Here is a 56,959-nt window from a genome sequence, read left to right on the forward strand (position 1 = left end):
GGATAGGCCGCACCCCGACCAGTTGCGCGCGGCCTATGCGGGCTTCTGCGCCAGCCGCGATGATGTCGCCTGCCTGCAGGCGCCGCTGATCATCTCCAATGTCGGGAGCTCGTGGATCAGCGCCGCCTTTGCGCTCGAATACGCGGCGCTGTTTCGGCTGCTGCTTCCGATGCTTGCGAAGCACCGGTTGCCAATGCCGCTCGGCGGCACCTCAAACCATCTGCGTGTCGCCGATCTCAAGGCGTGCGGCGGGTGGGATCCCTATAACGTGACTGAAGATGCCGATCTCGGCCTGCGGCTCTACAGGCTCGGCTACCGCTGCGGCGTGATCGACTGCCCGACCTACGAGGACGCGCCGACGACGCGCAAGGTCTGGCTGAACCAGCGCACACGGTGGTTCAAGGGCTGGCTGCAGACGTGGCTGGTGATGATGCGCGCGCCCGGCACGCTTGTGCGCGAGATGGGGATCTGGCCGTTCCTCGTCTTCCAGGTGCTTGTTGGCGGCATGCTCGTCGCTTCGCTGACGCATCCATGGATGGTCATGCTGATCCTCACCACCGCCAGCTACATGATGCTCGGTTTCCCCGAAGCCGCCACCCTTGATGCGCTGCTGTTTCTGATCGACGTCGCCAACATGCTTGGAAGCTATGTCATCCTGCTGGTGCTCGGCCGGCGCGCCATGCTGCGTGACGAGAAGCGAAAGGTCGGCTGGCGCTGGGTCGCCCTTCCCCTTTACTGGATGATGATCTCGGGCGCTGCGTGGCGCGCGGTCTTCCAGCTGCATTTCAAGCCGTTCTTCTGGGACAAGACCCCGCATCTGCCGACGGTCTCCCCGCAACCGGTGCGCGCGGCCTCTGTCCCCTCGCCATGAGCCGGTCCACTTAAATTCTGTGGACCTCTGGATGTGTTAGTTTCGTCTTAAGCAATATGGATTCTAGTCGCGTTCGACGACACCGGTTCCTGACCGAATGCATGATGCGCCTGTCGAGCCTTAGCCGGCATCTCTCACGGCGCCACAAGCGCCAGCTCTGCCTTCGAAACCGCCTGTTCTTGAAAACGATCGTATCCGGCCATCTCCCTGGCCGCAGCCCATGGGCCCATTCATGCTGAAAAACTTCAAAATCCGCACCAAGATCATCTCGGTCGTTGCGCTTCTCGGCGTCATCGCGATCGGCGGTCTTGTCTATGTCGTCGAGGAATTCCGCGGCGCCGATGCCGCCTATAGCGCCTTCATCGACCATGAAGCGCTTGCGGCGATGCAGGCGTCTCGCGCCAGCGCGTCTGCCACCGCAGCCGTTCTGCAGGCAACCGTCGTCTCCGACCTCACCCCCGGCACGCCCGACTTCGACGCCGCGATCGCCGCACCCAGCAAGATGCCGCAAGCGCGCGAGCGCCTGCAGCAGGCGGCCGACCTCGTGCCGAACCGCAAGCCCGCGATCGACGAGATCATCGCCGGCATCGACGAGATGGACGCGCTCTCGAAAAAGGTGTTCGATCAGGCCAAGGCCGGCGACCGCACCGGTGCGCAGGCCACGGCGGCGGAGCTTAACGCCAAGCTCTCGATCGTCACGCCGAAGATGATCGCCAACAATGACGCGCTGATGGTTCAGCTCAACGATGGCGGCGACGCGCTTTCGGCCACGGTCAACAGCCGTATCCTTTCCTGTTTCGTGCTGATCGGGCTCGCCGTGCTTGCCGCGATCGGGCTCAGCATCTGGATTGCGCAGGCCGGCATTGCAGCGCCGATGGCCCGGCTTCGCCAGCGCATGACGCGGCTTGCCGAGGGCGAGACGGCAAGCGCCGTCGACGGCATGGACCGGCAGGACGAAGTGGGCGAGATGGCGGCCGCGGTCTCGATCTTCCGCGACAACGCCATCGAGCGCGTTCGCCTCGAGCGCGAGGCGGAGCGCAACCGCAATCTCACCGACAGCGAGCGGCGCGAAATCGAAGCGCAGCGCGCCACCGAGGCGGCCGATCTCTCGCGCACCGTCAGCGCGCTCGGCGACGGCCTGCGCAAGCTTGCCGCCGGCGACCTGATCTCGCAGATCAACACGCCGTTCGAAGGCAGCCTGGACAGCCTGCGCCAGGACTTCAACAACTCGATCTTCAAGCTCAACGAAACGATGCAGACCGTGGGCGACAACGCCCGCGCGATCACGGCCGGCGCCGGCGAGATCCGCTCGTCTGCCGACCAGCTTTCGCGCCGCACCGAGCAGCAGGCAGCCTCCGTCGAAGAGACGGCGGCGGCGCTGGAAGAGATCACCACCACGGTGAAGGATGCCGCGCGCCGGGCGGAAGAAGCGCGCACGCTGGTGTCGAAAACCCGCCACAGCGCAGAGCGGTCCGGCGAAGTCGTGCGCAAGGCGGTCAATGCCATGCAGCAGATCGAACAGTCCTCGGCATCGATCGGCAACATCATCGGCGTGATTGATGATATCGCCTTCCAGACCAATCTTCTCGCGCTGAACGCGGGCGTGGAAGCGGCACGCGCCGGTGAAGCGGGCAAGGGTTTCGCTGTTGTCGCGCAGGAAGTGCGCGAACTCGCGCAACGCTCCGCCAACGCCGCGCGCGAAATCCAGTCGCTGATCCTCACTTCAGGCAACCAGGTGAAATCGGGCGTTTCGCTGGTCGGCGAGACCGGCAAGGCGCTCGAAGAGATCGTGCATGAGGTGCAGGAGATCAACCAGCACGTCAACGCGATCGCCGAGGCCGCACGCGAGCAATCGATCGGGCTGCAAGAGATCAACACCGCGGTCAACACGATGGACCAGGGCACGCAGCAGAACGCCGCGATGGTGGAGGAAAGCACCGCCGCCAGCCATAAGCTCGCCACCGAGGCCGCCGCACTCAACACCCTGCTCGACCAGTTCAAGCTGACCGGCACCGGCGGCAGCACCGTGTCGTTCACGCCACGGGTGGTTCCGGACGCCAACGAGCCCCTGGCGCCGCGCCCGGCCAAGCCCGTCTTGACCCGCAAGGCACCGGTGCGGATCGCCACCTCGGGCGTTACGCGACCGACCTCCTCGCCGGCGCTCGCCCTCGGGCAGAAGCTCGCCAACGCCTTCGGCGGCACGTCTTCCGCCGACAAGAAGGACGACGACTGGACGGAGTTCTGAGCCGCCACAAGGCTCTCGCAAACATGAAATGGGCGGCTCAAGGCCGCCCATTTTCATTTCGGCAAATGCCGACTTTATCCGCTATGTGATCGATCTTTTAGACGAGACCGAGCGAAATCTCTTCAACCTTGCGACCACGACCATAATCGCGCTCGTAGGAAGAACGGCGGTCGCTGCGCTTGTACGCGGCAACGTCGAGTTCCGGCATATGGTAGCCATCCGCGTAGGTACCGGTGTCATCGGCGTCGACGACATCGCGCTTTGCGGTGAAGATCTTCAAGAGCATTTCGCTATTCCTCCTCGTGTGCGCCAGTAACGGCCAGAGCGCCGTCCAAGTTCCATGTACCGGAGAATAGTTAAAAATTAACCACGTTCATTAGGGATTCGTCAAGTACGCGGAAAGCGTTAGGGTGGGGGCAACGCCGGCGGTCGCGCTGCGATCGACTATGGCGTCAGGCAACAACGACGACACCGGATCTGAGCAATAAGAGTAGCCGACGCCACCGGGGCATTATCTTCACCAATGCAGAGATGCTGGTAAAGCTCAATTGATGGTGTACTTCTGCCATCGCACCATGTGAATCGGTACATGCGACATAAAATTCGCGATGTCTTGGCGTCCAAAGTAGGTCGGCCTACCTCGACTGTCCTGAGCAAACAAGACGACTGGAACGCCGAATATGGGAGTGAAGGTCCGCACGGCTCGTGCCGCCTCGATCTGATTGTGAACAATGTGGGGCTTTACTACGACTACTGCAAACGTCTGCCCCTGCTCGCGGATGATTGCACCTTGAATGCGCATCTGTAGCTCCTTTCAAACGTTGGAAGAAGATCGGGCCAATAGCTTGGCCCGATCTCCGTGTCGGCGCCATCACTTCTTATTTGGGCGCTGAGTAAGAGCCGATGCCGCTGCTGTTTTGGCGGCAGGACTGGAGTTGGGATTGCGGAGTACCTTAGCTGCAGCTGATGCGGCTTTGGCGCTAGTGACTTCCTTATTTGCCATTTCGGGCTTCGCTTTCTTTAGTTGCGTTTCAACGACGGGAATCCCCGATCCACATTTAACTTGACCGCAGAATCCAATCATGATTCGGTATGTTTCATAAGTTGGACGTTTCTCTTACGAAACATAATCCGTCTCACATATGAAACGATAGTGCGACTCGGATGGCGCGTCAACAATGAATCTCGACTTGGGACCACTATGAGCTTAGCTATTGAAAAGCTGGGAGAAATGATTTCCGCTCGCCGGGGCGCCGTCGGCGTCCGAGCCGCTGCCACCGAAATTGGCATTAGCCCGGCGACCCTTTCACGAATCGAAAATGGCAATGTTCCGGACCTTGCAACATTCGCAGCGATATGCAGATGGCTGGGCGAAGACCCTGCAACATTTCTAGGGATGCAGCCCAGCGGCGAAGAAGCTCAACCGGCAAGCGTTCATCTTCGTAAAAAGAAAACTCTGTCTATTGATACGGCCGTGGCGCTGGGAGGTATGATAGTTGCGGCCCAGCAGGCGTTGCGGGACCGCGAGAACCTTTAGCGAAATGCGCCATGGTTTTAAATCTCAAGCCGAGAGACTCTCGTTAGCTCACCGACAGAAATTGAAGCTGTCTGCTTTCGACCGGATCGACGCCAAACAATTCCTTGAGTCCCTTGGCTTCGTGGTTTGGTCACCACTTGAAGTTCCTGGAATAGCGGCTGATCACCTAAATCAATTGACGTCGATTGACCCAGATAGTTGGTCGGGCGTCACGATTCGAGAAGGTGGCGCGACCGCGGTTATTATAAACAACATTCATCCGCCTGCCAGGCAGGCGAATACCATGATGCATGAATGGGCACATATAGAACTGCGCCACAAGCCTAACAGGGTTGATCGTTCAGACGCCGGTTTGTTGTTGCTAAGCGACTATCCTGCAGAATTCGAGGATGAGGCCGACTGGCTTGCGGGAGCAATTCTTGCACCAAGAGACGGCCTGATGCGTTTTAGAACGAGCGGAATGACCCCAGACGAAATCGCCCTGCATTACGGAATCAGCATAGAGCTAACAAATTGGCGTTTGCGGATGACTGGTATCGAAAAGCAGATGTACGCGAGAAGGCAACTCGGAAGATAGTCTACTTATTGCAGCCTCGAGACATACTTAGATAGCTGGAGCGGGTGAAGGGAATCGAACCCTCGTATTCAGCTTGGGAAGCTGCTGCTCTACCATTGAGCTACACCCGCGTTACGCGCAGATTTCCAACAGATGGCGGTCGGTGTCAAGCGGCGTTGGCGACTTCAGCGTGAGGCTGTTCATATCCGGAAGTGCTTGGAGAGCTTGAGGCCTTGAGCCTGGTAGTTGGAGCCGAGGCCGGTGCCGTAGAGGCTTTCGGGGTGTTCCTGCATGTGCTCGTAGACCAGGCGGCCGACGATCTGGCCGTCTTCGAGGATGAAGGGGACCTCGTGGCTGCGCACTTCAAGGACGGCGCGGCTGCCGCGGCCGCCGGCGGGGGCGTGGCCGAAGCCGGGGTCGAAGAAGCCGGCGTAGTGGACGCGGAATTCGCCGACCAGCGGGTCGAAGGGCGTCATCTCGGCGGCGTAATGCGGGGGCACGTGGACCGCTTCGCGCGAGACGAGGATGTAGAACTCATCGGGATCGAGGATCAGTTCGTTGCGACCGCGGCTGTAGATCGGCTCCCAGAAATCGAAGATATCGTGCTGGGCCTTCTTGTCGACGTCGACGACCGCCGTGTGGTGCTTGCCGCGATAGCCGATCAGGCCGTCCTTGTCGCCGGCGAGATCGATCGACAGTGCGATGCCGCCACCCGAGACGTTGGGCCTGGCGCTGGCGACCAGCGTCTCGGCATCGTGCAGCGCCAGCAGTTCCGGCTCGCCGAGCAGCGACTGGCCGATGCGGAAGCGGATTTGCGACAGGCGCGAGCCGCGACGCACGACGATCGGGAAGGTGCGCGGCGAGATTTCGAGATAGAGCGGGCCGGAATAGCCGGCCGGGATCTTGTCGAATTCCTGCGCGTAATCGGTGATGACGCGGGTGAAGATATCGAGGCGGCCGGTCGAGCTTTTCGGGTTGGCCGAGGCCGACATGTCGGCCGGAAGATCGAGGCGCTCCATGAGCGGGACGATGTAGACGCAGCCGGTTTCGAGCACCGCGCCTTCCGAGAGGTCGACGACATGCAGGCTCAATCGGTCGAGCTTGTCGGAGACGAGGCTGTTCGGACCCGGCATGAAGCTGGCGCGGACGCGGAAGGCCTTGGCACCGAGACGCAGATCAAGGCTCGCCGGCTGGATCTGGTCGCTGTCGAGCTCGCGCTCCGCGACGAGGCGCCCCGTCTCGAACAACGCGGCAATCGCGCGGTCTGCCAATATTCCTGTTTCGCGAGCCATCATGCCCCATCCATAATTTGCCGCAGACAAAACCAAAATCGAGGAATTGACGCAAGCGCGCAACAGCAGTATTGCAGCTTTATCCCGTGGTGATTTGGCCGGTCGGCTTGCAGCCACGTTAAACAAGTGGCTAAATAGACCGGGTTGAAACCGGTCTGCATTTGCGGCCGGTTTTTTTGTGTTCGAAAGTGGTGATTCATGAGCAAGACTTGGCGCCCGGCAACCCAACTGGTCCACGGCGGAACGCTGCGCTCGCAGTATAGCGAGACCTCCGAGGCGATCTACCTCACGCAAGGGTTTGTCTACGATACAGCGGAAGCCGCCGAGGCGCGCTTCAAGGGAGAGACCGAGGGCTATATTTACGCCCGCTACGGCAGCCCGACCAACGACATGTTCGAAAAGCGCATGTGCGCGATGGAAGGTGCGGAAGAAGCCCGCGCCACCGCATCGGGCATGGCAGCCGTCGCAGCCGCCATCCTCTGCCAGGTGAAGGCCGGCGATCATATCGTGGCCGCCCGCGCGCTCTTCGGCTCCTGCCGCTGGGTTGTCGAGACGCTGGCGCCGAAGTACGGCATCGAGTGCACGCTGGTCGACGGCCGCTATCTTGAGAACTGGGAAAAGGCGATCCGCCCGAACACCAAGGTGTTCTTCCTGGAAAGCCCGACCAACCCGACGCTCGAAGTGGTCGATATCGCCGGCGTTGCCAAGCTCGCCAACCAGATCGGCGCCAAGGTCGTGGTCGACAACGTCTTCGCGACGCCGATCTTCCAGAAGCCGCTGGAACTCGGCGCCCATATCGTCGTCTATTCCGCAACCAAGCATATCGACGGCCAGGGCCGCAGCCTCGGCGGCGTGATCCTCTCGGATACGGAGTGGGTCAACGAGCATCTGCAAGACTATTATCGCCACACCGGCCCGGCCATGTCGCCGTTCACGGCGTGGACGCTGCTGAAGGGTCTCGAGACGCTGCCGCTGCGCGTCAAGCAGCAGACCGAGAACGCCGGCAAGATCGCCGACTTCCTGGCCGAGCAGAAGCAGGTCGCCAAGGTGATCTATCCCGGCCGCAAGGACCATCCGCAGGCCGATATCGTCGCCAAGCAGATGAAGGGTGGCTCGACGCTGGTGGCGATCGAACTCAAGGGCGGCAAGGAAGCGGCGTTCGCGCTGCAGAACGCGCTCGAGATCGTTAAGATCTCCAACAATCTCGGCGATGCGAAGAGCCTGATCACGCATCCGGCGACGACCACGCACAAGAACCTGACGGACGAGGCCCGCGCCGAACTCGGCATTTCGCCCGGCACCGTGCGCCTGTCGGCTGGTATCGAGGATACCGACGACCTGATCGAGGATTTCGCGCAGGCGCTCTCCAAGATCAAGGCCTGATCAAGAATAGCCGGCCGGGTCGATGTGATCCGGCCGGCATTTAAACGGGCATTTCTGCAATTTACTCGCGCTGAGCGGGAGCTGCATTAGTCTTAACGCGCGAATTTTTCGCGCTTACAGCCAATTGATTGCGGATTCCGGCCTGGTTTATTGACCTGCCGCACCTCTTATAAGATACCAGTAAGGTATTCTTATTATGGTGTAGGCATGTACCGCGCCCTGACACGAGATATTGAAGTGGTGGTCGAGCCCTTTTACCTGGAGGAGCAATCCGACCCGGACGACGACCGCTATGTGTGGGGCTACCGCATCGTCATCAGCAACAATTCGGACCTTACGGTACGCCTCGTCAACCGCTATTGGAACATTACCGACCAGAACGGCGTCGTCGACGAAGTGAGCGGCGCGGGCGTTGTCGGCGAACAGCCGACGCTTAGCCCCGGTGATACCTACGAATATTCATCGGGCTGCCCGCTCGATACGCCATCGGGCCTGATGTTCGGCCATTACCAGATGGAAACCGATAAAGGCGAGGTCTTCCAGGTGGAAATCCCCGCCTTCTCTCTTGATTCACCCGGCCTGCTCAGAGTGCTGAACTAACCTTTTTTTGTCGCATGTCGGTGCCGCAAAACCGCTGCACACTTTTGCACGACATGCTTCGGGTTACTCAGCCGCCTGCGCAAGCTCTTCGGCCTCGAAACGATAGGTCGTCGAGCAGAATTCGCAGGTGACCGCGATCTTGCCCTCTTCCTGACTCGCTTCGATCTCCTCGGCGGAGAAGCCCTTGAGCACGCCCTTGATCTTCTCGCGCGAGCAGGAGCAGCGGTCGAACACTTCGCGCGGCTCGTAGACGCGCACGCCGCGCTCATGGAACAGCCGGAACAGCAGGCGTTCGACACCGACCTGCGGATCGGTCAGCTCGTCGGCGTCGATGGTCTCCACCAGCGAACGCGCTTCGGCCCATGCATCGTCTTCCGCATGCTGGACGGTACCTTCGTCGCCATCGCCACCATGCAGGTCGGCCTGGCGCATGCGCTCGGGCGCTTCCGGCAGAAACTGGGCAACGAGGCCCCCTGCCCGCCAGCGATGACGCGGCTTGCCGGCTTCGTCGCGGTCGAACAGTTCGGCGGCGGCGAGGCGCACGCGCGTCGGGATCTGTTCCGACTGGCGGAAGTAGGTGCCGGCAATGTCTTCCAGCGTAGCACCGTCGAGCGCGACGATGCCCTGGTAAGGCTGGCTGAACTTGCCCTGGTCGATGGTGAACGCCAACATGCCCTTGCCGAGCAACTGCTCGGGTTCGGCGCGACCGGCGGCAACCGCCTCGTCCAGAAGCGTCTGGTCAAAGCGGGCGTAGGCGCGCACGTTCTCGGGCGTCGAGAAGTCGGCGACAAGCAGATCGACCGGGCCGTCGCTCTTCGTCTGCACGGTGAACTTGCCTTCGAACTTCAGCGACGTGCCAAGCAGCACCGTCAGCGCGATGACTTCGGCCAGCAGGCGGGCGACGGGCGCGGGATAGTTGTGGCGATCGAGGATCGCATCCAGCATCGGGCCGAGCTGGACGGCGCGACCGCGCACATCCAGGCCTTCCACCTGAAACGGAACGACATGATCATCACCGGCGAAATCGAATTCGCCGAGAGTGGCTGCAGCTTCTGCCATGGTCTTCTCCTAGTCTGAGGGCAGCGGACGAGCCCGTCCATCCGCCAGCGCGGCCACGGGCCTGTCCGGCCCGATGTGGCCTCCAGTATGGTTCAGATCGCGCCCAGGCACCAAGCAAGAATCGACTTCTGCGCATGAAGACGGTTTTCCGCTTCATCGAAGACCACGGATTGCGGGCCGTCGATCACTTCGTCGGTAACTTCCTCACCACGATGGGCCGGCAGGCAATGCATGAACAATGCATCCTTGTCGGCCTGTGCCATCAAAGCCGAATTGACCTGATAAGGCTGGAAGACGTTGTGACCCCGGGCCCGATGTTCCTGATTCATGGAGACCCAGGTATCGGTCACCACGCAATCGGCGCCGGCGACCGCACGGTCTGCATCATGGCTCAGCATGATCTCGGCACCCTCATTGCGGGCCCAGTTCAGATAGTGATCCTTCGGCTCGGAACCAAGGGGTACCGCCATGTTCATGCGATAGCCGAAACGGGCAGCGCCTTCGACCAGCGAATGCAGCACGTTGTTACCATCGCCCATCCAGGCGATCGTCTTGCCCTTGATGGGGCCGCGATGCTCTTCGAAGGTCATGATATCGGCCATGATCTGGCAGGGATGGGTATCATCCGTCAGCGCGTTGATGACGGGGACGGTCGCGTGTTCGGCGAGCTCCAGCATGCGCGCATGGTCGGTGGTGCGGATCATGATCGCGTCGACATAGCGCGACAGGACCTTGGCAGTGTCGCCAATCGTCTCTGCGCGGCCGAGCTGCATTTCGGTGCCCGAGAGGAACAGCGTTTCGCCGCCGAGCTGGCGCATGCCGACGTCGAAGGAGACGCGCGTGCGGGTCGAGGGCTTTTCGAAGATCATCGCCAGCATCTTGCCTGCCAGCGGCTTGTCGCCCTGGCCGGCCTTGAAGGCCTGCTTGCGGGTCTTGGCGTCATCCATGATGACCCTGAGGTCGGAGGAGGTTACCGCGGAGAGATCGAGAAAGTGTTTTGGGGAAGCCATCTGTCCTTAACCTGTTACGCCCGCCATCCGGCCGGGCATCCATCCATTCAAGCCGTCTTCTTTGCCTTGGCGCGCACGCTCTCGGCGGCGCGTTCGAGACGCGCGAGGCCTTCGCGGGCTTCGTCAGCGGTGACGACGAGCGGAGGAAGCAAACGGATGACGTTGTCGCCGGCCGGAATGGCCAGCAGGTTGGCAGCGCGGATGGCCTGCAGGAGCTCAGTCGACGGAACGGCCGCCTTGACGCCGAGCATAAGGCCTTCGCCGCGGATGTCCTCGATCACATCGGGGAAACGATCCTTCAGCGATGCGAGGCCCTGACGGAAGACGAGCGCGACGTCATTGACGTGGCGCAGGAAGCCTTCCTCGAGGAGGACATCGAGCACGGCATTGCCGACGGCCATGGCGAGCGGGTTGCCGCCATAGGTCGAGCCATGGGTGCCGGCCTTCATGCCGGAGGCTGCTTCAGCTGTTGCAAGGCAGGCGCCGAGCGGGAAACCACCGCCGATGCCCTTGGCGACCGCCATGATGTCGGGCGTGACGCCGGACCATTCATGCGCGAAGAGCTTGCCGGTGCGGCCAACGCCGGACTGAACCTCGTCGAGGATCAGAAGCAGGCCGTGTTCGTCGCAGAGCTGGCGCAGCGCCTTCATGAATTCCGTGGTTGCCGGGCGGATACCGCCCTCGCCCTGTACCGGCTCGATCAGGATACCGGCCGTGGCATCGGTGATGGCGGCACGGACGGCTTCGATATCGCCGAAGGGCACCTGGTCGAAACCGGGCGTCTTGGGGCCGAAGCCTTCGAGATACTTTTCCTGGCCGCCGGCGGCGATCGTTGCCAGCGTGCGGCCGTGGAAGGCGCCTTCGAAGGTGATGATGTGGAAGCGCTCGGGATGGCCCTTCGAATACTGGTAGCGGCGCGCGGTCTTGATCGCGCACTCCAGAGCCTCGGCGCCGGAATTGGTGAAGAACACCTTATCCGCGAAGGTTGCATCCGTCAGCCGCTTGGCGAAGCGCTCCTGGCCGGGGATCTCGTAAATGTTGGAAAGGTGCCAGACCTTCTCGGCCTGATCCTTCAGCGCGCCGACGACGTGCGGGTGGCTATGGCCGACGGAGGTCACGGCAACGCCCGCGCCGAAATCGAGATATCGCTCACCAGTTTCGGTGATCAGCCACACGCCCTCTCCTCGCTCGAACCGCAGCGGGGCACGAGAGTAGGTATCATAAAGCGGCGCGGCTTCAGCCATGGCGCGATCTCCTGTCATTCGCTCAACAATGGCCCGGACTCCGGCTAAAAAGCGGGTGCCCGGAAATGAAAAATGCCGCCTTTCGGCGGCGAGGGGCACTATTGTCTTTTCGCAGTGCGATGTCAACAAAACTGAGCTTTTGTCGCATGCGTCAAGCAAGCATCGGGGCGCCGGCGAGCTATCAACAGCTAATGTTGCAGAAATGACTCTACCACCCAGCAAGTTGGGGAAAACCGAGAAATCGATTCGCCGCGATTCAACCGACTCTTGTCACGGAGTCGCCCTCACTCTAGGTTAAAACTCAATTACTAGACTGCATGCGGCGGAACTAGTCACCAAAATCGAGCAAGCGTTTCTTGGTCCGGACACGTCCGCGCCATGGGTGAAGGATTCTGCCTACACCAACGCAATAAGGCGGAGACAGGGCATGAACTGGACAGACGAGCGCGTTGAGAGACTGAAGAAGCTTTGGGCCGAAGGCCTGAGCGCCAGCCAGATTGCGGCACAACTTGGCGGTGTAAGCCGCAACGCCGTCATCGGCAAGGTCCACCGCCTGAACCTGCCTGGCCGCGCCAAGGCCGGCGGCACGACCACGGCGACGCGGGCACCGAAGCGCCCGGCGGTTTCGACCCCGCGCCCCGCCAACAGCTTCAATTCCGCACGCATCTCGCCAAGCCGCGCCGTTGCCCGCCCGCAGGGCGCAGTGGCTCTCAAGGAAGAGATGGACATCGATGCGATCGAGGAAGTCCGTTACCGTCCGGCTTCCAACGTTGTCGTTCCGATCTCGCGCCGCCTAGGCCTCACGGAACTGACCGAGCGTACGTGCAAGTGGCCGGTCGGCGATCCGCTGACGGATGACTTCCACTTCTGCGGCTGCGAGTCCCCTGACAACTCGCCGTACTGCACCTATCACCAGCGCATGGCCTACCAGCCGGTCAACGAGCGCCGCAAGGCCGCCAACCGGGTCGCATGACCCGGAAAGCCGGATAAGGAACACAAGAAAACGGGCCCTCGCGGGGCCCGTTTTTCGTTGGACCGGATGAAATGGAAGCGTCTTACGCTTCCATCGAATAACCAGCGCCGCGAACGGTGCGGATGACATCCTGCATGTTCGAGAAGTTGAGCGCCTTGCGCAGGCGGCCGACGTGAACGTCGACGGTGCGCTCGTCGACATAGATGTCATGGCCCCAGACGCCATCGAGCAGCTGCGAGCGGGAGAAGACGCGGCCCGGCGACGACATCAAGAATTCCAGTAGGCGGAATTCGGTCGGTCCGAGGCGGACTTCGCGGCTCTTGCGGTGAACGCGGTGGGTTTCGCGATCGAGTTCGATATCGCCGCACTTCAGCAGCGAGGACAGCACTTCCGGCTTGGCGCGGCGCAGCATCGCCTTGACGCGGGCAACGAGCTCAGGTGTCGAGAACGGCTTGACGACATAGTCGTCGGCGCCGGTCGACAGGCCGCGAACACGTTCGCTTTCCTCGCCACGGGCGGTCAGCATGATGATCGGCAGGCGCTCCGTCTCCGGGCGCATGCGCAGGCGACGGCAGAGCTCGATGCCGGATACGCCGGGCAGCATCCAATCGAGGATCAAAAGGTCAGGCGTGCGTTCCTGCAGCCGGATCTCGGCCTCGTCACCGCGAAGGATGGTATCGACTTCGAAGCCTTCGGCCTCAAGGTTATAGCGAAGAAGCACGCTCAGTGCTTCTTCGTCTTCAACGACTGCTACTCTTGGGATCATTCGTCTCGGTCTCCTGGGGGCGTGGGTCCGGAACGCTTATTCCGTGACCGCGCCGACGGTGTTGGCGGTGTCGTCCTTCGGACGCTCGCCTTCCGGCTGGGCGCCGGTAGCCATGTAGTAGATGGTCTCTGCGATGTTGGTGGCGTGGTCGCCGATGCGCTCGATGTTCTTGGCGCAGAACAGGAGATGCGTGCAGCTGGTGATGTTGCGCGGATCTTCCATCATGTAGGTCAGCATCTCGCGGAACAGCGAGGTGTACATCGCGTCGATTTCCTCGTCGCGCTCTCGGATCGACTTGGCACGATCTGCAACGCGGCTGGTGTAGACGTCGAGAACCTCCTTGAGCTGGACGAGTGCCAGTTCGGAGAGATGCTCGAGGCCACGGGCGAGCTTGCGCGGAACGCCGGTGCTCTGAACAGCGATGACGCGCTTGGCGGTGTTCTTGCCGAGATCGCCGACGCGCTCGAGATCGGCCGCGATGCGGATCGAACCCATGATTTCGCGAAGGTCGGCGGCCATCGGCTGGCGGCGGGCGATGGTGATGATCGCCTTTTCGCCGATCTCGCGCTCGGCGTGATCGAGGATCACGTCGTCGGAGATGACCTTCTGGGCGAGCGAAGTGTCGCCGTTGACGAGCGCGCGAACAGCGTCGCCGACCATCTGTTCCGCGAGGCCGCCCATTTCGGATATGCGGCGCGTCAGGAACTTGAGATCATCGTCGTAGGCGGAATAGATATGTGTCGATGCCATGGGGCTTATCCTTGAATGTCCTGAGGTTTACCGGTTTCGGAGATCAGCCGAAGCGGCCCATGATGTAATCCTGGGTGCGCGGATCATCCGGGTTGGTGAACATCTTGTCGGTATCGTTCTCCTCGACGAGGTTGCCGAGGTGGAACATGGCGGTGCGCTGCGAAACGCGGGCTGCCTGCTGCATCGAGTGCGTGACGATGACGATCGTGTAGGCTTCGCGCAGCTCGTGGATGAGCTCCTCGACCTTGGCGGTCGCGATCGGGTCGAGCGCCGAGCAGGGCTCGTCCATCAGGATGACTTCGGGGCTGACGGCAATCGCACGCGCGATGCACAGACGCTGCTGCTGGCCGCCCGAAAGGCCGGTGCCGCCTTCATGCACGCGGTCCTTGACTTCGTTCCACAGGCCGGCGCGCTGCAGGCTCTGCTCGACGATGACGTCCATGTCGGCCTTCGCCTTGGCGAGACCGTGGATGCGCGGGCCGTAGGCGACGTTTTCGTAGATCGACTTCGGGAACGGGTTCGGCTTCTGGAACACCATGCCGACGCGGGCGCGCAGTTCGACGACGTCGATATCCGGATCGTAGATATCATCGCCATCGAGCGTGATCTTGCCGGTGACGCGGCAGTTGTCGATCGTGTCGTTCATGCGGTTCAGGCTGCGCAGGAAGGTGGACTTGCCGCAGCCCGACGGACCGATGAGAGCCGTCACGGTGTTTTCGCGGATGTTCAGCTTCACGTCGAAAAGCGCGCGCTTTTCGCCGTAATAAACCGAGACGTCCTGGCCGATCATTTTATACGGAATGGTATTCATCTTCTGGTCTAGCGCCTTCTCAACTGCTGCTTCCGTCAACATGTTCATGATGTTTACTCCGTTTACCAGCGGCGCTCAAAGCGACGACGCAAGAGGATGGCTCCGAGGTTCATGACGATCAGGAACAGGAGCAGGACGATGATGGCGCCAGACGTGCGCTCGACAAAGGCGCGTTCGGCTTCGTTTGCCCACATGTAAACCTGCACTGGCAGAGCCGTGGAGGGATCCATCGGGGTGGCAGGCGCATTGGCAACGAAGGCGACCATGCCGATCAGGAGCAGCGGCGCGGTTTCACCGAGCGCGTGCGCCAGACCGATGATGGTGCCGGTCAGGATGCCAGGCATTGCCAGCGGCAGAACGTGGTGGAACACCATCTGCATCTTCGAAGCCCCGAGGCCGAGAGCGGCCGCGCGGATCGAAGGGGGCACAGCGCGCAGTGCCGCGCGGGTGGCGATGATGATGGTCGGCAGCGTCATCAGCGTCAGCACCAGACCGCCGACCAGCGACGCGGAGCGCGGCAGGCCTGCGAAGTTGATGAAGACGGCGAGACCGAGCAGACCGTAGACGATCGAAGGAACGGCCGCGAGGTTGTTGATGTTGACCTCGATCAGGTCGGTCAGCTTGTTCTTCGGCGCGAACTCTTCGAGATAGATCGAAGCGGCAACACCGATCGGCAGCGACAGGGCAAGAACGATCAACATCAGGTAGAGCGAGCCGATGAGGGCGACGCCCAGACCTGCGGCTTCCGGACGGCTGGAGTTGCCGTTGACGAAGAGGCCGGTGTTGAACTCCTTGTGGAGCGTGCCGCTGGCGGCCATCTGCTGCATCCAGCCGACCTGGCGGTCGTTGACCTTGCGGTTCTTCTCGTCAACCGTCAGGTCGATCTGGCCCTTGTTGGCCGAGTCGACATTGGCGTCGGCGAGAAGCGTGACGTTGACCGTCTTGCCGATGAGCGACGGATCGGCGACGACCATGTCGCGGAGCACGATCGGCGCACCCTTGGAGATCATCGCGGTGGCATCACGCGTTTCCGGACGGCTCTGGGCGTTGATGCCGAGCGTCTTGACCATGGCGTCGCGGATCAGCACCGGATAGTTGGCGGCGATCAGCACCGAGGGGTCGGTGGCACGCTTGTTGTTGGGGTCGAGCACCTTTTCGGAGAACTCGATCGGCAGGGTGATCGAGGTCTGCGCGAAGGCCGTGTAGCCCTGACGGATAACCGTCGTGAGCAGGATGGCCAGGAAGATCAGACCGAAGGAGATGGCAGCGATGCCATAGGCCTGGAAGCGGCGTTCGGCGGCGTAGCGACGCTTGATGCCGATGTCGCGGCGGGCCGGCGCCTTGGAGACGACGACGCCCTGTCCGGAGGAAACAACGTCCGTCATTCGTACTGCTCCCGGTATTTGCGCACAATGAAGAGCGCGTAGATGTTAAGGCAAAGCGTGATGAAGAACAGCGTGATGCCAAGCGCGAAGGCAACCAGCGTCTGCGGCGAGGTGAACTCAAGGTCACCCGTCAGCTGGTTGACGATCTTGACCGTCACCGTCGTCATCGGCTCGAAAGGGTTGATCTGGATGCGGGCTGCAACACCGGCTGCAAGCACGACGATCATGGTCTCGCCGATGGCACGCGAAGCGGTCATCAGAAGAGCGCCGACGATACCCGGCAGGGCGGCGGGGAGAACGACCTTCTTGATCGTTTCCGAACGCGTGGCACCGAGACCGAGCGAACCGTCACGCAGAGCGCGCGGCACGGCGGTGATGATGTCGTCGGAGAGCGAGGAGACGTATGGGATCAGCATGATGCCCATGACGATACCGGCGGTCAGAACGCTCTGTGCCTGGATGAAGTTGCTGTAGTCGCCGGTCAGAAGGCCGTTCACCTGGGACGAGAGGTCGCGCAGGAAGGGGCCGACGGTGACGAGGGCGAAGAAGCCGTAGACGATGGTCGGGATACCGGCCAGGACTTCGAGCAGCGGCTTGGCGATACCGCGAACCTTCGGAGCCGCGTATTCCGCCATGTAGATGGCCGCGAAGAGACCGACCGGAACGGCGACCAGCATGGCGACGAAGCCGATGTAGAGCGTGCCGAGCAGCAGCGGGATGAGACCGAACTGGCCGAAGGACGAGCTGCCGGCGCCGGCAAAGCGCGGATCCCAGACCGTGCCGAAGAAGAAGTCGGCGGCCGGAACTTCAGCGAAGAAGTGGGCCGCTTCCGTCAGCATCGACATGACGATGCCGACAGTGGTCAGGATGGCGATGGAGGATGCAAGCAGCAGACCCCAGAGCATAACGCGCTCGACGCGGTTGCGGGCCCGGAAACGGGGAGCGACTTCGCGCAGGGCATAAAAGCCACCGGCGACGCCGAGTGCCAGAACGACCAGCGTCATGATCAAGCGGCTGATGCCGCTCTCGGTGTTCAGCTTCTGCGCGCCTTCGATCATGTAAGGCTGCGGCACGCCGGCGAGCGGAACGCCCTTGGCAGCGAGCTTGGCCTGGAGACCGGCGGGATCGCCGACGCCTGCGGCAACGTCTTCGCTCGCGAGCAGCGGCAGACCGCGGGCGATGGCGCTGACCATGCCGTAGTTCAGGTTCTGCTGAGCGGCCGGCTGAGCCTTTACGTCTTCAGGAAAACCGCCGCGAACGGAGGACTCGATAATGGAGGGGCTGATGGCAAGCCAGGCGCACAGAACGATGAGCGCAGGCAGGATAGCCCAGATTGCGGCATAGGCACCGTAGTAGCCAGGCCGGGAGTGCAGTGCCGAGGATTTACCTCCGGCAAGCGCCGTCGCGCGGCTGCGTGCTGCCACAAAGGCAACCGCGCCAAGCACAACGAGGCACAAGAGTAAGACGGATGTACTCATTCGTTAAGGTCCCCCAGGCCCTCGGCCCCCAAGAGCGAAACGGCGCTTCGGCCATCTCGGCTTCCAATCATGGAGTAGTTCAGCTTCACCGCTCCCGTAGAGCGGACAAAGGCGATGCCGGCGCGACCCTTTGGATCGCGCCGGCAAAGATTATTACATGGTCTTGCCGTCTTCGACTGCCTTGCGGGTCGCTTCGCGCTCAGCGTCCGGAGCAGCAACCAGGCCGTACTCGACGAGCGGGCTGTCAGGGCCAACCATCTGGTCGGATACGAAGAAGTTTACGTATTCCTTCAGGCCCGGGATAACGCCCAGGTGAGCCTTCTTCACGTAGAAGAACAGCGGACGGGAAACCGGGTAGGTGCCGTCAGCGATCGTTTCCGGGCTCGGAACGATACCCTTGACGGTAGCGACCTTCAGCTTGTCAGCGTTATTTTCGTAGAAGGAGAGGCCGAATACGCCAACACCGGTCTTGTTGGCAGCGATGCGTGCCAGCGTTTCCGGATAGTCGCCGTCGATGTCGACTGCAGCGCCGTCCTTACGAACTGCAACGCAAGCCTTGCTCTGGGCAGCCTTGTCAGCGATTTCCTTGGAGATCACTTCGAGAGCGCCGCTATCCTTGCAGCCAGCAGCGAGAACGTTCAGTTCGAACACTTCGCGGGTGCCGTGCTTTTCGCCGGGGATGTAGGCAGCGATATCAACAGCCGGGAGCTTCGAGTTGACTTCAGACCACTTCTTGTAGGGGTTTGCGACGAGCTTGCCGTCGACAACAACCTGAGCGGCGAGAGCCTTGTAGAGGTCGGCCGGCTCGTAAGCGACGTCAGGGTTGGACGAGTCGGTTGCGAAGACGATGCCGTCGTAGCCGATCTTGACTTCCTGGATGTCGGTAACGCCGGCGGTCTTGCAGGCTTCCAGTTCCTTGGCGTTGATCGGACGCGAAGCGTTGGCAACGTCGATCGTGTCAGGGCCTACGCCCTTGCAGAATTCCTTGAGGCCAGCGCCCGTACCACCGGATTCAACGACCGGCGTCTTGAAGTCCTTGAAGGTTTCGCCGAAGGTTTCGGCAACGATCTTGGCGTAAGGCAGAACGGTGGACGAACCACTGACCTGGACCTGGTCGCGAGCAACAGCCGCGCCTGCGAAAGCGGCGGAAGCAGCAAGTGCAGCGACCGTGAGTTTAAAAGCGTTCATAATAGTCTCCCGGGCTTATAACTGTCTGGGTGGGGCCTGAACGGCCCTTTGACGGTGCCGTCTCTGTCAGCGGCACGCATTCTTTAGCCTCTGATGACAAGAGCTTTTATGTCAGTTCAGTGAAACATTTATGACAGTCTATGCAATTGAAATGCATAGATAAAATCAGACTCCATAAAGACCGGACGGTCTTTTATGTCAAAACCGGACGGTAAAGCTGGTTCCCTTGCCGACCTCGGACTTGACGATCAGGCGGGCGCGGTGGCGCGTCAGGATGTGCTTGACGATGGCAAGGCCAAGGCCGGTGCCCTTCTTGGAGCGGCTATCCTCGATGCTGACGCGATAGAAGCGCTCTGTCAGGCGTGGTACGTGTTCGGCCGGGATACCCGGCCCCTTGTCGACGACAGTGACCTCGACGGGTCCGCTGGGGCCATTCTTCAGGTAGACCTCAACGAGCTTGCCTTCCTGGCCATACTTGCAGGCGTTTTCGATCAGGTTTTCAAACACCTGCACCAGCTCATCGCGATCACCCGCCACCTCGGCTCGGCCTTCCGGCAGATGCAGCTGGATATCGACGCCGACATCATTGGCGAGCGGCAGAAGCGCATCGCGGACATGACCAAGCAGCGGCACGAGATCCACCTTCTCATCCGGCGCGATATGCGACTTCAATTCGAGGCGCGAAAGGGACAAGAGGTCGTCGACCAAGCGGCTCATGCGCGTGGTCTGGTCGAACATGATGCCGAGGAAGCGTTCCTGCGCCTTGAAATCGCTTTTCGCCGGCCCCTGGATGGTTTCGATGAAGCCGCGCAGCGAGGCGAGCGGCGTGCGCAGCTCGTGGCTGGCGTTGGCCACGAAATCCGAGCGCATGCGATCGATGCGGCGAACTTCCGATATGTCGCGGAAGGACAGCACGAAGAGGCGCTCGCTTGCATGATTGGGACCGCCGACGGCGCCGAGTTCGACCGGCGAGCTGCGGACAATATAGACGCGCTCCGACGGCAGGCGTTCGGAGTGCTCGATCTGGTTCGGCGCGTTGGTGACGATGGTTTCGCGAACCATGTCGAGAATGCCCGGCGAGCGAAGGCGCGCCGAGATATGCGCCCCGATGACCATCTCTCCGAAGGCCTTTTCAGCGGCGCGGTTCTGGAACAGCACGGAGGCATCGCCGGCCAGCACCATGACGGGAATGTCGAGCGCCGAAAGCGTCGCCGACACCTCGGGCAGGAGACTGCGCGCGGCCGGCTCCTCGACCTCGGACGCCGGCGGGGCCGAGGCGACCCGGGGGCGCGGCTCGGACGAGCACATGATGGCAAGCAGCATGATCGCCAGCAGGCCCAGCACGCCCCAGCCGTTCATGCCGGCGGTCACCGCGATGAACGCAATCGCCAGCGCGACGAGAAGCACGAAGCTCTCCCGACGGAGCTTTGCCGCCAGTTTGGCCGTCCATGGCGTTTGCTGTTCCAAGTGCCCCTCGCGACGTCGATTCGTTCTTCGTTGGCTATCAAACTTCGCCTGATAACGCTCTTTCATGACAGAAGTTTACCGATGCCGCCAGCAAACCGACAATGCACCCCGACTGCGCACATAATTTTTACTGATGCCGAGAGGTTTGATTTTCAAAAGGAAATATGTTCGCCTTGGCGGCTACGCACATACCGAGGAGGATCGCCATGTCGGAAGATGTCGAAAGCAGAGCAGTCGAACTGGATATCAAGGGCAAGAAGCGCGTCTTCGACGTGGACGATCCGGTGCTGCCCGACTGGGTGGACGAGGAGGCGCTGAAATCGGGTGACTTCCCCTATAACAAGAAGCTCAAGGAAGAAGAGTATCTCGAAGAGCTCAAGGCGCTTCAGATCGAGCTGGTGAAGGTGCAGTTCTGGCTGCAGGCAACCGGCAAGCGGGTGATGGCGCTGTTCGAAGGCCGCGATGCCGCCGGCAAGGGCGGCGCGATCTCCGCCTCTTCCGCCCACATGAACCCTCGCCTTGCTCGCGTGGTGGCGCTGACCAAGCCCACCGACCGCGAGGCCGGACAATGGTACTTCCAGCGCTACATCGCGCAGTTTCCGACGGCGGGCGAATTCGTGCTCTTCGACCGCTCCTGGTACAACCGCGCCGGCGTCGAGCCAATCATGGGCTTCTGCACGCCCAAACAATATGAGGATTTTCTCGCGCAGGCGCCGCAGATCGAGAAGGTGATCAGCCACGAGGGCATCTTCTTCTTCAAATTCTACCTGGATATCGGCCGCGAGATGCAGCTGAAGCGGTTTCATGACCGCCGCCATGATCCCCGGAAGGTATGGAAGCTGTCGTCGATGGATATCGCGGCGCTGACCAAGTGGGACGACTACAGCGAAAAGCGCGACCGGATGCTGAAGGAAACGCACACGGAATTCGCGCCCTGGACCGTGGTTCACGCCAACGACAAGCGCCGCGCCCGATTGAACCTCATCCGCCACATACTGAAGACCATCGATTACGACGGCAAGGACAAGGACGCGATCGGCAAGCTCGACGACAAGATCATCGGCCAGGGGCCGAAGTTCCTGAAGTGACGGCTCCCGAGCGTACTAACTGAGCGGTTGCCCGACCGGCTTATTGGCCGGGCAGGATGCGCACGGCGTAGAGGTTGATGCCCCTCGCCTTGCCGTCCACGTCGCTGTTGATCAACAGCGTGCCGGCCGAGGTCGGCGCGAGCGAACGATCGAAGCGAACCTGCAGGAGGACATCCGATTTCTCGCGGTTGACCGTGAAGCGGTGGCGGGCGCAATCGCCGAGCGACTGGAAATCGCATTCGACGGTGATCTGCGTCGGCTCATCGGAGGTCGATTGCAAAGTGACCGCGATCGTCGAGGACTTGCCGGCGAGTTGCTGCAAAATATCCGGCGGAACGGTGATGCCGACATTGCCGTCGGCGCCGGCGCTTTGCGAGGTCAGGCGCACGGCCGGACCATCATTTTCGGCAATGCTCTCGACGCGCGACTGCGCGCCCTTGACGATCTTGTTGGCATCCGACGGCTTGAAGATTTCGAGCCATGCGGCGGAGAAGGAATTCTGCGGATCGATGACCGGCGCCTGGCTGGCGTCGCTGTCGGCGGTGTGATTGTCATTCGCGCCGTTGAAATCCTCCGGCGCGGTGGTGGCGGGCGGATTGGCGACGCTGGTATCGCGCTCGGCCGCCGTCATCAGCAGGCCTGATGTGTGCGCCCACCAGGCGCCCATGCCGATGAAGGCGAGCAGGACGCACCAGACGAGCAGGCGCGAGAAAAACTTGCGCGGCTTGCGGCGGGCGACGGCACGCTCGGGCCGGAAATCCATGTTGGCTGGCTTCTTCTCGGCCACGAAGGGTTCGGGAGCCGCCGCCAGATGATCCGCATCGCCGGCATGCAGGCCGCCGAGACCGGAGTCCTCTTCGTAGCGATTGTCGGCAACCATGACGTCAGGCGCCGGCGCCCGCGTTTCGCCGCCGATCGTCGGGCTGTCGAAATCATCCGGAGCGCGAGGCGGTGGTGGTGGCGGGATATCGACCACTGGCGGCACCGGCACTTCGGGCGGTCCCTGGCGCGGATGAAGGCGTTGTCGCTCCTCCGCCTCGATCATGTGGATCGTCGTTTCCAGACGGTGGCGATGATGGGCGATCGCGTTGGTATCGGTGACGTCCTGCTTGCGCAGGCCAGCTTCCAGCGCCTGGCGCGCGGATTGATAGATCTTGGCTCGGACTTCGGGATTGTCGCGATCGGCATTGTCTAGCGCCGTTCTGATAGCCGTTTCTAATCCGCTCACGTCCGGTCCTTCGTTCTGATGACAGGCGTCATATGCTTAACAATATGCAACTGCGGTAGCGGCTGAGGCCGTAAACCGCAAGGCTGAGGCCGCCGACGGCGCCCGTTCAGTAGGGGATAATACCGAAAGGCAGGCCTTTTTATAGAGCAAGCGATGTTGGCGGAACCGCGACGGCGGTCTTTTCCTGGCGAAAACTCTCTGCTATCACATTGACGTTTTCGTAAACGTCAATTCTTCACGGTGACCCATGGCCCTGCCCTCGATCCTGACGCGAAACCTCAGACTGCCCGTGGTGGCCTCTCCGCTGTTCATCATTTCGCACCCGGCGCTGACGCTGGCGCAGTGCAAGGCCGGTGTCATCGGCGCATTCCCGGCACTCAATGCGCGGCCGGAGAGCCAGCTCGACGAATGGCTTGCAATGATGACCGAGGATCTCGCAGCGCACGACGCCGCCAATCCGGACAGACCGGCCGCACCCTTTGCCGTCAACCAGATCGTCCACACGTCGAACAAGCGGCTGGAGCACGACCTAATGCTCTGCGTGAAGTACAAGGTGCCGATCGTTATCTCCTCGCTCGGCGCCGTGCCCGAGGTGAATGCCGCTGTGCATTCCTATGGTGGCATCGTGCTGCATGACGTGATCAACAACCGGCACGCCAATTCGGCGATCCGCAAGGGCGCCGACGGGCTGATCGCGGTGGCGGCGGGTGCCGGTGGCCATGCGGGAACGCTCTCGCCGTTTGCCCTGGTGCAGGAAATCCGCGAATGGTTCGACGGTCCGCTTCTGCTTGCCGGCGCGATCGCCAATGGCGGCGCGATCCTGGCGGCGCAGGCGATGGGCGCCGACATGGCCTATATCGGCAGCCCCTTTATCGCGACCGACGAGGCGCGCGCATCCGACGCCTACAAGCAGGCGATCGTCGACGGCGCATCCACCGATATCGTCTATTCCAACTACTTCACCGGCGTCGCCGGCAACTACCTGAAACCGTCAGTCAAAGCCGTCGGCCTCGACCCCGACAACCTGCCGGTCGCCGACGCCTCGAAGATGGATTTCGAACAGGCCGTGGGCGGCGCCAAGGCCTGGAAGGACATCTGGGGCAGCGGCCAGGGCATCGGCGCCATCAAGGCCGTCGAACCCGTCGAGGCGCTCGTGGACCGCATGAAAAAGGAATACGACGCGGCGCGCGACCGACTGGCGCTCCCCTCGCCGGCCTGAGCGGCGCGGGGCATATTTCCACAGCCGCGTTCTTTTTTGCCAAAGACGTGACAGGGCGCTTGAAATCTTCCGACAATGCTTGTATCAGCGCCATGCAAATCGCGGGCCGAACACAAATCACCCGCCGGATTGCCGCTTTAGCTCAGGTGGTAGAGCACATCATTCGTAATGATGGGGTCGCAGGTTCGAGTCCTGCAAGCGGCACCATTTTTTCTCCGACAAGAATCAGGACAAGATTACGCGGTAGTCACGTTGCTACGACGTTGGCATTGCGCTGTGTGGACGTTGCTGAGGGGATGTCTTGCGCCGTAGCGGTTGCAGTGTAACTCAGGTGCGCCGACCGGAAGAGGCGACTTACCTAAACAAGCTCATAATGCCGCTCGGTGCGGAGTTGGCGATCGACAAGGCCTGAATGGCGAGTTGCTGCTGAGTTTGCATTGCTGCAAGCTTGGAGGACTCTTCCTCCATATCCGCATCCACAAGACGGCCAACACCGCTATCAATACTGTCCTTGAGCTTGCTCGCAAAATCCATCTGCATGCCGATCCTCATGGCGAGTGAGCCGAGAGTTGAGGCCGCGGCCGTCGTTCGGCTTAGCATCCCCTCGACAGCCTGAAGATTACTACCAACGCCGTTTGTTATGTCTATGTCCAAAAAATTCACCCTCAAATCGGCACTACTGCCCCCGGATCCCCCGGATCCCGTGCCCGCAGAACTGCTTCGAGCAGTGTAGTAAGAGGCGCTCCCCAATCCCCCTGCTGCGCCACCGGGAAGTGTCGAAACTATGTTTGTGATCTCAATATGCGAATCTGGCTGGTCGCTGACCTGCCTTGAGCTAACGATGAATGAGTGCCAGAGTGTGCTTCCATCTGGCTGCACCTGCCCGTACGCTCCGGTGCCGAGGCCAAGTCCATTGCCTGACCAAACATGATTCAGAACCTTATCCATGTCGAAGCCGTCAGATATAGTACCCGTGGAAATTCCGAGCGCCGAGTTTACGTCCGACTGACTGATCGTGGTATTCAGAGTCGCATCCGGACCGGTACCGCCAGGGTGAACTACGACATCAAAACTGATGCTATCAGATGAGCTCAGCGTGATTGGCCCGGAGAAATTATAGTATTCCTGCACAGAATATATGTTGGGCGTGCCGGATGTCGGGCCACTCGGGCTTGTTGGATCGACAGAAACGTCAGCTTGCAGCAGGCCGCGCCCGGTCGTGTTGAATAAGGATATCTTAGAGAGATCAACGGGCGCGCTCGTCACCTGAACACCGGCAGCATCGTCTCGAATGAACGAGGACACCACTGAAGCGCGATTGAGCGAATCGTCGTGGATGTCAGGTATGTCGGTGTTTAGCCAGTTCTGCCCACTGAAACTGGCGCTAGTCGCAATGCTTACAACCTGCTGCTTCAGTTGGTTGAGTTCGGTTTGTATTTTAGCTTTGTCGACACCATCTTCTTCTGCCGCGACCAACTTAGCCTTGAATTCTGACAAAACGTCGATAACCGATTCCATGCTGTCGTACGCAGTGTCCACTTTCGCGCTTCCAAGCCCGAGAGCATCGGAAACAGCCGAGACAGCACTGGAATCGGAGCGCATGGTCGTTGCGATCGACCAGTAGGCGGCATTGTCAGCCGCCTTGGCGACACGTAGGCCCGAGGACACGTGATTTTGGCCACTCTGCAGCCCTGAGTTGATGGAGTGAAGCGTCTGAAGCGCAGCGACGGCTGACACGTTGGTAAGCAACGACGACATGAAAGGCCTCTAAAATAAAACCTTGAATTAAAACGAAGACCGATACGGCTGATTCTTACAGCCTATGGGTGCCAAACTAAGAAATTCGCAGTTAACAAAGTGTGGATGCCATTAGCTAAATCTTATGAAAATCGCACAACTTGGGAGTTGTTCTTGTTGCTCCCGCTTAAAAATTCGCGGATGTCGCCTCGCCAAGTAGTTTTCAAGACGTTCCCAGATATTTCCGATCAGAAAACTCGAGAACTTGACCTGACAGCAAGAATGGGCGGGCGTAAAATATTGCAGGTCTCAACATAGTCCGCGCTCGCGATTTGCGCTTGGGCACGCACCTTAAAGTGATGCGCCAAACGGCCACATCCCCAGAATTCGCGATACCGCGACGCATTGATGTCGCATATGAATGCGATCGTCCTGAAACGTGATGGCGGTCGCGTTTGGATTGGGCGGGCCGTGTCATGAGGGGTCTGAGGCACGGCCCGCAACGCAATTGGGGAGAGCGCACATGTGGGATATCCTGACGATCATAGGCATCTTCGGTCTGCTCTTTCTGGGCCGTGAGGCACAGATCGTGTTCGCGAAGGCGCGTGCTTCCGGATGGAATGATTTTCCCCGGCGCTAAGCCGATTGCGATCGAGCTTGCGCCGATCAGCTGAGACGCATGACGTGGTGATCGGCGCATGCTCCCATTGCCTGATGCCAGCCTGCGAACCTCATCCGAATGAGCGAAGTGCAAGGCGCAGCGCGGGGTGATAGGTTGAGCTGTCTCGTTGGTATTGCGTTATCGATTGTATTGAGTTCGCGAGACCTGGCCCGCCTTGAGCGGGCTTTTTTTCGCCCATCCGATGCCTTTCGGCACTATTTCGCGAGCGTTTCCCCGTCGACCGCGGGCTGCGGAAGGGATTGCAGCAAGGTCTGGCGCGCGGAGCGCAGATGCACCCGGCAGGCGGCGTCGATCGCGGCTGGATCGCCTGCTTCAAGGGCTGCGATATAGTCCAGATGCTCATGGATGGCGCGTTCGTTGCGCTGGCGGGCGAAGGCCTTGTTCCACTGGTAGTGATAGTGGAAGACGATGGCGATGGCGTCGTAGAAATCGGCGATGAAGCGGTTTTTCGCGGCTCCATGGATCAGCAAATGGAAGCGCTCGTCGAGGGCTGAGAATTCCTTATAACGACCGTCAAGATCCTCGAGCAGGGCGTGGTGCTCTGCCTTGATCTCCGCCAGCGCGCGCCAGGCTTCGTTATCCTGAGGCAGCCGGCCGAATTCGGCGGCGGAGTGGAGCTCGAACATCTCGCGCACTTCAGCGAGTTCCAGCGCGAATTCGCGGGTAAAACCCTTCAATATCCAGTGGCTGTTCGGCCGCTTCTCGATCAGCCCGAAGCGCGAGAAGCGGATCAGGAATTCGCGCACGCTGGTCGTGCCGGTGCCGATGTCGCGGGCAAGCTCCAGCTCGTTGATCTGCGTGCCGGGGGCTGCATCATCCGACAGGATGCGCTGCATAAAGCTGCGTTCGATGATGTTGTGCAGGGAATCGGTCTCTTCCGAGGGAAAGAGATCGGCCTCAGTCGGCGTGCGCAGCACCACCTTCTGGCGCTTGTTCCAGCTGATGATGCCTTCCTCGTCGAGCCGAGTCAGGATGGCGCGGGCGGTGCTGCGGCTGATGCCGAGCTTGGCGGCGATATCGGGCTCGGACGGAAGGGTCTCATCGGCACGCAGAGCCGCGACATAGCGATTATACGCTTCCTTGAAGACCGTGTTTTGCCGCGCCATGCACACCCTGCCTTGTTGCCCTGCGGCACACGGCGAAAGCCCGCGAATGGCGGGCGCCGGCGCGTGGCAGGAGCTTATCTCTCGGCGATCCTTATCTTATTTTGGATCGTCCGCGGCTGTTTGCCTCCCTCGTCCACAGGATCAATAATCCCGTTGACTTGAAAATGTTTATTGTAGATAAAAAACAAAAGCAATGCGCATTCGCCGATGCAGCGAGTGTTTCCCTAGGGAGAAGATCGTTGAAGAAAGACCCTTGGATCATCCTGTCATCAGGCGACAATGTCGCGGTGGCTACGGCCCCGATCGCCGCCGGCGAGATGGTGGCGGGGATAACAACGTTGGAGAAGATCGACCCCGGTCACAAGATCGCGCTCACTGATATCGCGCTTGGGCAGCCAGTGGTGAAGTACGGGCAGGCGATCGGGCGCACGACATCGGACGTCAAAGCTGGCCAGCACATCCATAGCCAGAACCTGCATTTCGAAAACGACCGCCTGGCGGCCACCGCCAATTCGGCGCCGGAAGAAGCGAGTGCGGCCGACCGCGCGCGCACCTTCATGGGCTACAAGCGCGCCGACGGACGCTCGGCGACACGCAACTATATCGGCATCATCGCCAGCGTGAACTGTTCCACCACGGTCTGTCGCGCCATCGCCGACCAGGCCAACCGCACCATCCTGCCGCATTACGAGGGCATCGATGGTTTCGTGCCCATCGTCCACGACCAGGGCTGCGGCATGAGCTCGACCGGCGACGGCATGGCTGTTCTGCACCGGACACTTGCCGGCTATACCAGGCATGTGAATTTCGGCGGCGTGCTGATGATCGGGCTCGGCTGCGAGGTCAACCAGCTGACGCTCTACGGCCAGAGCGGCGCCGGCAATTCCAAGCGCCATTTCAACATCCAGGATGCCGGCGGATCGCGCCGCGCCGTCGAGCGCGCCATGGGCATGCTGAAGGAAATCGCCGACGATGTCGGGCGCGAGCGGCGCGTGCCGCTGCCGATCAGCGACATCATCATCGGCATGCAGTGCGGCGGTTCCGACGGCTTCTCAGGGATTACCGCCAACCCGGCTCTGGGTGTGGCGGCCGATCTTCTGGCTGCTGCCGGCGGCACGGCGATCCTGTCGGAGACCTCCGAGATCTACGGCGCCGAGCACTTGCTGCGCAGCCGCGCGGTCAGCGAGGAGGTCGCCCGCAAGCTCGACGAGAAAATCGTCTGGTGGGAAAAATATGTGGCGATGCACGGCGCCTCGCTCGACAACAACCCCTCCCCCGGCAACAAGCGCGGCGGGCTGACGACCATTCTGGAGAAGTCGCTCGGGGCTGTCGCCAAGGGCGGGCGTTCGCCGCTGACGGCCGTCTACGGCTATGCCGAACGGGTGACCGCGCCCGGCCTCGTCTTCATGGACACACCCGGCTACGATCCCGTCTCGGCCACCGGCCAGGTCGCGGGCGGTGCCAACATGATCGCGTTTACCACCGGCCGCGGCAGCTGCTTCGGCTGTCGCCCGGCACCGTCGATCAAGCTCTCCAGCAATTCGGCGCTCTATGCCTCGATGGAAGAGGACATGGACATCGATTGCGGCACGATTGCCAGCGGCGATGCGACGATCTCAGGTAAGGGGCGCGAGATCTTCGACCTGATCATCGATACGGCATCGGGCAAGAAGACCAAGAGCGAGGAGTTCGGCTACGGCGATAACGAATTCGTGCCTTGGCATCTCGGAGCAACGCTTTAATCAATAATATCGACAGTCTTCAGGGAGGAATGATGAAGACGAGGAGGATCGGCCGGACCGAGCTTGAGGTGACTGAAGTAAGCTTCGGCGCCGCAGCCCTTGGCGGCCTCTACCGCGCCTGCCCGCGCGAACAGGCAATGGATACGCTCGACGCGGCATGGGATAGCGGCATCCGCTATTTCGACGTCGCGCCCTGGTATGGATTGGGGCTCGGCGAGCGCCACGTCGGCGATTTCCTGCGCGGCAAACCGGAAAGCGAATGGGTGCTCTCCACCAAGGTCGGGCGGCTGCTGCGCCCGGTGCCGACGGGGACGGTTCCCGACTACTCCTATGTCGATCCGCTCTCCTTCGATGCGGATTACGACTATTCCTATGACGGCATCATGCGCTCGGTCGAATTCAGCTATGCGCGGCTGGGGCTGAACCGGATAGACATTCTCTATGTCCACGATATCGGCGGCTATACGCATGGGGCGGCGAAGAATGCCGTCTATCTCAAGCAGTTCCTCGATACCGGTATCAAGGCGCTGGAAGAGCTGAAGACATCGGGCGCGATCAAGGCCTTCGGGCTTGGCGTCAACGAGGTACCCGTGTGCCTCGACGTGATGCGCAATGCCGATATCGACTGCATCCTGATGGCCGGGCGTTACACGCTGCTCGACCGCTCGGCCGAAGCCGAACTCTTGCCGCTCTGCCGCAAGAAGGGGACCTCGCTGGTGGTCGGCGGTGTCTTCAACTCCGGTATTCTCGCGACCGGTGCGGTGGCGGGGTCGAACTTCGACTATATGCCGGCGACCGAAGAGGTGCTCGCCAAGGTGCGCGGCATGGAAGCGGTCGCAGCCAGGAACGGTGTATCGCTCGCCGCGCCGGCGCTGCAGTTCGCGCTGCGCGACCCGCTCGTGTCGTCGGTGCTGATCGGCACCGGCAAGGCTTCCAGCGTGACGCGGAATATGGACCTGTTCTCACCGATTTTGCCGGAGACGATCTATCCGGAATTCGATAGCTTCACCCTCGTTGCGCCGCCACTCGGCGACGATGCTGTTCGCGTTTAAGGAAAAACAGAATGCTTAAAGGAATTCATCCCGTCCTCAGCCCCGATCTACTGTGCGCCATCGCGCGCATGGGCCATGGGGACGAGATCGTCATCGCCGACGCCAACTTCCCGTCTTTTTCCATGGGCCCGGAAATGATCCGCGCCGATGGCGTCAGTGCTACGACCATGGCGGAAGCGATCCTGACGCATATGCCGCTCGATACGTTCGTGCCGGAATCGGCCTGGGTGATGGAAGTGGTGGGCGATCCGACCGCCGTGCCCGAGGTTTGCAAGGAGTTTCAGACCATCGTTTCCAAGCGTGCCGGCGATTTCGGCATTTCGACGCTTGAGCGCTTTGCCTTCTACGAACGGTCGCGCAAGGCCGCCTATATCGTCGCGACCACCGAGTTTCGGCTCTACGGCAACATCATCCTGAAGAAAGGCGTCGTGTTGCCGGAAGAGGTATTCTGGGGATAGGGATAGAAACGGAATAAACGTTCCGTGTTGACATTTACGCGGAACCGATATTTCATAAATCGAACTCGAAGCCTTTTTGGCCGGATGTCTTGGAGGGACGTCTGGCCTCGGAGGAAAAGGTAACGAGACTGGGAATGGGGAGTTGCCGGCGCCTTTGTGCCGGCGGCCCGATCGATAAACGAGTGCAGGACTGGTCCGGAAAGAGCCAAAGGGCTTATCCGGCGCGGCCTTGCAAACAAGGCAGGCCTCGGCTAGCTTCAAACTCGTAAATGTTTTTTATCGATAAAAGTCTCTCGTTCGCGTTCGCGAGAGATTTCCTGGAGGAAGAACGCACTTGGAGGAGAACCAACATGCGCATGAAGTCCATTCTTTCGCGTCGCGCCTTTACCGCTCTTGCGGGCGCCGCCGTCATGGCAACAGCCGTGCCGATGCCGTCCTTTGCGGCAGACGTGACCATTCCTATTATCGTCAAGGACACCACGTCCTTCTACTGGCAGATCGTGCTGGCTGGCGCCCGCAAGGCAGGCCAGGATCTCGGCGTCAAGGTGCCGGAGCTTGGCGCACAGGCCGAGTCCGACGTGAACGGCCAGATCAGCATTCTCGAGAACGCCGTTGCCGGCAAGCCGGCCGCGATCGTCATCTCGCCGACCGAATTCAAGGCGCTCGGCAAGCCGATCGACGAAGCCGCCAAGTCCGTTCCGATCATCGGTATCGACTCCGGCGCGGATTCGAAGGCCTTCAAGTCGTTCCTCACCACCGATAACGTCCAGGGCGGCCGCATCGCAGCCGACGGCCTGGCCGCGGCGATCAAGGAAATGACCGGCAAGGAAGAAGGCGAAGTCGTCATCCTGACCAACCTGCCTGGCGTCGGCTCGCTCGAGCAGCGCCGCGAAGGCTTCCTCGATCAGCTGAAGACCAAGCATCCGGGCCTGAAGCTCATCGCCGACAAGTATGGTGACGGCCAGGCAACGACCGGCCTCAACATGATGACCGACCTGATCACCGCCAACCCGAACCTCGTGGGTGTGTTCGCTTCGAACCTCATCCTCGGCCAGGGCGTCGGCCAGGCAATCGCCGAAAACAAGCTCGGCGACAAGATCAAGGTCATCGCGTTTGACAGCGACGACAAGACGGTCGGCTTCCTCAAGGACGGCTCGATTGCCGGCCTCGTGGTGCAGGACCCCTATCGCATGGGCTATGACGGCGTGAAGACCGCGCTTGCCGTATCCAAGGGCGAAAAGGTCGAGGAGAACGTCGATACCGGCGCCAACCTCGTCACCAAGGCCAACATGAGCGACCCGAAGATCGACGCTCTCTTGAACCCGAAGATCAAGTAACGACCTGACGAGCGCCGTGCGGGAGCGATCCCGCACGGCCCTTCTTCCCTTCGGCCGAACTCCTCAAGGGGAGCGGACGGCGAAGGACGACATGGCAATTCGCGAGGAGGAGACGCAAATGAGCCTGGAAGAGGTCAGTCATCGCCACGATGACAGCGCCAAGCTGAAGGAGGCGAACCGCGTACCCGCGGGCGCCCCGATCCTCGAACTCAAGGGATTGCAGAAGAATTACGGATATGTGCAGGCGCTGAAGCCGGCAACTGTCACCTTCCTTGCCGGAGAGATCCACGCGATCGTCGGCGAAAACGGCGCCGGCAAGTCGACGCTGATCAAGCTTCTGACCGGCGTCATCACAAGAACGGCCGGCGAAATCCACTGGTGCGGACACCCGGTCGCGCTGGCGACGCCCAACGAGGCGATCGCGCGCGGCATCAACGCGGTGCACCAGGAAGTCGTGCTCTGCCCGCATCTCAGCGTGGCGGCCAACCTTTTCCTCGGCGACGAGGTCAACCAATTCGGGCTGATGCGCAAGCGCGAGATGGAGAAGATGGCGCAGGCCGTTCTCAACGATCTCGGCTTCGGCCTGCCGGCCGGTGTGCCGTTGAGCGATCTCACGATCGGCCAGCAGCAGCTGGTGGCGACCGCGCGCGCGGCCATGCGCGGCACGCAGTTCCTGATCTTCGACGAGCCGACCGCCTATCTGACGCGCCAGGAATCCGCGCAGCTCTTCAAGCTCATCCGGCGCCTGCAGAGCGAAGGTGTCACGATCGTCTACATCAGCCACCGCATGGAAGAAGTCTTCGAGCTGGCGGACCGCGTCTCGGTTCTGCGCGACGGCACGCATGTCGGAACCCGCAATATCGGCGAGACCAACGAGAACGAGCTGATCGCGCTGATGATCAACCGCTCGATCGAGCAGATCTATCACAAGGAAGAAATTGCGATCGGCGAGACCATCGTCGATGTGCGCGGCTTGTCCGGGCCGGGCTTCGAGAACGTGTCGCTATCGGTGAAGGCGGGGCAAATCGTCGGCCTCTATGGCCTGATCGGCGCCGGGCGCAGCGAATTCGCGCTCGGGCTCTACGGCCGCGAGAAGACCACGGCCGGCGAAATCCACTGGATGGGCAAGAAGGTCAACATCAAGGACGAGCGCACCGCGATGGAACTCGGCATCGCGCTGGCGCCGGAAAGCCGCCGCGACCAGGGCCTCTGCCTCAACCTGCCGATCGGCCTCAATATCAACCTGCCGGTCTTTAAGCGGCTCAGCAAGGGACCTGTCATCAGTCACAGCGAGGAGACGCAGAACGCCGACCAGCAGATCCGCGACCTCGCGATCAAGACGCCCAGCCGGCGGGTGCTGGTCTCGGCGATGTCGGGTGGCAACCAGCAGAAGGTCGTCATCGGCAAGTGGCTGAGCCATGGGGCGCGGCTCTTCATCTTCGACGAGCCGACCGTCGGCGTCGACGTCGGCACAAAGGCGGAAATCTACCGGCTGTTCGCCAAGCTTCTGAAGCAGGGCGCGGGGATCATTCTGATCTCCTCCTACCTGCCCGAGGTCTACGAACTGGCGGACCGGCTGCATGTGTTCCGCAGCGGCCAGCTGGTGGCGAGCCACGACTTCCACGCCGCCACGCATGAAGAAGTGCTGAGCGAAGCGATCGGCGTCTAAAAGAACAAGAGGGAGAGAGAAAATGACCGTAACCCCCACCGAGATCGCCGCGCCGCCGCCGCGCCGCAAGGTCAACATCCTGTTCGGCCTGACCCTGATCGGTCTTCTGGCCTTCCTGTGGATTCTGCTCGGCGTCGTCACTGCCAGCTTCTGGACGCCGCTCAACATCTCCAACCTTCTGCGCCAAGGCGCGATGACGGCGATTTTGGCGCTTGGCCAGACCTTCGTGATCATCACCGCCGGCATCGACCTTTCCGTCGGCGCGATTGTCGGCTTCTGTACGGTCATCCTGGCATGGCTGCTGCAGGCGGGCTTCCCCGTCTGGGCGGCGATCCTGATCACGCTGTTGATCGGCGTCGGCATCGGGGTGTTTCATGGCTTCGGCATCGTCAAGATGGGCCTGCCACCCTTCATCATCACGCTGGCGACGCTGACGTCGCTGCGCGGCATCGGGCTTCTGATCACCAACGGCTCGACGATCAACATCGTCAACGAGCCCTTCACGAACTTCGCCCGTGCCGACTTCCTTGGCGTCCCGAGCCTGTTTTGGATGGTCGTGCTGGTCGCGATCCCGTCCTACATCTTCCTGCATCTCAGCCGCTGGGGCCGCTATCTCTTCGCTGTCGGCTCCAATCGCGAGGCAGCGCGTCTGTCGGGTGTCAGGGTCAACGGCATCATCTACATGGCCTACATCCTGTCGGCGACCTTCGCGGCCTTCGTCGGCGTCCTGCTCGCATCGCGTATCGCCATCGGCAACGCCACGCAGGCCGACGGCTGGGAACTGCAGGCGATCGCCTCGTCGGTCATCGGCGGCACCTCGCTGTTCGGCGCGGTCGGCTCCGTGCATGGTCCGCTGATCGGCGCCTTCATCCTGGCCACGATCAACAACGGCGCGAACCTGCTCAACGTCAACTCGTTCTGGCAGCGCATCATCACCGGCCTGCTGATTATCGTGATCGTCTACTTCGATCAGCTGCGCCGTCGCCGCAGCTCTTAAACGCCAATACAGGTAGCCGGCCACTCGCCGGCTTCCTTTCAATAGAATGCAGGAACCATCATGAAAGCCGTGCTTTGCCAACAACCGGGTGTTCTCGAGATCGTCGAGCGCCCCTCTCCCGGCACGCCCGAAGCCGGCTGGGCGCGGCTTGCCGTCAGCCATGTCGGCATCTGCGGCACCGACTATCACATCTTCGAGGGCAAGCATCCGTTTCTCGAATATCCGCGGGTGATGGGCCACGAGATCTCCGCAACCGTGGTGGAAACCGGCGCAGGGGTCGAGATCGCGGTCGGCACGCCTGTGATAGTCAACCCGTATATCTCCTGCGGCCGATGCGTCGCCTGCCGCAAGGACAAGGCGAATTGCTGCACCGATATCAAGGTGCTCGGCGTCCACACGGATGGGGCGTTCTGCGAGGAGATCACGGTTCCGGCAGGCAATCTCTATGCGGCGCAGGGGCTGAGCCTGGAAGCGGCGGCGACAGTGGAATTCCTGGCGATCGGGGCGCATGCCGTGCGCCGCTCGCTTTCGCCCGCAGGCTCACGCGCGCTCGTCATCGGCGCCGGCCCAATCGGCCTTGGGGCCGCGATCTTTTCGCGGATCGCCGGCCATGAAGTGACCCTGCTCGACACGAGTGCGGAGCGGCTGGAGATGGCTGCCGAGCGCTTCGGATTTACGTCAGGTATCGTCGCCAATGATGCGACCCTTGATGCGGTGAAGGCGAAGACTGGCGGGGATGGTTTCGACGTCGTCTTCGACGCGACCGGCTATGGCCCTTCGATGGAGAAGGCGTTCCAGTTCGTCGCGCATGGCGGCGCGCTGGTTCTGGTCAGCGTCGTCAAGGACGATATCCGCTTCTCCGACCCCGAGTTTCACAAGCGCGAAATGATGGTGATCGGCAGCCGCAATGCGACGCGGATCGACTTCGAGCATGTGGCGGCCTCGATCGCCAATGGCCTCGTGCCGGTGGACCGGCTGATCACCCACCGCACGACGCTTGCCGATGCGCCGGGCGATCTGGCGCGCTGGGCGCATGAGAAGAGCGGCCTGATCAAGGCCGTGATCAAGGTCTCCTAAAGACTATCAATCGCCTCGCGCATCTGGCGCACGATGGACGGGTCCGTTCGGTTGGGCGACGCGGCCTCGAAGCCGAAGGCGACCGCGCGGGGATCGACGCTTGCGACCGGAGAGCTGCAGGAGCCGTGAATTTCGTGAGCGCCGGTGGCGCGCAGAATCTGCGGCGCGTTGGCGGGGCGCACGCCGCTTCCCGGCATGATCGAGATCCGCCCGTCCGCCTTCTTCGACAGCCGCGCCAATGTCTCCAGGCCATCGATGGCCTTGGGGATGCAGCCGGAGGTGAGGATGCGCTCGTAGCCGAGCTCGACGGCCTGCTCCAACGCCGCGTCGGGATCGGGGACGAGGTCGAAGGCGCGATGCAGTGTCGAGCCGAGGCCTGCGGCGTGTGCCTTCAGACGATGGAGCAGCGGCATGTCGAGCGTGCCGTCGGCAAGGTTTGCCCCGATGACCACGCCTGCGAGGCCGAAGGCCCTGACGGCATCGATATCCGCCATCATCGCCGCTTCATCGCCGCTGTCGAACACGAAGGGACCTGCATGCGGGCGGATCATCGCGTAGACGGGAATGGGAGCGGCAGCCGCCGCTTTCATCATGCCCGCGACGGGCGTCAGCCCGCCAATCTCGAGCGCCGAGCACAATTCGATACGGTCAGCCCCGCCTTCGATGGCCGCCGCCAGACCGCGCGGGCTATCCACGCATACCTCAAGCAAGATTGTCACGCTTTCCTCCCTCGTCATCTCATGATCGTCCAAGCCCAAGCCTGATCTTCCGGTTAGCATCGCAGAGTTGGATTTGCGAGCTGAGACCTGAAGACGATTGGCCATCGATCGATTGGACAGTGTCGTGAACAGTATTTTCGCAATCGCATCGATTTTTCAATCGTGCACACTATGTCAGTTACGCATTGGATCGGTCGCCGACAGTCCGCTGTCTTCGCCGGGGAGTTTCGAGCGGTTCGCCTTGCGCCAAGGCTTTCCGCGCCTTTGAAGGAATAAAGGGGATGGTCATGCTGAAAAGAATAGCCCTTGCCGTATCGCTCTGCGCCCTGACGGCGGGTGCGGTGCAAGCCGCGGATGTCGTGGTGTCGTCGAAGATCGACACGGAGGGCACGCTGCTCGGCAACGTGATCGCGCTGGCGCTGAACGCCAATGGCATCAAGACGAAGGACCGCATCGCGCTCGGCGCCACGCCCGTGGTGCGCAAGGCGATCACCGCAGGCGAGATCGACATCTATCCCGAATACACCGGCAATGCCGGCTTCTTCTTCAACAAGCCCGACGATGCCGCCTGGAAGAACATCCAGCAGGGCTATGACATGGCCAAGAAGCTGGATTACGACGCCAACAAGATCGTCTGGCTGACGCCCTCGCCCGCCAACAACACGTGGGCCATCGCCGTGCGCAACGACGTTGCCGGGAAAAACAACCTGAAGAGCATGTCCGATTTCGGCAAATGGGTCGCCGGTGGCGGCGAGGCGAAGCTGGTGGCATCGGCCGAGTTCGTCAACACCGCCGGCGCGCTGCCGGCGTTCCAGACGACCTATGGCTTCGCGCTGAAGCCGGAGCAGGAAATCGTGCTCTCGGGCGGTGATACCGCCGCAACGATCAAGGCCGCAGCCGACCAGACGAACGGCGCGAACTCCGCCATGGTCTACGGCACGGATGGCGCCATCGAGGCTGCCGAGCTTACCGTTCTCGAAGACGACAAGAGCGTGCAGCAGGTCTATGCGCCGACCCCGATCATCCGCGAGGAGGTGCTGAAGGCCAACCCGAAGATCGAAGAGATCCTGGCGCCGATCTTCAAGAGCCTGACCGCCGACGAGCTGCGCAAGCTGAACGGCAAGATCCAGGTCGATGGCGAGCCGGCGAAGAGCGTCGCCGAGGCCTATCTGAAGGAAAAAGGCTTCCTGAAGTAATCGCCGACGCTCCGCGTCCAGCGATGGATGCGGAGCCGTTTTCCTTCCAGGCTGGGATGGATCGATGGAAGAAACCTTAGCGGTCCGCAGACTGGACCGGCTCGGCGTCGTTCTCGTCGTCGCGGGCGTCGCGGCGGCGGCATTGCTGCCATTCATCTATGTGAAGGCGAACCGGATCGCATCGGGCAAGCCGATGTTGCTGATGCAGCTTCTGGACCAGCCCTCCGTCGCCATCCTCACCTTGCTCCTCGTTCTCTCGGCCTGCGCGGTGCTGTTTCTCGAAAACGCCTATGCGCGGCTTGCGATCTCGACGCTCTGTCTGGCGGCATTGCTGGCGGCGATCGGGTTCGTGGCGACGTCGTTTACGCCAGAGGGCAGCACGGCGGCGCGCATGACGCCAGGCGGCGGCTTCTGGGTGCTGCTCGCGGTCACATCGCTGATCATATCCGATGCGCTGGTGAAGGTGCGGCCGAGGCCGTGGATGCGGGTCGCGGCGCTTGCTGCTTACGCCTGTCTGCTGGGCATCTTTCTCTGGTCGGGGCTGCTCGACAGTCTCTCGATCATGCGCGAGTTCGCCAATCGCGGCGACCAGTTCTGGGCCGAGGCATGGACGCATGTTGAGCTGGCCTTCGGGTCGCTGGCGATCTCTGTGGCGATCGGCCTGCCGCTCGGCATCGTCTGTTTCTGGGTGCCCAAGCTGCGGGCAGCGCTGCTGCAGGGGCTGAGCCTGATCCAGACGATCCCGAGCCTCGCTCTCTTCGGCCTGCTGATGCTGCCGCTCGGTTATCTCGCGACGCATGTGCCGCTGGCGGCAGCAGTCGGGATCAGCGGCATCGGCGCGGCACCCGCCCTGATCGCGCTGGTGCTCTATTCGCTGCTGCCGATCGTGGCCAATACCGTTGTCGGTCTCGAGGGCGTCGACCCCGCCGTGCGCGACGCAGCCGCCGGCATGGGGCTGACGCGGCGCCAGATCCTCACCGGTATCGACCTGCCGCTGGCGCTGCCCGTCATCCTCACGGGCATTCGCATCGTGCTGGTGCAGGCGATCGGGCTGGTGACGGTGGCGGCGCTGATCGGCGGTGGCGGGTTCGGCGTCTTCATCTTCCAGGGGCTTGGCCAGACGGCCATGGACCTCGTTCTTCTCGGCGCCGTGCCGACCGTGATCTTCGCCTTCTCTTCGGCCGTCATTCTCGATGCGGTCGCCGACAGCATACGGGGACCTGCCGCATGAGCATGATCGACATCCGCAACGTCACCAAGCGCTACGGCGATACGACCGTGGTCGACAATGTGTCGATGGCGGTCGAGAAGGGCGAGATCACGGTCATCGTCGGAACCTCGGGCTCCGGCAAATCGACATTGATCCGCATGATCAACCGGCTGGTGCCGATGACGTCTGGCGAAATCCGCGTCGGCGGGCGCAACGTGGCCGATGTGCCGGAGACGGAGCTGCGCCGCAATATCGGCTACGTCATCCAGGGCAACGGGCTCTTTCCGCACCGCACGGTGGCGCAGAACATCGCGACGGTGCCGCAGTTGCTCGGCTGGGAGCGCGGCAGGATCGATGCCCGCGTCGACGAACTGCTCGGGCTATTCAATCTCGACCCGCGCTCCTTTGCCAAGAAATATCCGCATCAGCTTTCCGGCGGCGAGCAGCAGCGCGTCGGCGTTGCGCGAGCGCTGGCAGCGGGGCCGGAGGTGCTGATCATGGACGAACCCTTCGGCGCGCTCGATCCCGTCATTCGCGGCAAGGCGCAGGACGATCTTCTGGCGATCCAGAAGCAGTTCGGCACGACGATCATTCTCGTCACCCACGACATGGACGAGGCCTTCCACCTCGGCAACCGGATCGCGGTGATGCGCGGCGGCAGGCTGCTGCAATATTCGACGCCTGAAAAGATCATCACCGAGCCCGCCGACCCCTTCGTGCAGCAGTTGACGGGGACGACCGACCGGGCGCTGAAGCGCATGTCGCTGCTGCCGCTGACATCGGGCATGGCGCCGGCCAAGGCCGGGCTCGACCACGGCCTGCCGCAATCGCTCAGCCTGCGCGACGCGCTGGCCGAGATGATCTGGCAGGGGATCGACGAAGCGGCCGTCGAGAACGAGAAGAAGGCGGCAATCGGGTCGATCTCGATGTCGCACCTCCTGGAGCTGGGCCGCAAGGAATGAAGCTCCTCACCGCCAATCTCTTTCGCGTCGCGGCCTTGGCGCTGCTTCTGATCCTGTTGTTCCGGACGGATTGGCTGTCCTTCCTGCTGACGCCGCTCACCAAGAACAACGCGCCCGCCGTCTACACGCAAAGCAGCCTGCCGCTTCTGGCGCTCGGGCATCTGCAGCTGGTGCTGATCTCGATTGTCGGAAGCGCCGTGGTCGCCATTCTGGGCGGCGTTTTCGTGACGCGGCGGAGCGGCGCCGATTTCCTGCCGCTGTCGCGCGCCATCGCCAATGCGGGGCAGACTTTTCCGCCGGTCGCTGTGCTGGCGCTGGCAGTGCCGGCCATGGGCTTCGGTGCCGGGCCGACGCTGGTGGCGCTGTTTCTCTACGGGCTGCTGCCGATCTTCGAAAACACCATCTCCGGCCTGCGCCAGGTCTCCCCCGCCGTGCTCGATGCCGCCGACGGCATGGGCATGAACCCGACGCAGCGGCTGTTCCAGGTGGAGCTGCCCCTGGCGCTGCCGCTGATCATCGAGGGCGTGAAGGTGGCGACCGTGATCAATATCGGGACGGCGACGATCGGCTCGACGGTGGCCGCCAAGGGGCTCGGCGAAGTGATCATCGCCGGGCTGATATCTGACAACACGGCCTTCATCCTGCAGGGCGGCCTGATCGTCGGGCTGATGGCGCTGTTGATCTATGATGCGGTGGGATTGGTGGAAAGCGCGATGACGCGAAGAATGGGCTTGCGCACCGCCTAAGGCAGCAGCTACCAAAGCGGCCTGATACGCACGATGGAGGCAGCCTTGGCCAAGATGATACACTCGATGATCCGCGTTCTCGACGAAGCGCGCTCGGTCGAATTCTACGGCAAGGTCTTCGGGCTCGAGGTCGCCGACCGCATCGATTTCGAAACCTTCACGCTGATCTATCTGAGCAACCGCGAGACCGGCTTCGAGCTGGAGCTGACGATCAACAAGGGCCGCATCGAGGCTTACAACCTCGGCGACGGCTACGGGCATCTGGCGGTGTCGGTCGACGAGGTCGCCGTCGAGCACAAGCGGCTGACGGAAGCCGGGCTCAATCCCGGCAAGCTCGTGGAGCTCAACCGCGACGGCAAGCTGCTTGCCCTGTTCTTCTTCATCACCGATCCCGACGGCTACAAGATCGAAGTCCTGCAGCGCCACGGCCGCTATCTTTAAGAGACCCCGATGATTTCCAAGACAGACCTGCATACCGGCTGGACCCTCAACTGTAACGTTGCAGGAAAGCCGGATCTGCCGAAAACCGTGCCTGCGCATGTGCCCGGATGCGTGCATCTGGACCTCCTGGCGAGCCGGCTGATCCCCGATCCGTATGTCGATGTCAACGAAATCACCAATGACTGGATCGGCCGCGAGGACTGGACCTATCGCTGCCGCTTCGACGCATCGCCCGATGCCGATCTCGTGCAGGAGCTTGTCTTCGACGGGCTGGATACGGTGGCGACGATCTCGCTCAACGGCGAAGAGATCGGCCAGACGTTCAACATGCACCGAACCTACCGCTTCGACGTTTCCGATCGCCTGAAGGCCGAGGGCAACGAGCTGGTCGTGACCTTCCGCTCGGCCTACGCCTATGGCGCGGAGATGGAAGCGCATTACGGCTACCGGCCGAACAACTATCCCGGCCCCGGCAACCTGATGCGCAAGATGGCCTGCAATTTCGGCTGGGACTGGGGTCCGACGCTGGTGACGGCGGGGATCTGGAAGCCGGTGCGGCTGGAGCGCTGGGCGAAGGCGCGGCTAGCCGAGACGCTGGTTTCGGCGACGCTTGCCGGTGGAGACGGGTTGGTGACGGTTCGTGCAAAGATCGCGCGCGCCAGTGACGCCGGCGACTGCCGCATCACGGCCAACATCGGCGGTGTCACGCATAGCGAGATCGTCGAGGCCGGGAGCGACGAGGTTCGCTTCCAGGTGCGCGTGCCCTCGCCGCAGATCTGGTGGCCGCATCATCTCGGCGCGCAGCCGCTTTATCCGCTGCGGGTCGAACTGCGCGATTGCGAGAGCGATGAACTGCTCGACGATTACGCCAAGCAGATCGGCTTCCGCTCGGTGCGGCTCGATACGTCGCCGGACGAGCATGGCTCGGCCTTCACATTCGTGATCAACGACGTGCCGCTGTTTCTCTGCGGCGCCAACTGGATCCCCGACGATTGCTTCCCCTCGCGGGTCACCGCCGCGCGCTATGCCTCGCGGATCGACGAGGCGAAGGCTGCCAACATCAACCTGTTGCGGGTATGGGGCGGCGGCATCTTCGAGCGGGATGAATTCTACGAAGAATGCGACCGGGTGGGCATGCTGGTGTGGCAGGATTTCCTGTTTGCCTGCGCCTCCTATCCCGAGGAAGAGCCGCTCCGTGGCGAGGTCGAGGCGGAGGTGCGCGACAACGTCGCGCGGCTGATGCCGCATCCCTCGCTGATCGTCTGGAACGGCAATAACGAGAATATCTGGGGCTTCGACGAGTGGGGCTGGCGGCCGATCATCAAGGAGGGTGAGAGCTGGGGGCTCGGCTACTATCTCGATATCCTGCCGAGGCTTTGCGCCGAGCTCGATCCCGACCGCCCCTACTATCCCGGCAGCCCCTATTCCGGCACGATGGAGATCGAGCCGAATGCCGATGCGCATGGATGCAAGCACATATGGGATGTGTGGAACGACGTGGGCTATGAGGTCTACCGCAACTATATCCCGCGCTTCTGCTCTGAATTCGGCTGGCAGGCGCCACCCAACTGGGCGACGCTGGAAGAGAGCGTGCACGAGGCGCCGCTGACGCCCGTCTCCAATGGCGTCTTCCATCACCAGAAGGCGACGCAGGGCAATGACAAGCTGATCCGTGGCCTGGCCGGCCACTTGCCCGAGCCACGGACGATGAACGACTGGCATTTCGCCACGCAACTGAACCAGGCGCGCGCCATCCGCTTCGCGGTCGAGCACATGCGCTCGCACCGCGATATCTGCAAGGGCGCAGTCGTCTGGCAGTTCAACGATTGCTGGCCGGTGACCTCCTGGGCGGCGCTGGATTCGGCCGGGCGTCGCAAGCCGCTGTGGTATGCGATGCGCCAGGCTTTCGATCCCCGGCTTCTGACGATCCAGCCGCGCGAGGGCGGGCTCGCCGCCGTTGCCGTCAACGAGCGGACGCTGTTCTGGCGGGCGAAGATTTCGGGCAAGCGGCTGCGGCTTGATGGGACCGTGCTTGCCGAGTTCGAATTCTGGCGGCTGCTTTGCGACCGGTTCGAGGCGAAGGCGTTTACGCTGCCTCAGGATATCGCCACCGCCGATGATCCCGGCAATGAAGTGATCGTCGTCGACATGCTGGACCGGCGCGCGTTTCACTATTTCGTCGAGGATATCGACCTCAAGCTGCCGAAGCCGGAGATGAGGATCGAGGTCAGCAAGCGGAAGGGCGGTTATGCGGTCGCGGTGACGGCCGTGAGCCTGCTTAAGGATCTCTGCCTGATGGCTGATCGTCTCGATCCGGATGCGGTGGTGGATACGATGCTGATCACGCTTTTGCCGGGCGAGACGCATGTGTTCGAAGTAGAGACGCAGGCGGCGATCGGTGTAGCCGATATCGTGGTTGGGACTGTGTTGCGCTCCGCCAACGATCTCGTGTCCGCGAGTTGAGCTAAGGCCAATGCACTCATGCAAAAACCTCCAACTTTCGCCGGAGGTTTTTGTGGCCGTCGGTGGGTCCCGCACGCGGCGGGACCCTTCCGTTCCGGCCTCGCGGGAGACTTACATCCAGTAGGGCGGCACGCCGTAGTAATCGTAGACCCGGCGGCCGTTGTCGTTGTACCAGGTGTCGTCATCATCCGCGTAGCTTGGCGCGCCTTCGATCTGTTCCTTGGTCAGGTCGATGCGGTAGCCATCCAGCTGCGTGTCGTAGGACAGCTTATCCCAGGGCAGCGGGTAGTGGTCATGGCCGATGCCCATGAAGCCGCCGAAGCTCAAGACGGCATAGGCGACGCGGCCATCCCTCTTGCCGAGGATCAGGCGCTCGATCGAGCCGATGTGCTTGCCATCGGCGCCGTAAACGCGGGTGCCTTCCACACGGTCGCTGGCGATCAGCGAGTGCGTATCCTTGACGTTCGGGTCACGGAGGGTCTTGTCGTTGTCCTGTTGCAGCATGTCTCTACTCCCTTTCTGTTGGTTCCTCGTGCCTGGCGGTTGTTGTGCCAAGCGTATGAATTGAAAACGTCGCCCGCTGCCCGTTGTTCCCGAATTTGATCCGCAATTTTGGCGGGCGCCGCAATATTGACGTTTACGTCAAGGTTATTGTAGCCTGATGCTGCTTGAACCATTCGAGCAATGACATAAGCTGCCGTATTGGAGGATGGAGGATCATCCAATAGTTTCGACGGGCGCCCCGCCGGCAGCGACAGGGAGAGAGACACGATGAACAGCATTTCCGCCCATCCTGGCGGTGAGAGGCCCGACAAGCCGTGGCTTGCCACCTATCCGGCGATCGTACCGGCCGAGCTTCCGGCGCTGGAATACGAATCACTGGCGGAGCTGCTTGAGAAATCCTGCGCGCGCTATGCCGACCGCATCGCCTTTTCCAGCATGGGCAAGACGCTCACCTACCGCCAGCTGGAAAGCCAGACGCGCAAGGTCGCGGCATGGCTGCAGGCAATCGGCCTGCAGAAGGGCGATCGCGTCGCGGTGATGATGCCGAACGTGCTGCAGAACCCGATCGCCGTCTATGGCATCCTGCGCGCCGGGCTCGTGGTGGTGAACGTCAACCCGCTCTACACGCCACGCGAACTGGAACATCAGTTGCGCGACGCCGGCGCCAAGGCGATCTTTGTCCTGGAAAACTTCGCTCATACCGTTCAGCAGGTGCTTGGCCATACCGATGTGCGCCATGTGGTCGTCACCTCGCTCGGCGAAATGCTGGGCGCCAAGGGGCTGATCGTCAATCTGCTCGTGCGCAAGGTGAAGAAGCTCGTTCCCACCTGGTCTATCCCCCGGCACAAGACCTTCAAGCAGGTGCTTGGTGAGGGTGACGGCGCGACGCTGAAGCCATCAGGTCTTGTCGGCAGCGACATCGCCTTCCTGCAATATACCGGCGGCACGACAGGGATCGCCAAGGGTGCGGTGCTGACGCACAAGAACCTGTTGTCGAACAAGCTGCAGCTGGAACTCTGGCTGAAATCCGCCTTCGAGAAGCGCCAGCGGCCGGATGTGCTGAACTTCCTCTGCGCGCTGCCGCTCTACCATATCTTTGCGCTGACGGTGAATTCGCTGATGGGCATGTCGCTCGGCGCGCACAACATCCTCGTCGCCAATCCGCGCGACATCCCTGCCCTCGTGCGCGAATTCGCCAAATCGAACGTCCACGTCTTCCCTGGGCTAAACACGCTCTTCAACGCGTTGATGAACAACCCCGAATTCGCCAAGGTCGATTTCTCCTCGCTGGTGATTTCGCTGGGTGGCGGCATGGCCGTGCAGCGGCCGGTGGCCGAGCGCTGGCTGACGATTACCGGCAACCACATTACCGAGGGATACGGGCTTTCCGAGACGTCGCCGGTGGCCACCGCCAACCGCTTCGATTCGCCCGAATTCACCGGCGCGATCGGCCTGCCGATCTCGTCGACCGATCTCGATATCCGCAACGAGGACGGCGCGTCGCTGCCGCTTGGCGAGGTTGGCGAGATCTGCATTCGTGGGCCGCAGGTGATGGCCGGATACTGGAACAAGCCGGATGAGACGGCGCGCGCCATGACGCCCGACGGCTATTTCCGCACCGGCGACATGGGCTTCATGGATGCCCGCGGCTACACCAAGATCGTCGACCGCAAGAAGGACATGATCCTGGTCTCGGGGTTCAACGTCTATCCGAACGAAATCGAGGAAGTGGCAGCGATGCACCCGGGCATCCTGGAGGCCGCCGCCGTCGGCGTGGCGGATGGGCATTCCGGCGAGGCGGTGAAGCTCTTCGTGGTGCGCAAGGATCCTGCTCTGACCGAGGCGGAAGTGAAGGCGCATTGCGTGGCCAACCTCACCAACTACAAGCGGCCGCGCTTCATCGAATTCCGCACCGAACTGCCGAAATCGCCGGTCGGCAAGATCCTGCGCAAGGATCTGCGAGCGTAATACTTCACAATTGAGTACAACCAAAAACTGTGCTGCTATCCGCTTGTTTTGAGGCAGAAGCAGCACAGGTCGCGGCAATGCGGCCTATCGGCGAGGATGGGCCGCGCCGACTTCGGCAAGAGCCTTGCCATCAGAACGGGAGGTGATGATATGTGGTTTCGACCGCTTAGCGTCACGCTTATGGTGAGGAAAACCCGGACGAGCTGGTCACTCAGCGTCCGGGTCACATTCCAAAGAACATAAGCGCAGCAGGTGGAGTTACAGCTCCGCCTGCAACCTCTCCAATATAGCCCGACTGCGTTGGCGCATCAAGCGCGACGTGCGCACCCTTTTTATGAATAGTTTCAGACATAACTTGATTTGCACCCGGTAAAGCGAATAGTTTCCGCGACCCTCACGCCCTGCAAAGGAGCCTCCCATGAATGCCATCGTCGACCAACTGAAAAGCACCGCGGCTGCCACCAAGGCCACCGATATCCGTGCTGCCTTCGCGGCCGATCCGAAACGCTTTTCGCGCTTCACCGCCTCGCTCGACGACCTCCTGATGGATTTCTCGAAGACGGCCGTGAACGACGAGGTGCTGGCCCTTCTGGTCAAGCTCGCCGAAACCGGCGGTGTCGAGGCCAAGCGCGACGAGATGTTCTCGGGCAAGGCGATCAACTTCACCGAAAACCGCGCCGTGCTGCACACGGCCCTTCGCAATCGTTCGAACACCCCCGTTCTCGTCGACGGCAAGGACGTGATGCCTGACGTCAACGGCGTGCTCGCTGCCATGGGCAAGTTTGCCGACGGCATTCGCTCGGGCGCGCTGAAGGGCGCGACCGGCAAGAAGATCACCGACGTCATCAACATCGGCATCGGCGGCTCCGACCTCGGCCCCGTGATGGCGACGCTGGCGTTGGCGCCTTATCATGACGGCCCGCGCGCGCATTTCGTTTCCAACATCGACGGCGCACACATCGCCGACATCCTGAAGCTGGTGCAGCCGGAAACGACGCTCTTCATCGTCGCCTCCAAGACCTTCACCACTATCGAGACAATGACGAACGCCCAGACGGCGCGCAAGTTCGTTGCCGACGCGCTCGGCGAAGCAGCCGTTCAGCATCACTTCGCAGCCGTTTCGACGGCGCTCGACAAGGTTGCCGCCTTCGGCATCGAAAGCGAACGCGTGTTCGGCTTCTGGGATTGGGTCGGCGGGCGCTACTCGATCTGGTCGGCCATCGGCCTGCCGCTGATGATCGCCGTCGGTCCTGAGAACTTCGGCAAGTTCCTCGATGGCGCGCATTCGATCGACAACCACTTCCGCACGGCACCGATCGCCAAGAACCTGCCGATCCTGCTCGGCCTGATCGGCTTCTACAATCGCAACGTTCTCGGCTACGCCACCCGCGCGATCCTGCCCTACGACCAGCGCCTGTCGCGCTTCCCTGCTTACCTGCAGCAGCTCGACATGGAATCGAACGGCAAGGGCGTCACCATCGACGGCACGCCGGTCGAAGGGAATTCCGGTCCTGTCGTCTGGGGCGAACCCGGCACCAATGGCCAGCACGCCTTCTACCAGCTGATCCACCAGGGCACGAGCGTGATCCCGGCCGAATTCATGATCGCCGCCAACGGCTTCGAGCCGGAGCTGCGCCACCAGCACCAGCTCCTGATGGCAAACTGCATCGCGCAGTCGGAAGCGCTGATGAAGGGCCGCACCTTCGAGGAAGCCAAGAAGCAGCTGACCGACAAGGGCATGGACGACAAGCAGGCCGATTTCATCGCGCCGCACCGCGTCTTCACCGGCAACCGCCCGTCGATCACCTTCGTCTATGACAAGCTGACGCCGTTCGCCTTCGGCCGCCTCGTGGCGCTCTACGAACACCGCGTCTTCGTCGAAGGCGTGCTGTTCCGCATCAACTCGTTCGACCAGTGGGGCGTCGAGCTCGGCAAGGAACTGGCGACCGGCCTGCTGCCCGTCATCGAAGGCAAGGAAAGCGCTGCGGGCCACGATTCGTCGACACAGGGCCTTGTTGCCGAACTGGCGAAGCTCGCCAAGTAAGAACGCAACGTTCACAAGACGCTCCCGTGGTGACCGCCGCGGGAGCGTTTTCTATTTGGCTGAGATGACTGCCCTCAGGTCCACCCCCTGGTGGCGGTCAGGGCCTGGCGCCCTTGCCCGATGGTACGGTGCTCGCGGCCTGCTTGACCTGCGAGCCCGGCTGCGAGGCGACTGCCGGAGCGGACTTGTCTTTTTTCGGCTTGCGCGCTTCACGCGTACCGCGGAGTTGACCCTTTGCCATTTCAAGCTCCCTGGTTGGGCCACATCAAGCGATGTAGCGCCAAACAGCAGGCGCGCTTACGCGGCAAAATGCAAACCCATTCTCACCCGTAACGTTCTAGCGGGCGAACTTCTTGGCGCCAGCGACGCAGCCGACGATGGCGATGGTGACGACGAGCATGATGGGGCTCACCTGCTCGTGCAGCAGCGTTGCCGCCAGGAGCAGACCGAAGAAGGGCTGCAGCAGCTGCAGCTGACCGACACCGGCAATGCCGCCCTGCGCCAGGCCGCGATACCAGAAGAAGAAGCCGATCAGCATGCTGAACAGCGAGACATAGACGAGGCCCGCCCAGGCCGGCATTTCGATCGCCGCAAAGGACGGCGGCAGATTGAAGAGAGCAAGCGCGAGCATGACGGGCAGCGAGAGAACCAGCGCCCAGGAGATGACCTGCCAGCCGCCGAGCCTGCGCGACAGCTTGGCGCCCTCGGCATAGCCGAGACCACAGGCGATGATGGCGGCGAGCATCAGGAGATCGCCGAGCGGGGCTGCGGTCACACCCTGCGACAGGGCAAAACCTGCGACCAGCGCGCTCCCCACGCAGGAGAATATCCAGAAGGCCGGTTGCGGACGCTCGCCGCCCCTGATGACGCCGAAGATCGCGGTCGAGAGCGGCAGCAAGCCGATGAAGACGATGGAGTGCGCCGAGGTGATGTGAGTGAGCGCCAGTGCGGTGAGCAGTGGAAAGCCGATGACGACGCCGAAGGCGACGATAACGAGCGACAGAAAATCGCTCGCCGCCGGCCGCTTTTCGCGAAACAGTACGAGCAACGCCAGCGCGATCAGCCCGGCGATCGCCGCGCGGGCGACGGTCAGGAAGACGGGATCGAACCCCATCACCGCCATGCGCGTCGCGGGCAGCGAGCCGCTGAAAATCAGAACACCGATAAAACCATTCAACCAACCGGCCGCCGTGCGGTCCATGGCACACTCCATCATTCTTTCAATCGACCATCTTATGATCCCTCGCAGCGTGGCCATGCCAGCTACGGTATGGTACGGTTTCGCCAAACTGTTATGCATCGGAGAGCAGTACGGATGGCCGATAACGCAATCGTTGGCACGACCCGCGTGGCGATGGTGATGAACACGATCAAGCAGCGCATCGCCGGCCGCAGCTTGACGGCGGGGGCGAAGCTGCCTTCTGTGCGGGCGCTCGCGGGGTCGCTGAAGATTTCGACATCGACCGTCGTCGAGGCCTATGAGCGGCTGGTTGCCGAGGGCGCGATCCTGTCGCGGCCGGGCTCCGGCTTTTACGTCGCCAACCAGGCCGCCCCCTTCGCGCTGTCGGAGGTCGGGCCACGGCTCGACCGCGAAATCGATCCGTTCTGGGTGTCGCGGCAGTCTTTGGAGGCCGGCGATATCGGCCTCAAACCCGGTTGCGGATGGCTGCCGCCCTCCTGGCTGCCGGAAGACGGCGTTCGCCGCGGCCTGCGGGCACTGGCGCGAGCCGATGGGCCTGTACTGCTCGCCTATGGATCGCCGCTGGGGTTGCCGCCGCTCAGGCAGCTGATCGCGCGGCGGATGGCAGACAAGGGGATTGGCGCCTCGCCCGACCAGATCATCCTGACGGAGTCAGGCATTCAGGCGATCGACCTTCTCTGCCGCTTCCTGATCGAGCCCGGCGATACCGTGATGGTCGACGATCCCTGCTACTTCAATTTCCACGCTCTTCTCCGCGCCCACCGCGCCAAGATCGTCAGCGTGCCCTACACGCCCTCCGGCCCCGATATCGACGCCTTCGCCCACACGGTGGCCGAGCATCGACCGAAGCTCTACGTGACCAATTCGGCGCTGCATAACCCGACCGGAGCGATCCTCTCGCCGGTGACGGCGCATCGGGTGCTTAAGATCGCCGAGCAGTTCGACCTGACGATCATCGAGGACGATATCTTCGCCGATTTCGAGCACGTGACGGCGCCACGCCTTGCCGCTTTCGACGGGCTGGATCGCGTCATCCATATCGGCAGTTTCTCGAAGACGCTGTCGGCCTCGGCGCGCTGCGGCTTCATCGCCGCCAAGCCGGAGTGGATCGGCGGGCTGACAGATCTGAAGATCGCCACCTCGTTCGGCGGCGGGCGGCATGCGGCGCAGCTGGTCCTGAGCGTGCTCAGCGACGGCAGCTATCGCAAGCATATCGAGACGCTGCGCAGCCGGCTGTCGAGGACGATGTTCGAGGTCTCGGCCAAGCTCAAGAACCTCGGCATCGTGCCCTGGTTGGAGCCGCAGGCGGGGATGTTCCTCTGGTGCCGCCTGCCCGATAGTATCGACGCTGCCGATGTGGCGCGCGCGGCACTGGAGCGGGATGTGGTGCTGGCGCCGGGCAATGCGTTCAGCCTGTCGCAGACGGCGACGGATTTCATGCGGTTCAATGTTTCGCAGACGGAAGATCCGAGGGTTTACGAGGTGCTGCGCGAGGCCATGCAGGCGGCGCGAGGGAAGGCTTAGCCTGGTCGGCGCGGCGATTATTTCTCAGGAGATGTCGAGATGGGGCCGCGTCGTCCGTCTAGAAAGAATGAGGGATTGGGAGGACTGATATGACTGACGACGAGCTTGAGCGATTTGCAGCGCAGGGAGCGGAGGCCCTGCCTGATGGTGACGACGGCGTGGTTACGCATGATGGCGCCGATATATGGTACAGCGCTTATGGCTCCGGGCCGGTTGTGATCCTGCTGCATGGCGGACTCGGGAATAGCGGCAACTGGGGCTATCAGGTGCCGGCGCTGCTGCGATCAGGCCGGCGCGTGGTGGTGATCGACAGCCGGGGACACGGCCGCAGCACGCGGGACGACAAGCCCTACACCTACGAGCTGATGGCATCCGACGTGCTTGCGGTGATGGATCATCTCGAAATCGAGAAGGCGGCGCTTATCGGCTGGAGCGATGGGGCGTGCACGGCGCTCATTCTCGCGGACCGGCACCCTCAGCGCGTCGACGGCGTGTTCTTCTTCGCCTGCAGCATGGACCCGTCAGGCGTAAAGCCCTTCGTGCCGACGCCCGTGATCGACCGCTGCTTCAATAGGCATCGGATGGATTACGAGGCGCTCTCGCCGACGCCTGACCAGTTCGACCGCTTTGTCGAGGATGTGAGCCTGATGATGTCGACCGAGCCGAATTATTCGGCCGCCGATCTGAACCGCATCCGTGTGCCGGTGGCGGTGGCGCTCGGTGACCGGGACGAGTTCATCAAGCCGGAGCATGCGGCGCATCTCGTGCGCAGCACTCCCGGCGCGACCTTCGTTCCGCTTGAAGGCGTGAGCCACTTCGCGCCGCTGCAGCGGCCCGATGACTTCAATCGGACCGTGATTGGCTTTCTGGATCAGTTGCCCTGAGGCTCTAAAGACCGATCTCGTTGGCCCATGGCGGGTTGGCGCCGGCGCGGGAGACCGTGACGGCTGCGGCCTTGGCGCCGAGCGAGAGCGCGTTCTGCAGCGCCTTTTCGTCGAGCGAGGCGACCTGCGCCTTGGTAAGCAGACCATCCATCTTCAGCGAGGCAAGAACGCCGGCATCGAAGGTATCGCCGGCACCGACGGTGTCGACCACGGTGACGCGCTGGCTGGGGACGGTGACCTTGCGTTCGCTGGTGTAACCCGTCGCGCCCTCGGCGCCCTTGGTGATGACGACGAGCTTGGCGCCATGCTGCAGCCAGTGGGCGGCGAGATCGTCATGGCTGCCGTCCATGCCGAACCATTCCAGGTCCTCGTCGGAGAACTTCAGGATATCGGACTTGGCGGCCATGCGCTTGATACGCGCCATGTGCGCCTGGTTGTCCTTGATGAAGCCGGGGCGGATGTTCGGGTCGAGCGAGATGACGCGCTTGGCCGCCTCGCGGTCGAGCAGTGCCTCGTAGGTTTCGCCGCACGGGCTGGGGATCAGGCTGATGGCGCCGAAGTGCAGCGCCTCGCAATCGTCGCCGAGAACAGGAAGGTCATCGGTGGTGATCATGCGGCCGGCGGTGCCTTCGTCATAGAAGGCGTAGGTCGCCTGGCCGTTGACCAGCTTGACGAAGGCGAGCGTCGAGGGGCGCTGCGCGATGGCGCAGAGGCTGAAGTCGACATTGCTCGCCTTCAGCGTATCACAGAGGATTTCGCCCATCATGTCGTCGGCGAGACCGGTGAAGAAAGACGTCTGGATGCCCAGGCGCCCGAGCGCGATCGCCGTGTTGAAGATGGCGCCGCCGGCATAGGGCGCAAAGCCCTTCTCGCCGAGCGTCGTCTCCCGCGGCAGCATGTCGATCAACGCTTCTCCACAGCACAAAATCATGTCCGTCTCCCAAGGGCATTACGATCTGTCGATGCCCAACTGGATTAGATAACTTCGTGGCAAAAGCAAAGCGCCGTGAGCAATTATTCACTCAAAGTGATGAAATACCGCCGTTGCGGCCAGACCATGCGAGCGGCGCGTCGAGGAAGGATTCAACCTCGTTCAGGGTGTTCTGATCGAACAGCTGCTGCTCCTTGGCAACGGCCAAGACATCGCGCCATGTGGCGATGTAGTGCAGCTTGACCTTGCCATCGGCAAAGCGCAGCGCGCCTTCGTCGAAGATGCCGTAATAGAAGAGCGCGATGCCATGATCGACAATGCCGCCGGCGTCGCGCACGGCATCGATGAACTTGAACATGCTGCCGCCTGCCGTCGTCAGGTCCTCGATGACGAGAACGCGCGAACCCTCGGGCATGTTGCCTTCGATCTGGGCGTTGCGGCCGTGGCCCTTCGGCTGTTTACGGACATAGATCATCGGCAGGCTAAGGCGGTCGGCGAGAAGGGCGGCGAAGGGGATGCCCGCGGTTTCGCCGCCGGCGATGCAATCGAACTTCTCGAAGCCCGCCTCGCGCAGCACGACGCTGGCGGCGAAATCCATCACCGTCGAGCGGATGCGCGGGAAGGAGAGAAGCTTGCGGCAGTCGATATAGACGGGGCTCGCCATGCCCGAGGCGAACTTGTAGGGCTGGGTGGCATTGAAGTGAACGGCCTTGATCTCCCAGAGCATCTTGGCCACCAGCTCGGCCATGACTTTGCGGTCGGTGAATGTTGCCTGGATCATCGTTCTCTCCTTGCCTGGATCTTGTGCTCAAACTTATGGGCCAATAGCAGCAAGTGGGGCAAGTTTCCAGAACGCGAGGGGCTCAAACGCAAGAATGGCAATTGCACGCGCTCACGTTGCCGTTGGGGTCGCGTCTCGCTCTGTTAATATCGTTGCGTCAGGACGCGATGATTCACCAGAAGCGCGAAGCGCGACGGATCACAAAAACCCTTGCTGGTATTTCTTTTGCGGACAACTTAAATTTCCACAACCCATTCATAATTTTAGACATTCGTCATACGTATTGTTCGGCAGGCACTTGCACGGAGCTTGATGCCCAGCACCCCCAAAGCCACTCAAATTTGAATGATTTCGTTAACAACGGGGTGAAACTTCCCGAGCCATTTTCGCTGCGCCCAAAGACACCATGAAGGAGTCCAGAATGCGCCTCACGAGGTTCACACCGCTTCAGCAGTTCAACCAATCGCTGACCCTCAAGATCTTCTCCATTTGCTTCGTCTCGACGCACGTGCCGCTTCTGGCGCTCGTCGTCTATCTGGTCACCGGCTTTCGGAGCGAGGCGACGCCTGTGCTTATCCTGGTGCTGGGAGCGACGCTGATCGGCACTGCCTTTTGCCTGGCCTGCGTCTGGGCGTTCATCCGGCCGCTGCACCAGATCGCCGGCGTGGTCGAGACCTACCGCTCGACCGGCGTCGTGAAGTCGGTTCGCAGCAAGCGCAAGGACGAGGTCGGGATCGTCACCAACGGGATCTCGATCCTGATCAAGGAACTCGACGCGACGCTGGCACAGCTGCGCCGGCAGGCGACCACTGACGTTCTGACCGGCCTCGGCAACCGCCGCTGGCTGAAGGATATCGGGGCACTGGAGATTGCCCGCGCCGCGCGTGAACGCACGCCGATCTCCGTCGTGGTCTTCGATCTCGATCACTTCAAGTCGATCAACGACCAGTTCGGCCACGATGTCGGCGACCAGGTGCTGGTCATGGCCGGCGCCACGATCCAGCACAATCTGCGACCCTATGACATCGCGGCGCGCATCGGCGGCGAGGAGTTCTGCCTGGTCCTGCCACGCACGGATATCGATGCCGCGGTCAACATTGCCAACCGGCTGCGCATGCAGTTCGAAAGCAAGGCCGTCGGCCCGTTGCCGGCAAAGCGCGTGACGGCAAGCTTCGGCGTCTATCGCGGCGATCCCGCCAGCGAAACGCTGAAATCCATGCTGACGGCGGCGGACCGGGAGCTCTATGCCGCCAAGAATGGTGGTCGCAACATGGTTCGCTCGGCGGTCTCGTTGTCGATCAGGGACGCAAAGATCCGTGCCTGATCACTCCGCTACCAATTCGCCGATATCGGCGGGCAGCATCTTCTTGTAGAGCGCAATTGCTGCCCGTCCCTCTTCCTCGCTCAACGCGGCGGCATATCTGACCGCCGCCGCCAGGAGCTGCATGACGAGCCTCGCAAGCGCCAGCAGCGCAGGCTTGCGACGATCCGGGTAAACCTGCTCTAGCACCGCGAGCAGCGCCTGGGCGTGAAACTCCATATCGTCAGCGTCGATTTCCTGCAGCAGCCGATCCGCCTGCGTGGCGAACCATATGTCGCGCATGACGGGCTCGCTGCGGAAGAAGGCAAGATACTCGTCGGCGATCCGGCACAGCGCCGAACGCAGCGTTGCGGCATCCTTTGCTTCTGCCAGCGCCGCGATCACGCAGGCGCGGCCCTCCTCGTTGAAGCGCTCGGCCAGCGTTGCGAAGATCGAGCTCCTATCCGGGAAATACTGGTAGAGCGCGCCGAAGGAGAGATCGGCCTTTTCGACGATCTCGCTCATCTTCAGCGCATCACTTCCCTTCGCCTCGATCAGTTGCGTGGCCACAGCCAGTATCTTTTCGAAGCGCTCGCGGCCTCTTTGCTGGCGGGGAATGCGCCGGGGCTGCCTTGTGGCGCCCACCTTTATTCGCGATCCCGCCGCCGTTTCGTCCGCCATCTAAAACTCCATTCCGGTTGACAGCAGAAATAAGAGAGTTTATCTCATTTTGCAAATGAGAGAATTTCTCTGTTATTGACTTTTGGCTCAGCCAAAATGGGAGGTCATGGGCATGGCAATCATTCTCGTATTGGCGCTTGTCGCCGCCGCGATCGGCAGCGGGCTCGTCGCCGGCACATTCTTCGCGTTCTCGACCTTCGTGATGCCGGCGTTTTCGCGCATACCGACGGAACAGGGGATCGCCGCGATGAACTCGATCAACGTCACCATCCTTCGCTCGCCCTTCATGATGCTGTTCGTGCCGACGGCCATTCTCTGCCTGTTGATCGGCGTGCTCGCGGTGATGAGCTGGCGGGAGGGGGCGAGCCTCTGGATGCTCGCCGGCGCCATCATCTACATCGTCGCCTCCTTCGCCTCGACCATCATCTTCAACGTGCCGATGAACGATGCGTTGGGGCAGTTTTCAGGCAATGGCCCCGAAGCATCGGCGCTGTGGCAGGACTACCTTCGCGACTGGACGTGGTGGAACCATGTAAGGACCGTGGCTTCGCTTCTGACATCGGCCGCGTTCGTACGGGCGCTGATGCTGATCTGATCTCCCGACCGAGCGCCGATATCTCTAATGCGCCAATGGTTTCAGATGTTTGCGCTTGCTAAGCGGCGCGGCGGCGATATCGTGCAGGTCATGGAACATATCGAAGTCTTCCGCCGTCTCGGCGTGGCGCTTGCCATCGGTCTGCTCGTCGGCGTCGAGCGGGGCTGGACCGAGCGCGACGTGCGCGTCGGCGGACGCACCGCCGGGCTTCGCACCTTTGGCCTCACCGGCTTCCTCGGCGGCATTGTCGGCACGCTGCAGCCGCTGACCGGCCCGTTCTTCCCGGCCACGATCGCGGTGCTTCTCGGCGTCGTCTATATCGCCGGCAAGTGGCAGGAGGCGATCGAGGACAAGGATTACGGCATCACCTCGATCATCGCCGCACTTTGCGTCTTCGCGCTCGGAATGCTCGCCACGCTCGGCGATCTCATCACGGCGGGAGCCGGCGCGGTCGTGGTGACGGTCGTGCTCGCGGCCCGCACCAGCCTTCACGGTTTCCTGCAGGGGCTGACTTGGGTGGAACTGCGATCAGCGCTGATGCTGCTCGCGATGACCGTGATCGCCTTGCCCCTGCTGCCCGACAAGCCGCTCGATCCCTGGGGCGCGCTCAATCCCTATGCGCTCTGGCTTTTGACGATTACCATCGCTGCACTCTCCTTCGCCGGCTATGTGGCGATCCGGCTCATGGGATCGAGCCGCGGGATATTGCTTGCGGGTGCGGCCGGTGGGCTCGTCTCGTCCACCGCGCTGACGCTCTCCTTCGCGCGCTATTCGATGGAAGCGCCGCAAGGGGCGCGGCATC

At 62.0% G+C, this 56,959-nt stretch carries 52 protein-coding genes, 2 tRNA genes and 1 riboswitch (1 of these 55 running past the window's edge); of the genes, 30 read left to right on the top strand and 24 right to left on the bottom strand.

Annotated features, from left to right (window positions below; all coding sequences use genetic code 11):
- Nucleotides 1–871: glycosyltransferase family 2 protein (locus tag B3605_RS18210; protein WP_296435424.1), on the top strand; the 871-nt coding region annotated here is incomplete at its 5' end.
- A gap of 232 nt (nt 872–1,103) precedes the next feature.
- Nucleotides 1,104–3,116 carry a methyl-accepting chemotaxis protein gene (locus tag B3605_RS18215; protein WP_112941025.1) on the top strand — a complete coding sequence of 671 codons (2,013 nt, stop codon included), beginning with the start codon at nt 1,104–1,106 and terminating at the stop codon, nt 3,114–3,116.
- Between the two features lie 97 nt (nt 3,117–3,213).
- On the opposite strand, the gene B3605_RS18220 is transcribed toward B3605_RS18215, so the two are convergent.
- Complete coding sequence (locus tag B3605_RS18220; protein ID WP_018898317.1) at nt 3,214–3,402, bottom strand: hypothetical protein; 189 nt, start codon at nt 3,400–3,402, stop codon at nt 3,214–3,216.
- Between the two features lie 258 nt (nt 3,403–3,660).
- Nucleotides 3,661–3,918, bottom strand: coding sequence for a hypothetical protein (locus tag B3605_RS18225; RefSeq protein ID WP_112940950.1), 258 nt, complete (start codon nt 3,916–3,918; stop codon nt 3,661–3,663).
- A gap of 399 nt (nt 3,919–4,317) precedes the next feature.
- Between B3605_RS18225 and B3605_RS18230 the strand changes: the two genes are divergently transcribed.
- Nucleotides 4,318–4,653 (top strand): helix-turn-helix domain-containing protein, encoded by a 336-nt coding sequence (locus tag B3605_RS18230; protein ID WP_112940952.1) that lies wholly within the window; start codon nt 4,318–4,320, stop codon nt 4,651–4,653.
- A gap of 61 nt (nt 4,654–4,714) precedes the next feature.
- Entirely contained in the window at nt 4,715–5,230 is a 516-nt protein-coding gene (locus tag B3605_RS18235; RefSeq protein ID WP_210208041.1) for an ImmA/IrrE family metallo-endopeptidase, read from the top strand.
- A 36-nt stretch (nt 5,231–5,266) separates the two neighbouring features.
- Here B3605_RS18235 and B3605_RS18240 read toward each other — a convergent pair.
- Nucleotides 5,267–5,340: transfer RNA gene (locus B3605_RS18240), tRNA-Gly, on the bottom strand.
- Nucleotides 5,341–5,409: 69 nt separating this feature from the next.
- On the bottom strand, nt 5,410–6,504 hold the full coding sequence (locus tag B3605_RS18245; protein WP_162725039.1) for a 2'-deoxycytidine 5'-triphosphate deaminase: 1,095 nt from the start codon (nt 6,502–6,504) through the stop codon (nt 5,410–5,412).
- Nucleotides 6,505–6,577: 73 nt separating this feature from the next.
- Nucleotides 6,578–6,656: riboswitch (SAM riboswitch) on the top strand.
- 43 nt (nt 6,657–6,699) lie between these two features.
- Between B3605_RS18245 and B3605_RS18250 the strand changes: the two genes are divergently transcribed.
- Both B3605_RS18250 and apaG read left to right on the top strand, forming a co-directional pair.
- Entirely contained in the window at nt 6,700–7,884 is a 1,185-nt protein-coding gene (locus B3605_RS18250) for an O-succinylhomoserine sulfhydrylase (RefSeq protein ID WP_112940953.1), read from the top strand.
- A gap of 207 nt (nt 7,885–8,091) precedes the next feature.
- Entirely contained in the window at nt 8,092–8,484 is a 393-nt protein-coding gene (gene apaG, locus B3605_RS18255; RefSeq protein WP_026282968.1) for a Co2+/Mg2+ efflux protein ApaG, read from the top strand.
- 63 nt (nt 8,485–8,547) lie between these two features.
- Here apaG and B3605_RS18260 read toward each other — a convergent pair whose 3' ends face one another.
- From B3605_RS18260 to B3605_RS18270, 3 genes are all read right to left on the bottom strand, one after another.
- Nucleotides 8,548–9,543 carry an Hsp33 family molecular chaperone gene (locus B3605_RS18260; RefSeq protein WP_112940954.1) on the bottom strand — a complete coding sequence of 332 codons (996 nt, stop codon included), beginning with the start codon at nt 9,541–9,543 and terminating at the stop codon, nt 8,548–8,550.
- Nucleotides 9,544–9,635: 92 nt separating this feature from the next.
- The gene (argF, locus tag B3605_RS18265) at nt 9,636–10,553 is read right to left on the bottom strand and encodes an ornithine carbamoyltransferase (protein ID WP_026282967.1); all 918 of its coding nucleotides are present in this window, start codon (nt 10,551–10,553) and stop codon (nt 9,636–9,638) included.
- A 47-nt stretch (nt 10,554–10,600) separates the two neighbouring features.
- Nucleotides 10,601–11,797 (bottom strand): aspartate aminotransferase family protein, encoded by a 1,197-nt coding sequence (locus B3605_RS18270; RefSeq protein ID WP_112940955.1) that lies wholly within the window; start codon nt 11,795–11,797, stop codon nt 10,601–10,603.
- A 427-nt stretch (nt 11,798–12,224) separates the two neighbouring features.
- Here B3605_RS18270 and B3605_RS18275 point away from each other — a divergent pair, with 427 nt between their 5' ends.
- Nucleotides 12,225–12,770 (top strand): GcrA family cell cycle regulator, encoded by a 546-nt coding sequence (locus tag B3605_RS18275; RefSeq protein WP_112940956.1) that lies wholly within the window; start codon nt 12,225–12,227, stop codon nt 12,768–12,770.
- Between the two features lie 82 nt (nt 12,771–12,852).
- Here B3605_RS18275 and phoB read toward each other — a convergent pair whose 3' ends face one another.
- The 7 genes from phoB to phoR all read right to left on the bottom strand — a co-directional run bounded on the left by phoB (nt 12,853) and on the right by phoR (nt 20,615).
- Entirely contained in the window at nt 12,853–13,536 is a 684-nt protein-coding gene (phoB, locus tag B3605_RS18280; RefSeq protein WP_018898307.1) for a phosphate regulon transcriptional regulator PhoB, read from the bottom strand.
- Nucleotides 13,537–13,572: 36 nt separating this feature from the next.
- Nucleotides 13,573–14,286 (bottom strand): phosphate signaling complex protein PhoU, encoded by a 714-nt coding sequence (gene phoU / locus B3605_RS18285; protein WP_018898306.1) that lies wholly within the window; start codon nt 14,284–14,286, stop codon nt 13,573–13,575.
- 43 nt (nt 14,287–14,329) lie between these two features.
- Nucleotides 14,330–15,145: a phosphate ABC transporter ATP-binding protein PstB gene (gene pstB / locus B3605_RS18290; RefSeq protein WP_018898305.1), complete on the bottom strand. Its 816-nt coding sequence runs from the start codon at nt 15,143–15,145 to the stop codon at nt 14,330–14,332.
- A 14-nt stretch (nt 15,146–15,159) separates the two neighbouring features.
- A complete protein-coding gene (pstA, locus tag B3605_RS18295) occupies nt 15,160–16,482 on the bottom strand; it encodes a phosphate ABC transporter permease PstA (protein ID WP_047507228.1) in 1,323 nt (440 codons plus the stop codon).
- On the bottom strand, nt 16,479–17,960 hold the full coding sequence (gene pstC, locus B3605_RS18300; protein WP_112940957.1) for a phosphate ABC transporter permease subunit PstC: 1,482 nt from the start codon (nt 17,958–17,960) through the stop codon (nt 16,479–16,481). Before pstC ends, pstA begins: the two co-directional genes overlap by 4 nt.
- Nucleotides 17,961–18,113: 153 nt before the next feature.
- A complete protein-coding gene (locus tag B3605_RS18305; RefSeq protein ID WP_112940958.1) occupies nt 18,114–19,148 on the bottom strand; it encodes a substrate-binding domain-containing protein in 1,035 nt (344 codons plus the stop codon).
- Between the two features lie 198 nt (nt 19,149–19,346).
- On the bottom strand, nt 19,347–20,615 hold the full coding sequence (phoR, locus tag B3605_RS18310) for a phosphate regulon sensor histidine kinase PhoR (protein ID WP_183795142.1): 1,269 nt from the start codon (nt 20,613–20,615) through the stop codon (nt 19,347–19,349).
- A gap of 206 nt (nt 20,616–20,821) precedes the next feature.
- Between phoR and ppk2 the strand changes: the two genes are divergently transcribed.
- Nucleotides 20,822–21,703: a polyphosphate kinase 2 gene (ppk2, locus tag B3605_RS18315; RefSeq protein ID WP_112940959.1), complete on the top strand. Its 882-nt coding sequence runs from the start codon at nt 20,822–20,824 to the stop codon at nt 21,701–21,703.
- A 40-nt stretch (nt 21,704–21,743) separates the two neighbouring features.
- On the opposite strand, the gene B3605_RS18320 is transcribed toward ppk2, so the two are convergent.
- Complete coding sequence (locus B3605_RS18320; protein WP_112940960.1) at nt 21,744–22,931, bottom strand: hypothetical protein; 1,188 nt, start codon at nt 22,929–22,931, stop codon at nt 21,744–21,746.
- A gap of 247 nt (nt 22,932–23,178) precedes the next feature.
- Here B3605_RS18320 and B3605_RS18325 point away from each other — a divergent pair, with 247 nt between their 5' ends.
- Nucleotides 23,179–24,150 (top strand): NAD(P)H-dependent flavin oxidoreductase, encoded by a 972-nt coding sequence (locus tag B3605_RS18325; protein WP_112940961.1) that lies wholly within the window; start codon nt 23,179–23,181, stop codon nt 24,148–24,150.
- A 131-nt stretch (nt 24,151–24,281) separates the two neighbouring features.
- Nucleotides 24,282–24,357 (top strand) — tRNA-Thr (locus B3605_RS18330).
- A gap of 147 nt (nt 24,358–24,504) precedes the next feature.
- Here B3605_RS18330 and B3605_RS18335 read toward each other — a convergent pair.
- Together B3605_RS18335 and B3605_RS18340 are read right to left on the bottom strand one after the other, a co-directional pair.
- Complete coding sequence (locus B3605_RS18335) at nt 24,505–25,908, bottom strand: flagellin (protein WP_112973910.1); 1,404 nt, start codon at nt 25,906–25,908, stop codon at nt 24,505–24,507.
- Between the two features lie 855 nt (nt 25,909–26,763).
- Nucleotides 26,764–27,675, bottom strand: coding sequence for a GntR family transcriptional regulator (locus B3605_RS18340; protein ID WP_112940963.1), 912 nt, complete (start codon nt 27,673–27,675; stop codon nt 26,764–26,766).
- A gap of 239 nt (nt 27,676–27,914) precedes the next feature.
- Here B3605_RS18340 and B3605_RS18345 point away from each other — a divergent pair, with 239 nt between their 5' ends.
- From B3605_RS18345 to B3605_RS18375, 7 genes are all read left to right on the top strand, one after another.
- Complete coding sequence (locus tag B3605_RS18345) at nt 27,915–29,417, top strand: UxaA family hydrolase (protein ID WP_112940964.1); 1,503 nt, start codon at nt 27,915–27,917, stop codon at nt 29,415–29,417.
- Between the two features lie 32 nt (nt 29,418–29,449).
- Entirely contained in the window at nt 29,450–30,469 is a 1,020-nt protein-coding gene (locus B3605_RS18350) for an aldo/keto reductase (RefSeq protein ID WP_112940965.1), read from the top strand.
- Nucleotides 30,470–30,480: 11 nt separating this feature from the next.
- A complete protein-coding gene (locus tag B3605_RS18355) occupies nt 30,481–30,927 on the top strand; it encodes an RbsD/FucU family protein (protein ID WP_018898291.1) in 447 nt (148 codons plus the stop codon).
- Nucleotides 30,928–31,277: 350 nt separating this feature from the next.
- A complete protein-coding gene (locus B3605_RS18360) occupies nt 31,278–32,264 on the top strand; it encodes an ABC transporter substrate-binding protein (RefSeq protein ID WP_112940966.1) in 987 nt (328 codons plus the stop codon).
- Between the two features lie 118 nt (nt 32,265–32,382).
- Nucleotides 32,383–33,933 (top strand): sugar ABC transporter ATP-binding protein, encoded by a 1,551-nt coding sequence (locus B3605_RS18365; protein WP_112941028.1) that lies wholly within the window; start codon nt 32,383–32,385, stop codon nt 33,931–33,933.
- A gap of 22 nt (nt 33,934–33,955) precedes the next feature.
- A complete protein-coding gene (locus tag B3605_RS18370) occupies nt 33,956–34,930 on the top strand; it encodes an ABC transporter permease (RefSeq protein WP_047507192.1) in 975 nt (324 codons plus the stop codon).
- A 60-nt stretch (nt 34,931–34,990) separates the two neighbouring features.
- Nucleotides 34,991–36,007 carry a zinc-binding alcohol dehydrogenase family protein gene (locus B3605_RS18375; protein WP_112940967.1) on the top strand — a complete coding sequence of 339 codons (1,017 nt, stop codon included), beginning with the start codon at nt 34,991–34,993 and terminating at the stop codon, nt 36,005–36,007.
- Here the strand turns inward: B3605_RS18375 and B3605_RS18380 are convergent.
- Entirely contained in the window at nt 36,004–36,726 is a 723-nt protein-coding gene (locus tag B3605_RS18380) for a copper homeostasis protein CutC (protein WP_296435449.1), read from the bottom strand. The genes B3605_RS18375 and B3605_RS18380 overlap by 4 nt on opposite strands.
- A gap of 287 nt (nt 36,727–37,013) precedes the next feature.
- On the opposite strand from B3605_RS18380, the gene osmF reads away from it, so the two are divergent.
- From osmF to B3605_RS18410, 6 genes are all read left to right on the top strand, one after another.
- Nucleotides 37,014–37,922, top strand: coding sequence for a glycine betaine ABC transporter substrate-binding protein OsmF (osmF, locus tag B3605_RS18385; protein ID WP_112941030.1), 909 nt, complete (start codon nt 37,014–37,016; stop codon nt 37,920–37,922).
- Nucleotides 37,923–37,986: 64 nt separating this feature from the next.
- The gene (locus B3605_RS18390; protein ID WP_112940968.1) at nt 37,987–39,153 is read left to right on the top strand and encodes an ABC transporter permease; all 1,167 of its coding nucleotides are present in this window, start codon (nt 37,987–37,989) and stop codon (nt 39,151–39,153) included.
- Nucleotides 39,150–40,094 (top strand): ABC transporter ATP-binding protein, encoded by a 945-nt coding sequence (locus B3605_RS18395; protein WP_112940969.1) that lies wholly within the window; start codon nt 39,150–39,152, stop codon nt 40,092–40,094. Before B3605_RS18390 ends, B3605_RS18395 begins: the two co-directional genes overlap by 4 nt.
- Nucleotides 40,091–40,840 carry an ABC transporter permease gene (locus B3605_RS18400; RefSeq protein WP_112940970.1) on the top strand — a complete coding sequence of 250 codons (750 nt, stop codon included), beginning with the start codon at nt 40,091–40,093 and terminating at the stop codon, nt 40,838–40,840. The genes B3605_RS18395 and B3605_RS18400 overlap by 4 nt, the downstream gene beginning before the upstream one ends.
- A 45-nt stretch (nt 40,841–40,885) precedes the next feature.
- Nucleotides 40,886–41,281, top strand: coding sequence for a VOC family protein (locus tag B3605_RS18405; protein ID WP_112941031.1), 396 nt, complete (start codon nt 40,886–40,888; stop codon nt 41,279–41,281).
- Between the two features lie 9 nt (nt 41,282–41,290).
- Nucleotides 41,291–43,744, top strand: a complete 2,454-nt coding sequence (locus B3605_RS18410; protein WP_112940971.1) for a glycoside hydrolase family 2 protein — start codon at nt 41,291–41,293, stop codon at nt 43,742–43,744.
- A 111-nt stretch (nt 43,745–43,855) separates the two neighbouring features.
- Here the strand turns inward: B3605_RS18410 and B3605_RS18415 are convergent, their stop codons facing one another.
- Nucleotides 43,856–44,248 (bottom strand): PRC-barrel domain-containing protein, encoded by a 393-nt coding sequence (locus tag B3605_RS18415; protein ID WP_018898279.1) that lies wholly within the window; start codon nt 44,246–44,248, stop codon nt 43,856–43,858.
- Between the two features lie 267 nt (nt 44,249–44,515).
- On the opposite strand from B3605_RS18415, the gene B3605_RS18420 reads away from it, so the two are divergent.
- Entirely contained in the window at nt 44,516–46,216 is a 1,701-nt protein-coding gene (locus B3605_RS18420; RefSeq protein WP_112940972.1) for a long-chain fatty acid--CoA ligase, read from the top strand.
- A gap of 418 nt (nt 46,217–46,634) precedes the next feature.
- Nucleotides 46,635–48,260: a glucose-6-phosphate isomerase gene (gene pgi, locus B3605_RS18425; protein WP_112940973.1), complete on the top strand. Its 1,626-nt coding sequence runs from the start codon at nt 46,635–46,637 to the stop codon at nt 48,258–48,260.
- Between the two features lie 97 nt (nt 48,261–48,357).
- On the opposite strand, the gene B3605_RS18430 is transcribed toward pgi, so the two are convergent.
- Together B3605_RS18430 and B3605_RS18435 are read right to left on the bottom strand one after the other, a co-directional pair.
- Nucleotides 48,358–48,501 (bottom strand): hypothetical protein, encoded by a 144-nt coding sequence (locus B3605_RS18430; RefSeq protein WP_181459210.1) that lies wholly within the window; start codon nt 48,499–48,501, stop codon nt 48,358–48,360.
- A gap of 96 nt (nt 48,502–48,597) precedes the next feature.
- Nucleotides 48,598–49,461 carry a DMT family transporter gene (locus tag B3605_RS18435; protein ID WP_112940974.1) on the bottom strand — a complete coding sequence of 288 codons (864 nt, stop codon included), beginning with the start codon at nt 49,459–49,461 and terminating at the stop codon, nt 48,598–48,600.
- Between the two features lie 93 nt (nt 49,462–49,554).
- Between B3605_RS18435 and B3605_RS18440 the strand changes: the two genes are divergently transcribed.
- Both B3605_RS18440 and B3605_RS18445 read left to right on the top strand, forming a co-directional pair.
- Nucleotides 49,555–50,985 (top strand): PLP-dependent aminotransferase family protein, encoded by a 1,431-nt coding sequence (locus B3605_RS18440; protein WP_112940975.1) that lies wholly within the window; start codon nt 49,555–49,557, stop codon nt 50,983–50,985.
- 89 nt (nt 50,986–51,074) lie between these two features.
- Nucleotides 51,075–51,869: an alpha/beta fold hydrolase gene (locus B3605_RS18445; RefSeq protein WP_112940976.1), complete on the top strand. Its 795-nt coding sequence runs from the start codon at nt 51,075–51,077 to the stop codon at nt 51,867–51,869.
- Nucleotides 51,870–51,873: 4 nt separating this feature from the next.
- On the opposite strand, the gene B3605_RS18450 is transcribed toward B3605_RS18445, so the two are convergent.
- Nucleotides 51,874–52,800, bottom strand: a complete 927-nt coding sequence (locus B3605_RS18450) for a carbohydrate kinase family protein (protein WP_112940977.1) — start codon at nt 52,798–52,800, stop codon at nt 51,874–51,876.
- A 91-nt stretch (nt 52,801–52,891) separates the two neighbouring features.
- The gene (locus B3605_RS18455; RefSeq protein ID WP_047507167.1) at nt 52,892–53,581 is read right to left on the bottom strand and encodes an orotate phosphoribosyltransferase; all 690 of its coding nucleotides are present in this window, start codon (nt 53,579–53,581) and stop codon (nt 52,892–52,894) included.
- A 421-nt stretch (nt 53,582–54,002) separates the two neighbouring features.
- Here B3605_RS18455 and B3605_RS18460 point away from each other — a divergent pair, with 421 nt between their 5' ends.
- Nucleotides 54,003–54,905 (top strand): GGDEF domain-containing protein, encoded by a 903-nt coding sequence (locus tag B3605_RS18460; RefSeq protein ID WP_112940978.1) that lies wholly within the window; start codon nt 54,003–54,005, stop codon nt 54,903–54,905.
- On the opposite strand, the gene B3605_RS18465 is transcribed toward B3605_RS18460, so the two are convergent.
- Nucleotides 54,906–55,562: a TetR/AcrR family transcriptional regulator gene (locus B3605_RS18465; protein ID WP_112940979.1), complete on the bottom strand. Its 657-nt coding sequence runs from the start codon at nt 55,560–55,562 to the stop codon at nt 54,906–54,908.
- A gap of 112 nt (nt 55,563–55,674) precedes the next feature.
- Here B3605_RS18465 and B3605_RS18470 point away from each other — a divergent pair, with 112 nt between their 5' ends.
- Together B3605_RS18470 and B3605_RS18475 are read left to right on the top strand one after the other, a co-directional pair.
- Nucleotides 55,675–56,157, top strand: a complete 483-nt coding sequence (locus B3605_RS18470) for a DUF1772 domain-containing protein (RefSeq protein ID WP_112973916.1) — start codon at nt 55,675–55,677, stop codon at nt 56,155–56,157.
- A gap of 90 nt (nt 56,158–56,247) precedes the next feature.
- Nucleotides 56,248–56,959: the 5' portion of an MgtC/SapB family protein gene (locus B3605_RS18475; RefSeq protein ID WP_112941033.1), read on the top strand. Its footprint extends 560 nt past the window's final position; only the first 712 of its 1,272 coding nucleotides appear in the window; its start codon is at nt 56,248–56,250; the stop codon falls past the right edge of the window.

The sequence above is a fragment of the Rhizobium sp. UBA1881 genome (assembly GCF_002338015.1).
GTDB lineage: Bacteria > Pseudomonadota > Alphaproteobacteria > Rhizobiales > Rhizobiaceae > Rhizobium.

Excerpts from the sequence above, each read along its gene's own strand:
- B3605_RS18420 (WP_112940972.1), top strand. The coding sequence starts at position 44,516 with ATGAACAGCATTTCCGCCCATCCTGGCGGTGAGAGGCCCGACAAGCCG.
- B3605_RS18225 (WP_112940950.1), bottom strand. The coding sequence starts at position 3,918 with ATGCGCATTCAAGGTGCAATCATCCGCGAGCAGGGGCAGACGTTTGCA.
- B3605_RS18335 (WP_112973910.1), bottom strand. The coding sequence starts at position 25,908 with ATGTCGTCGTTGCTTACCAACGTGTCAGCCGTCGCTGCGCTTCAGACG.
- B3605_RS18215 (WP_112941025.1), top strand. The coding sequence starts at position 1,104 with ATGCTGAAAAACTTCAAAATCCGCACCAAGATCATCTCGGTCGTTGCG.
- B3605_RS18340 (WP_112940963.1), bottom strand. The coding sequence starts at position 27,675 with ATGGCGCGGCAAAACACGGTCTTCAAGGAAGCGTATAATCGCTATGTC.
- argF (WP_026282967.1), bottom strand. The coding sequence starts at position 10,553 with ATGGCTTCCCCAAAACACTTTCTCGATCTCTCCGCGGTAACCTCCTCC.
- ppk2 (WP_112940959.1), top strand. The coding sequence starts at position 20,822 with ATGTCGGAAGATGTCGAAAGCAGAGCAGTCGAACTGGATATCAAGGGC.
- B3605_RS18305 (WP_112940958.1), bottom strand. The coding sequence starts at position 19,148 with ATGAACGCTTTTAAACTCACGGTCGCTGCACTTGCTGCTTCCGCCGCT.
- B3605_RS18250 (WP_112940953.1), top strand. The coding sequence starts at position 6,700 with ATGAGCAAGACTTGGCGCCCGGCAACCCAACTGGTCCACGGCGGAACG.
- pstC (WP_112940957.1), bottom strand. The coding sequence starts at position 17,960 with ATGAGTACATCCGTCTTACTCTTGTGCCTCGTTGTGCTTGGCGCGGTT.
- B3605_RS18230 (WP_112940952.1), top strand. The coding sequence starts at position 4,318 with ATGAGCTTAGCTATTGAAAAGCTGGGAGAAATGATTTCCGCTCGCCGG.
- pgi (WP_112940973.1), top strand. The coding sequence starts at position 46,635 with ATGAATGCCATCGTCGACCAACTGAAAAGCACCGCGGCTGCCACCAAG.
- apaG (WP_026282968.1), top strand. The coding sequence starts at position 8,092 with ATGTACCGCGCCCTGACACGAGATATTGAAGTGGTGGTCGAGCCCTTT.
- B3605_RS18245 (WP_162725039.1), bottom strand. The coding sequence starts at position 6,504 with ATGATGGCTCGCGAAACAGGAATATTGGCAGACCGCGCGATTGCCGCG.
- B3605_RS18375 (WP_112940967.1), top strand. The coding sequence starts at position 34,991 with ATGAAAGCCGTGCTTTGCCAACAACCGGGTGTTCTCGAGATCGTCGAG.
- B3605_RS18435 (WP_112940974.1), bottom strand. The coding sequence starts at position 49,461 with ATGGACCGCACGGCGGCCGGTTGGTTGAATGGTTTTATCGGTGTTCTG.
- B3605_RS18460 (WP_112940978.1), top strand. The coding sequence starts at position 54,003 with ATGCGCCTCACGAGGTTCACACCGCTTCAGCAGTTCAACCAATCGCTG.
- B3605_RS18450 (WP_112940977.1), bottom strand. The coding sequence starts at position 52,800 with ATGATTTTGTGCTGTGGAGAAGCGTTGATCGACATGCTGCCGCGGGAG.
- B3605_RS18410 (WP_112940971.1), top strand. The coding sequence starts at position 41,291 with ATGATTTCCAAGACAGACCTGCATACCGGCTGGACCCTCAACTGTAAC.
- B3605_RS18360 (WP_112940966.1), top strand. The coding sequence starts at position 31,278 with ATGCGCATGAAGTCCATTCTTTCGCGTCGCGCCTTTACCGCTCTTGCG.
- B3605_RS18390 (WP_112940968.1), top strand. The coding sequence starts at position 37,987 with ATGGAAGAAACCTTAGCGGTCCGCAGACTGGACCGGCTCGGCGTCGTT.
- B3605_RS18455 (WP_047507167.1), bottom strand. The coding sequence starts at position 53,581 with ATGATCCAGGCAACATTCACCGACCGCAAAGTCATGGCCGAGCTGGTG.
- B3605_RS18275 (WP_112940956.1), top strand. The coding sequence starts at position 12,225 with ATGAACTGGACAGACGAGCGCGTTGAGAGACTGAAGAAGCTTTGGGCC.
- B3605_RS18395 (WP_112940969.1), top strand. The coding sequence starts at position 39,150 with ATGAGCATGATCGACATCCGCAACGTCACCAAGCGCTACGGCGATACG.
- B3605_RS18260 (WP_112940954.1), bottom strand. The coding sequence starts at position 9,543 with ATGGCAGAAGCTGCAGCCACTCTCGGCGAATTCGATTTCGCCGGTGAT.
- phoU (WP_018898306.1), bottom strand. The coding sequence starts at position 14,286 with ATGGCATCGACACATATCTATTCCGCCTACGACGATGATCTCAAGTTC.
- B3605_RS18465 (WP_112940979.1), bottom strand. The coding sequence starts at position 55,562 with ATGGCGGACGAAACGGCGGCGGGATCGCGAATAAAGGTGGGCGCCACA.
- pstA (WP_047507228.1), bottom strand. The coding sequence starts at position 16,482 with ATGACGGACGTTGTTTCCTCCGGACAGGGCGTCGTCGTCTCCAAGGCG.
- B3605_RS18445 (WP_112940976.1), top strand. The coding sequence starts at position 51,075 with ATGACTGACGACGAGCTTGAGCGATTTGCAGCGCAGGGAGCGGAGGCC.
- phoB (WP_018898307.1), bottom strand. The coding sequence starts at position 13,536 with ATGATCCCAAGAGTAGCAGTCGTTGAAGACGAAGAAGCACTGAGCGTG.
- B3605_RS18365 (WP_112941028.1), top strand. The coding sequence starts at position 32,383 with ATGAGCCTGGAAGAGGTCAGTCATCGCCACGATGACAGCGCCAAGCTG.
- osmF (WP_112941030.1), top strand. The coding sequence starts at position 37,014 with ATGCTGAAAAGAATAGCCCTTGCCGTATCGCTCTGCGCCCTGACGGCG.
- B3605_RS18440 (WP_112940975.1), top strand. The coding sequence starts at position 49,555 with ATGCATCGGAGAGCAGTACGGATGGCCGATAACGCAATCGTTGGCACG.
- B3605_RS18470 (WP_112973916.1), top strand. The coding sequence starts at position 55,675 with ATGGCAATCATTCTCGTATTGGCGCTTGTCGCCGCCGCGATCGGCAGC.
- B3605_RS18400 (WP_112940970.1), top strand. The coding sequence starts at position 40,091 with ATGAAGCTCCTCACCGCCAATCTCTTTCGCGTCGCGGCCTTGGCGCTG.
- B3605_RS18350 (WP_112940965.1), top strand. The coding sequence starts at position 29,450 with ATGAAGACGAGGAGGATCGGCCGGACCGAGCTTGAGGTGACTGAAGTA.
- B3605_RS18415 (WP_018898279.1), bottom strand. The coding sequence starts at position 44,248 with ATGCTGCAACAGGACAACGACAAGACCCTCCGTGACCCGAACGTCAAG.
- B3605_RS18325 (WP_112940961.1), top strand. The coding sequence starts at position 23,179 with ATGGCCCTGCCCTCGATCCTGACGCGAAACCTCAGACTGCCCGTGGTG.
- pstB (WP_018898305.1), bottom strand. The coding sequence starts at position 15,145 with ATGAACATGTTGACGGAAGCAGCAGTTGAGAAGGCGCTAGACCAGAAG.
- B3605_RS18370 (WP_047507192.1), top strand. The coding sequence starts at position 33,956 with ATGACCGTAACCCCCACCGAGATCGCCGCGCCGCCGCCGCGCCGCAAG.
- B3605_RS18270 (WP_112940955.1), bottom strand. The coding sequence starts at position 11,797 with ATGGCTGAAGCCGCGCCGCTTTATGATACCTACTCTCGTGCCCCGCTG.
- B3605_RS18430 (WP_181459210.1), bottom strand. The coding sequence starts at position 48,501 with ATGGCAAAGGGTCAACTCCGCGGTACGCGTGAAGCGCGCAAGCCGAAA.
- B3605_RS18355 (WP_018898291.1), top strand. The coding sequence starts at position 30,481 with ATGCTTAAAGGAATTCATCCCGTCCTCAGCCCCGATCTACTGTGCGCC.
- B3605_RS18220 (WP_018898317.1), bottom strand. The coding sequence starts at position 3,402 with ATGCTCTTGAAGATCTTCACCGCAAAGCGCGATGTCGTCGACGCCGAT.